General features: G+C 64.9%; 57 protein-coding genes and 1 tRNA gene (1 of these 58 only partly in view). 37 read left to right on the forward strand and 21 right to left on the reverse strand.

Annotation, left to right across the window (positions count from 1 at the left end):
* Positions 1-139: 139 nt before the first annotated feature.
* The 6 genes from ACEU5R_RS10815 to ACEU5R_RS10840 all read left to right on the forward strand — a co-directional run bounded on the left by ACEU5R_RS10815 (position 140) and on the right by ACEU5R_RS10840 (position 9,643).
* Positions 140-1,018 (forward strand): hypothetical protein, encoded by an 879-nt coding sequence (locus tag ACEU5R_RS10815; protein WP_392410132.1) that lies wholly within the window; start codon positions 140-142, stop codon positions 1,016-1,018.
* 796 nt (positions 1,019-1,814) lie between these two features.
* The gene (stbB, locus tag ACEU5R_RS10820) at positions 1,815-2,522 is read left to right on the forward strand and encodes a StbB family protein (RefSeq protein ID WP_392410134.1); all 708 of its coding nucleotides are present in this window, start codon (positions 1,815-1,817) and stop codon (positions 2,520-2,522) included.
* An 8-nt stretch (positions 2,523-2,530) separates the two neighbouring features.
* Positions 2,531-2,950, forward strand: a complete 420-nt coding sequence (locus ACEU5R_RS10825) for a hypothetical protein (protein WP_392410136.1) — start codon at positions 2,531-2,533, stop codon at positions 2,948-2,950.
* A gap of 82 nt (positions 2,951-3,032) precedes the next feature.
* The gene (locus ACEU5R_RS10830) at positions 3,033-4,685 is read left to right on the forward strand and encodes a type IV secretion system DNA-binding domain-containing protein (RefSeq protein WP_392410137.1); all 1,653 of its coding nucleotides are present in this window, start codon (positions 3,033-3,035) and stop codon (positions 4,683-4,685) included.
* Positions 4,686-4,854: 169 nt separating this feature from the next.
* Complete coding sequence (mobF, locus tag ACEU5R_RS10835; RefSeq protein ID WP_392410138.1) at positions 4,855-7,803, forward strand: MobF family relaxase; 2,949 nt, start codon at positions 4,855-4,857, stop codon at positions 7,801-7,803.
* 763 nt (positions 7,804-8,566) lie between these two features.
* Entirely contained in the window at positions 8,567-9,643 is a 1,077-nt protein-coding gene (locus ACEU5R_RS10840; RefSeq protein ID WP_392410140.1) for a porin, read from the forward strand.
* Positions 9,644-9,739: 96 nt separating this feature from the next.
* On the opposite strand, the gene ACEU5R_RS10845 is transcribed toward ACEU5R_RS10840, so the two are convergent.
* The 4 genes from ACEU5R_RS10845 to ACEU5R_RS10860 all read right to left on the reverse strand — a co-directional run bounded on the left by ACEU5R_RS10845 (position 9,740) and on the right by ACEU5R_RS10860 (position 12,440).
* On the reverse strand, positions 9,740-10,225 hold the full coding sequence (locus ACEU5R_RS10845) for a hypothetical protein (protein WP_392410141.1): 486 nt from the start codon (positions 10,223-10,225) through the stop codon (positions 9,740-9,742).
* Positions 10,226-11,074: 849 nt separating this feature from the next.
* Positions 11,075-11,305, reverse strand: coding sequence for a stable inheritance protein KleA (kleA, locus tag ACEU5R_RS10850; protein WP_392410143.1), 231 nt, complete (start codon positions 11,303-11,305; stop codon positions 11,075-11,077).
* A gap of 56 nt (positions 11,306-11,361) precedes the next feature.
* The gene (locus ACEU5R_RS10855) at positions 11,362-11,796 is read right to left on the reverse strand and encodes a hypothetical protein (protein ID WP_392410144.1); all 435 of its coding nucleotides are present in this window, start codon (positions 11,794-11,796) and stop codon (positions 11,362-11,364) included.
* Positions 11,793-12,440 (reverse strand): DNA methyltransferase, encoded by a 648-nt coding sequence (locus tag ACEU5R_RS10860; protein WP_392410145.1) that lies wholly within the window; start codon positions 12,438-12,440, stop codon positions 11,793-11,795. The genes ACEU5R_RS10855 and ACEU5R_RS10860 overlap by 4 nt, the downstream gene beginning before the upstream one ends.
* A gap of 422 nt (positions 12,441-12,862) precedes the next feature.
* Here ACEU5R_RS10860 and ACEU5R_RS10865 point away from each other — a divergent pair, with 422 nt between their 5' ends.
* Positions 12,863-13,552 carry an SOS response-associated peptidase gene (locus ACEU5R_RS10865; protein ID WP_392410146.1) on the forward strand — a complete coding sequence of 230 codons (690 nt, stop codon included), beginning with the start codon at positions 12,863-12,865 and terminating at the stop codon, positions 13,550-13,552.
* On the opposite strand, the gene ACEU5R_RS10870 is transcribed toward ACEU5R_RS10865, so the two are convergent.
* Positions 13,539-13,730 (reverse strand): hypothetical protein, encoded by a 192-nt coding sequence (locus ACEU5R_RS10870; RefSeq protein WP_392410147.1) that lies wholly within the window; start codon positions 13,728-13,730, stop codon positions 13,539-13,541. The two genes, ACEU5R_RS10865 and ACEU5R_RS10870, sit on opposite strands and share 14 nt — an antisense overlap.
* 127 nt (positions 13,731-13,857) lie before the next feature.
* Between ACEU5R_RS10870 and ACEU5R_RS10875 the strand changes: the two genes are divergently transcribed.
* Positions 13,858-14,124, forward strand: coding sequence for a hypothetical protein (locus ACEU5R_RS10875; protein WP_392410148.1), 267 nt, complete (start codon positions 13,858-13,860; stop codon positions 14,122-14,124).
* 54 nt (positions 14,125-14,178) lie between these two features.
* Here ACEU5R_RS10875 and ACEU5R_RS10880 read toward each other — a convergent pair whose 3' ends face one another.
* A complete protein-coding gene (locus tag ACEU5R_RS10880; protein ID WP_392410149.1) occupies positions 14,179-14,628 on the reverse strand; it encodes a hypothetical protein in 450 nt (149 codons plus the stop codon).
* A gap of 68 nt (positions 14,629-14,696) precedes the next feature.
* Positions 14,697-14,891 carry a hypothetical protein gene (locus tag ACEU5R_RS10885; RefSeq protein WP_392410150.1) on the reverse strand — a complete coding sequence of 65 codons (195 nt, stop codon included), beginning with the start codon at positions 14,889-14,891 and terminating at the stop codon, positions 14,697-14,699.
* Positions 14,892-15,473: 582 nt separating this feature from the next.
* Between ACEU5R_RS10885 and ACEU5R_RS10890 the strand changes: the two genes are divergently transcribed.
* The 6 genes from ACEU5R_RS10890 to ACEU5R_RS10915 are packed head-to-tail and all read left to right on the forward strand — an operon-like array spanning position 15,474 to position 17,838.
* Complete coding sequence (locus ACEU5R_RS10890) at positions 15,474-15,785, forward strand: hypothetical protein (protein WP_392410151.1); 312 nt, start codon at positions 15,474-15,476, stop codon at positions 15,783-15,785.
* 15 nt (positions 15,786-15,800) lie between these two features.
* Positions 15,801-16,166: a hypothetical protein gene (locus ACEU5R_RS10895; protein ID WP_392410152.1), complete on the forward strand. Its 366-nt coding sequence runs from the start codon at positions 15,801-15,803 to the stop codon at positions 16,164-16,166.
* The gene (locus ACEU5R_RS10900) at positions 16,159-16,593 is read left to right on the forward strand and encodes a hypothetical protein (protein WP_392410153.1); all 435 of its coding nucleotides are present in this window, start codon (positions 16,159-16,161) and stop codon (positions 16,591-16,593) included. Before ACEU5R_RS10895 ends, ACEU5R_RS10900 begins: the two co-directional genes overlap by 8 nt.
* Entirely contained in the window at positions 16,593-17,183 is a 591-nt protein-coding gene (locus ACEU5R_RS10905; protein ID WP_392410154.1) for a vWA domain-containing protein, read from the forward strand. The genes ACEU5R_RS10900 and ACEU5R_RS10905 overlap by 1 nt, the downstream gene beginning before the upstream one ends.
* Entirely contained in the window at positions 17,180-17,620 is a 441-nt protein-coding gene (locus ACEU5R_RS10910) for a hypothetical protein (RefSeq protein WP_392410155.1), read from the forward strand. Before ACEU5R_RS10905 ends, ACEU5R_RS10910 begins: the two co-directional genes overlap by 4 nt.
* The gene (locus ACEU5R_RS10915) at positions 17,620-17,838 is read left to right on the forward strand and encodes a hypothetical protein (protein WP_392410156.1); all 219 of its coding nucleotides are present in this window, start codon (positions 17,620-17,622) and stop codon (positions 17,836-17,838) included. Before ACEU5R_RS10910 ends, ACEU5R_RS10915 begins: the two co-directional genes overlap by 1 nt.
* 219 nt (positions 17,839-18,057) lie before the next feature.
* Here ACEU5R_RS10915 and ACEU5R_RS10920 read toward each other — a convergent pair whose 3' ends face one another.
* From ACEU5R_RS10920 to ACEU5R_RS10945, 6 genes are all read right to left on the reverse strand, one after another.
* On the reverse strand, positions 18,058-18,972 hold the full coding sequence (locus ACEU5R_RS10920) for a Fic/DOC family protein (RefSeq protein WP_392410157.1): 915 nt from the start codon (positions 18,970-18,972) through the stop codon (positions 18,058-18,060).
* Between the two features lie 36 nt (positions 18,973-19,008).
* Positions 19,009-19,215, reverse strand: a complete 207-nt coding sequence (locus ACEU5R_RS10925; protein WP_392410158.1) for an antitoxin VbhA family protein — start codon at positions 19,213-19,215, stop codon at positions 19,009-19,011.
* A gap of 365 nt (positions 19,216-19,580) precedes the next feature.
* Positions 19,581-19,949, reverse strand: a complete 369-nt coding sequence (locus ACEU5R_RS10930) for an H-NS family nucleoid-associated regulatory protein (RefSeq protein WP_392410159.1) — start codon at positions 19,947-19,949, stop codon at positions 19,581-19,583.
* A 59-nt stretch (positions 19,950-20,008) separates the two neighbouring features.
* Positions 20,009-21,082, reverse strand: a complete 1,074-nt coding sequence (locus tag ACEU5R_RS10935) for a ParB/RepB/Spo0J family partition protein (protein ID WP_392410160.1) — start codon at positions 21,080-21,082, stop codon at positions 20,009-20,011.
* A complete protein-coding gene (locus tag ACEU5R_RS10940) occupies positions 21,079-21,828 on the reverse strand; it encodes a ParA family protein (protein ID WP_392410162.1) in 750 nt (249 codons plus the stop codon). Before ACEU5R_RS10940 ends, ACEU5R_RS10935 begins: the two co-directional genes overlap by 4 nt.
* A gap of 63 nt (positions 21,829-21,891) precedes the next feature.
* Positions 21,892-22,179 (reverse strand): transcriptional regulator, encoded by a 288-nt coding sequence (locus ACEU5R_RS10945; RefSeq protein ID WP_392410163.1) that lies wholly within the window; start codon positions 22,177-22,179, stop codon positions 21,892-21,894.
* A gap of 85 nt (positions 22,180-22,264) precedes the next feature.
* Here ACEU5R_RS10945 and ACEU5R_RS10950 point away from each other — a divergent pair, with 85 nt between their 5' ends.
* The 4 genes from ACEU5R_RS10950 to ACEU5R_RS10965 all read left to right on the forward strand — a co-directional run bounded on the left by ACEU5R_RS10950 (position 22,265) and on the right by ACEU5R_RS10965 (position 27,011).
* Positions 22,265-22,615 carry a helix-turn-helix domain-containing protein gene (locus ACEU5R_RS10950; protein ID WP_392410164.1) on the forward strand — a complete coding sequence of 117 codons (351 nt, stop codon included), beginning with the start codon at positions 22,265-22,267 and terminating at the stop codon, positions 22,613-22,615.
* An 826-nt stretch (positions 22,616-23,441) separates the two neighbouring features.
* Complete coding sequence (locus ACEU5R_RS10955) at positions 23,442-23,918, forward strand: hypothetical protein (RefSeq protein ID WP_392410165.1); 477 nt, start codon at positions 23,442-23,444, stop codon at positions 23,916-23,918.
* Between the two features lie 394 nt (positions 23,919-24,312).
* Positions 24,313-25,581, forward strand: a complete 1,269-nt coding sequence (locus ACEU5R_RS10960; RefSeq protein WP_392410166.1) for a DUF1173 family protein — start codon at positions 24,313-24,315, stop codon at positions 25,579-25,581.
* A 260-nt stretch (positions 25,582-25,841) separates the two neighbouring features.
* Positions 25,842-27,011: a tyrosine-type recombinase/integrase gene (locus tag ACEU5R_RS10965; RefSeq protein WP_392410167.1), complete on the forward strand. Its 1,170-nt coding sequence runs from the start codon at positions 25,842-25,844 to the stop codon at positions 27,009-27,011.
* Between the two features lie 79 nt (positions 27,012-27,090).
* On the opposite strand, the gene ACEU5R_RS10970 is transcribed toward ACEU5R_RS10965, so the two are convergent.
* Positions 27,091-27,165 (reverse strand) — tRNA-Arg (locus tag ACEU5R_RS10970).
* A gap of 236 nt (positions 27,166-27,401) precedes the next feature.
* Between ACEU5R_RS10970 and ACEU5R_RS10975 the strand changes: the two genes are divergently transcribed.
* Positions 27,402-28,316 carry a cytochrome c5 family protein gene (locus ACEU5R_RS10975; RefSeq protein ID WP_103272188.1) on the forward strand — a complete coding sequence of 305 codons (915 nt, stop codon included), beginning with the start codon at positions 27,402-27,404 and terminating at the stop codon, positions 28,314-28,316.
* Between the two features lie 186 nt (positions 28,317-28,502).
* Here the strand turns inward: ACEU5R_RS10975 and ACEU5R_RS10980 are convergent, their stop codons facing one another.
* The 4 genes from ACEU5R_RS10980 to ACEU5R_RS10995 form a co-directional block, all read right to left on the reverse strand.
* Entirely contained in the window at positions 28,503-30,026 is a 1,524-nt protein-coding gene (locus tag ACEU5R_RS10980; protein WP_103272187.1) for a 3-hydroxyacyl-CoA dehydrogenase, read from the reverse strand.
* 128 nt (positions 30,027-30,154) lie between these two features.
* Positions 30,155-31,384 carry a CaiB/BaiF CoA transferase family protein gene (locus tag ACEU5R_RS10985; RefSeq protein ID WP_392410168.1) on the reverse strand — a complete coding sequence of 410 codons (1,230 nt, stop codon included), beginning with the start codon at positions 31,382-31,384 and terminating at the stop codon, positions 30,155-30,157.
* A gap of 413 nt (positions 31,385-31,797) precedes the next feature.
* Positions 31,798-32,946, reverse strand: coding sequence for an acyl-CoA dehydrogenase family protein (locus ACEU5R_RS10990; protein WP_103272185.1), 1,149 nt, complete (start codon positions 32,944-32,946; stop codon positions 31,798-31,800).
* 40 nt (positions 32,947-32,986) lie between these two features.
* On the reverse strand, positions 32,987-33,610 hold the full coding sequence (locus ACEU5R_RS10995; RefSeq protein WP_103272184.1) for a TetR/AcrR family transcriptional regulator: 624 nt from the start codon (positions 33,608-33,610) through the stop codon (positions 32,987-32,989).
* A gap of 258 nt (positions 33,611-33,868) precedes the next feature.
* Here ACEU5R_RS10995 and ACEU5R_RS11000 point away from each other — a divergent pair, with 258 nt between their 5' ends.
* Positions 33,869-34,861 (forward strand): NAD(P)H-dependent flavin oxidoreductase, encoded by a 993-nt coding sequence (locus ACEU5R_RS11000; protein WP_392410169.1) that lies wholly within the window; start codon positions 33,869-33,871, stop codon positions 34,859-34,861.
* A gap of 41 nt (positions 34,862-34,902) precedes the next feature.
* Positions 34,903-35,643, forward strand: a complete 741-nt coding sequence (locus ACEU5R_RS11005; protein WP_392410170.1) for an enoyl-CoA hydratase-related protein — start codon at positions 34,903-34,905, stop codon at positions 35,641-35,643.
* Positions 35,644-35,665: 22 nt separating this feature from the next.
* On the opposite strand, the gene ACEU5R_RS11010 is transcribed toward ACEU5R_RS11005, so the two are convergent.
* Entirely contained in the window at positions 35,666-36,499 is an 834-nt protein-coding gene (locus tag ACEU5R_RS11010) for an enoyl-CoA hydratase/isomerase family protein (RefSeq protein ID WP_212318031.1), read from the reverse strand.
* Positions 36,500-36,599: 100 nt separating this feature from the next.
* Here ACEU5R_RS11010 and ACEU5R_RS11015 point away from each other — a divergent pair, with 100 nt between their 5' ends.
* The 3 genes from ACEU5R_RS11015 (at position 36,600) to ACEU5R_RS11025 (ending at position 39,906) form a co-directional block, all read left to right on the forward strand.
* Positions 36,600-37,460, forward strand: a complete 861-nt coding sequence (locus ACEU5R_RS11015) for an NAD(P)H-hydrate dehydratase (protein ID WP_392410172.1) — start codon at positions 36,600-36,602, stop codon at positions 37,458-37,460.
* 178 nt (positions 37,461-37,638) lie between these two features.
* Entirely contained in the window at positions 37,639-37,872 is a 234-nt protein-coding gene (locus ACEU5R_RS11020; protein WP_103272179.1) for a hypothetical protein, read from the forward strand.
* Positions 37,873-38,292: 420 nt separating this feature from the next.
* Positions 38,293-39,906: an ABC transporter substrate-binding protein gene (locus ACEU5R_RS11025; protein WP_103272178.1), complete on the forward strand. Its 1,614-nt coding sequence runs from the start codon at positions 38,293-38,295 to the stop codon at positions 39,904-39,906.
* A gap of 211 nt (positions 39,907-40,117) precedes the next feature.
* Here ACEU5R_RS11025 and ACEU5R_RS11030 read toward each other — a convergent pair whose 3' ends face one another.
* A complete protein-coding gene (locus ACEU5R_RS11030; protein WP_392410173.1) occupies positions 40,118-41,053 on the reverse strand; it encodes a LysR family transcriptional regulator in 936 nt (311 codons plus the stop codon).
* A gap of 160 nt (positions 41,054-41,213) precedes the next feature.
* Here ACEU5R_RS11030 and ACEU5R_RS11035 point away from each other — a divergent pair, with 160 nt between their 5' ends.
* The 12 genes from ACEU5R_RS11035 to dapD all read left to right on the forward strand — a co-directional run bounded on the left by ACEU5R_RS11035 (position 41,214) and on the right by dapD (position 53,377).
* The gene (locus ACEU5R_RS11035; RefSeq protein ID WP_392410174.1) at positions 41,214-42,650 is read left to right on the forward strand and encodes a M20 family metallopeptidase; all 1,437 of its coding nucleotides are present in this window, start codon (positions 41,214-41,216) and stop codon (positions 42,648-42,650) included.
* 56 nt (positions 42,651-42,706) lie between these two features.
* The gene (locus ACEU5R_RS11040) at positions 42,707-43,681 is read left to right on the forward strand and encodes a succinylglutamate desuccinylase/aspartoacylase family protein (protein ID WP_392410175.1); all 975 of its coding nucleotides are present in this window, start codon (positions 42,707-42,709) and stop codon (positions 43,679-43,681) included.
* A 65-nt stretch (positions 43,682-43,746) separates the two neighbouring features.
* Positions 43,747-45,384, forward strand: coding sequence for an ABC transporter substrate-binding protein (locus tag ACEU5R_RS11045; RefSeq protein WP_103272174.1), 1,638 nt, complete (start codon positions 43,747-43,749; stop codon positions 45,382-45,384).
* Positions 45,385-45,430: 46 nt separating this feature from the next.
* The gene (locus tag ACEU5R_RS11050) at positions 45,431-46,408 is read left to right on the forward strand and encodes an ABC transporter permease (RefSeq protein ID WP_392410176.1); all 978 of its coding nucleotides are present in this window, start codon (positions 45,431-45,433) and stop codon (positions 46,406-46,408) included.
* Positions 46,409-46,413: 5 nt separating this feature from the next.
* Positions 46,414-47,331, forward strand: a complete 918-nt coding sequence (locus tag ACEU5R_RS11055) for an ABC transporter permease (protein ID WP_103272172.1) — start codon at positions 46,414-46,416, stop codon at positions 47,329-47,331.
* Positions 47,332-47,463: 132 nt separating this feature from the next.
* Positions 47,464-48,447, forward strand: coding sequence for an ABC transporter ATP-binding protein (locus tag ACEU5R_RS11060; protein WP_103272171.1), 984 nt, complete (start codon positions 47,464-47,466; stop codon positions 48,445-48,447).
* Positions 48,444-49,454 carry an ABC transporter ATP-binding protein gene (locus ACEU5R_RS11065; protein WP_103272170.1) on the forward strand — a complete coding sequence of 337 codons (1,011 nt, stop codon included), beginning with the start codon at positions 48,444-48,446 and terminating at the stop codon, positions 49,452-49,454. The genes ACEU5R_RS11060 and ACEU5R_RS11065 overlap by 4 nt, the downstream gene beginning before the upstream one ends.
* A 9-nt stretch (positions 49,455-49,463) precedes the next feature.
* Entirely contained in the window at positions 49,464-50,369 is a 906-nt protein-coding gene (locus ACEU5R_RS11070; protein ID WP_103272169.1) for a prolyl oligopeptidase family serine peptidase, read from the forward strand.
* Between the two features lie 37 nt (positions 50,370-50,406).
* Positions 50,407-51,537 (forward strand): M20 family metallopeptidase, encoded by a 1,131-nt coding sequence (locus tag ACEU5R_RS11075; protein WP_392410177.1) that lies wholly within the window; start codon positions 50,407-50,409, stop codon positions 51,535-51,537.
* Positions 51,538-51,759: 222 nt separating this feature from the next.
* Positions 51,760-52,005 (forward strand): AbrB/MazE/SpoVT family DNA-binding domain-containing protein, encoded by a 246-nt coding sequence (locus tag ACEU5R_RS11080; protein ID WP_103272167.1) that lies wholly within the window; start codon positions 51,760-51,762, stop codon positions 52,003-52,005.
* Complete coding sequence (locus ACEU5R_RS11085; RefSeq protein WP_103272166.1) at positions 52,005-52,352, forward strand: type II toxin-antitoxin system PemK/MazF family toxin; 348 nt, start codon at positions 52,005-52,007, stop codon at positions 52,350-52,352. The genes ACEU5R_RS11080 and ACEU5R_RS11085 overlap by 1 nt, the downstream gene beginning before the upstream one ends.
* Positions 52,353-52,393: 41 nt before the next feature.
* Positions 52,394-53,377, forward strand: a complete 984-nt coding sequence (dapD, locus tag ACEU5R_RS11090; RefSeq protein WP_392410178.1) for a 2,3,4,5-tetrahydropyridine-2,6-dicarboxylate N-succinyltransferase — start codon at positions 52,394-52,396, stop codon at positions 53,375-53,377.
* A 104-nt stretch (positions 53,378-53,481) separates the two neighbouring features.
* On the opposite strand, the gene ACEU5R_RS11095 is transcribed toward dapD, so the two are convergent.
* Positions 53,482-54,336, reverse strand: coding sequence for a class II glutamine amidotransferase (locus tag ACEU5R_RS11095; protein WP_103272164.1), 855 nt, complete (start codon positions 54,334-54,336; stop codon positions 53,482-53,484).
* Positions 54,337-54,464: 128 nt separating this feature from the next.
* Between ACEU5R_RS11095 and ACEU5R_RS11100 the strand changes: the two genes are divergently transcribed.
* Positions 54,465-54,945: the 5' end (the start) of a low specificity L-threonine aldolase gene (locus ACEU5R_RS11100; protein ID WP_233772685.1), read on the forward strand. Its footprint extends 587 nt past the window's final position; 481 of the gene's 1,068 nt are visible here — the first part of the coding sequence; its start codon is at positions 54,465-54,467; its stop codon lies beyond the right edge, outside the window.

Raw genomic sequence — 54,945 nt, forward strand, 5'->3', positions numbered from 1 at the left:
CCCGGGCCTGGCGGGCCGCGGCTCCCCCTCCCCTCAAACCCAGTTCGCCAGCAGGATGGGCGCCTCCGTTCGCGTCCACTTGACGGCATCTCGGTGCTCAGCCTGGACGCTCCGCACCTTCAACTCCCCAGGAAATCTCATGAAAATCTCCGATTGGAAATCCAAAGTCCAAGCGCTGTTTCGCCCCACCAGGCGCGATCACGCGCCCCTAATAGACGGCCCGCGCGGTCTGTCCGCCAACGCCAACCACAAGCCGGTCGAGATCTCGATCCTCAGCACCGGCGAGCGATTCGTCCATGCCCCCTCGATCGGGGTGGCCGCCGAGCCCCGCGACCTGTCGGCCGATCCGCATCGAGACGAACTGGAACGCGGCGCGGCGGAGGGAATCGAGCGCTGGGACGGAACATCCGTCCGCGACATCGACACGGAACGCTTCTACGACTATCCGCATCTCGAGACGCACACGGCGCTGCAGGCCAGCGTGCCTGTGCAGGCCCGCGCAGAATTCTGGAACCCGGCGCCGCAAAACCCAGCCTATCGGTCCAGCATCACCGTGCTAGCGATCGACCAGTTGGGAGAGGCGCTCGTCAAGCAGTACGTGGTCGAGGAAGGTCGCGACGCCGAGGGGTGGTCCTATTCCGTCATGTCCGCCGACCGAGCCGCCCAGATCCTGCGGGATTACGGTGCTGCCGCAGATCTGCAGCTCGACATTGCAGATGCCCTTTGGGATGGCTCGCTTGCCGTGCAGCCCCCAGCAATTGGCGCGACCTATCGCGGCCCGATCGTCTCGATCGAAGGTGATAGCGCGTACCAGAATGTTGGTGATGAGATCGCGATTGAACACAAGCTCGGAGCGTTGGTCGTGACGAACCCGCAGCAGTACGTGGGCAAGGAAGTCGAAATCAGCTACCCGTGCGGCAAGGTTGGCCTGGTGCGCCAGGTCGACATCATGGCGCTGGAATCGACCGCGTTGGAAAGGGCTGGCGCGGAGAAAACTTCGACCGCCCTCGAGCGCTAGGCGAGCATGCCGACACCAGACGGTGAAGCTAGCCCATCCGCCGGCCGGGGAAAAGCAGCCCCCAAAGCTCGGGGCCATGCTGCCCCCCCTGGCCGGCCGCCCACCGGCGGCCGCGCATCTGCCCCCCTGGGGGAACTCCACCGGCTCCCCCACGCCTGGCGCGCCGGGCGCGGCCCCCTCCCCCAAAAACCCGTTCAGCGGAGGCTGGGCCCCCAGGCCGCCGGCACTGCCGGCATAACTCCACTCGACTCGGACCCTTCAAATGTCCCACAGCTCCCCGTTGCCCGATCGGCCACACGTCAATGCCATCGAAAGGCTGGAACTGCTTCAACAGACTGATCCTCGAGCACAGTTCCGCGCACTGCTGCCTGTATTGGACCGCCTCGTCCGCCTTGGAGTGTCCCACCAGGCTGTCGTAGATACGTTGGCCGCCAGCGGTGTCAGCGTTACCTTGATCGCATTCCGAAAAGCTCTCTACCGATGGCGCAACAAGACTTCCCGTCCGACCGATGCGCAGGCCTCTGCTGGCATGGCGCCGTTGGAATCCAACCTTTCCGGCCCGCCGTCGCCAGCACCTACCCAAGCAGGTTCGCCTCACACCCATACCCACGACCTCCCTGGCGAGATCCTCGGCAAGGCCGATTTGGTTCGCCTTCGCGCGTCACAGCAGCACATAGACCTTACCCACTTGGCTGACCTTGGTCGCCGGAAGCGCTAACCATACGCCCATGGTCGTCAGCCCCCCCTTCGCGGCAACCCCCGCAGCTTCTACCCCAGAAAATTGGAATTCCAACCCATGAAAATCGCGACCTGCAACTACTCTGGATCGGTCGGCAAGACCGTCGCCGCAAGCCATCTCTTCGCCCCGCGCATGCCCGGCGCCGAGATCATCGCCGTAGAGTCCACGAATGAAAGCGCTGCCGATCTCGGACTGCCCGTAGAACAGATGCGCGGCGAGCATTTCGGCCGCCTATTCCGCAAACTTCTGATGGCCGAGTCTGCGATCATCGACGTGGGCGCGTCGAACATCGAGGCATTCCTGGCCGAACTCGTCAAGTACGACGAGGCGCATCTCGAAATCGACTACTACGTGCTGCCGGTTGTTGGCTCTGGCAAAGCCCAGCGCGAGACCATCAAATCCATTCAGGCCCTAGCGGCTATCGGCGTACCCGCCGAGCGCGTGCGCGTGCTATTCAATCGGGTCGATGCGGATGTACATGAGGAATTCGCCGCCATCTTCGGCTATGCACACCACGCCGGCGGCTTCATCGCGAACCCGGAGGCGGCAATCTACGACAACGAGGTTTACGACTTGCTGGCGAACAAGCGCACGACGATCAAAGAGATTCTTGCTGACCCGAAGAACTACCGGCAGCTGCTGCGCGAGGCAGACCGCGATGATCTTCAGGCCATCGCGCATCTGAGCGATATGCACGCCCTGCAGTCGCTGGCCCGTCCAGTGGAACGCCAGCTCGACCGCGCCTTCGCTGCAATCTTCTTGTAGAGAGCTGGATGGCACCCGACACCCCCCTCCCCCCGACGCAAGCAACGGCCACGCCTCCGATGCCACAGCCACGTAGCAAGGTGGAACTGCTCTTCCATGAGATCTTGGCCGAAGGTGGACGTCTCACCGAGCAAAATTCCCTGATTGCCGCGCAGCTTCAAGAGGCGGCGCTGGTGGGTCGGGGAATCCCAGCCCTTCTGCGCCAAGCGAGCGTTGACGCTGGCCAACAAATTGCGACGACTTCTGCTCGCAGCCTGCGAGAGGCAGAGCGCACGTTGGCCAAGGCAGATTGGGATCTGCGCGTAACGGTTCGGGCCCTGGCCGGCGTCAACGCGAGGAATGCCTGGCGCATCGGGCTGCTCTGCGCTGGTTGCGCATTCCTTGGGTCCATTCTCGCGTCGACGCTGGTCATTCTGTTTCTGCGGTAGCCCCACACCATATTGGAGCGCGCGCGACCTGGCACTTCTGGCCGCAGGCGCCGCTCCCCTCTCCCATACATCAAGGACTCACATGGCACCCGACATACGCCGGCGGATCATCAAGGCCGCGCTCATCTTCTTCCCACTCCTGGGCTGGCTGGGCGCGGCCATGTTGCTCTCGGGCATCACGCCGCGCCAGGTCACCTGGCGTGTCCTCTACATCTGGATGCAGGCCACACCCTACCACCCGGCGCTCATCGTCACGCCCGCCGTCGGCCTGACGCTGGCCATCGCGCTCGCCGCCTCGCTGAGCCGCTACGCCAAAAAGGCGGGCTACGACGGCGCCGGCTACGCGAAGCACATCCGCGGCACCGAGGTCGTCCCGCTGAAGAAACTCAAATCGCGATCCCGAGAGAGGGGCAAACAGCAAGTTGACATTGCCGGCGTGCCCATGCCGACCAAGATCGAAACCCTGCACCTGCTGCTCAACGGAGCCACCGGCAGCGGCAAGTCCGTGCTCCTACGTGGCTTGCTCTTCTCGCTGCTCAAACGTGGCGACCGCGCCATCATCGTGGATCCGAACGGCGACCTCTACAGCAAGTTTGGTCGCAAGGATGACGTCATCCTGAATCCCTACGACCAACGCACCGAAGGCTGGTCATTCTTCAACGAAGTGCGGGCGGACTACGATTGGCAACGCCTGGCTATGTCGGTCGTGCCCCTGGGCAAGGACGCCAACGCGGAAGAGTGGAACAGCTTCGGCCGGCTGCTTCTGCGCGAGGCGGCGCGCAAGCTTCACGAACTCGGCACTCCCGACATCGAGGAGCTGTTCCGCTGGTGCACGATCGCCAATGACAAGGATCTCCGCACATTCCTGTCGGGCACTCTAGCCGAATCGCTCTTCGCCGGCTCCACAGAAGCCAGCAAGGCGCTTACGAGCGCACGCTTTGTCCTCTCCAACAAGCTGTCTGAACATATGAGCATGCCGCGCGGCAAGTTCAGCATCCGCGACTGGATGGAGCACGGCTCGGGGTGCCTGTACATCACCTGGCGCGAAGACATGAAGCACGCCATGAAGCCCCTGCTCTCGGCCTGGGTGGATGTCTTCTGCACGGCCCTCTTGTCGCTACCGGAGGATCATCAGCGGCGCTGGTGGGCCATCATCGACGAACTCGCCTCGCTGGAAAAGCTGGCCTCGCTCGAAGATCTGCTCACCAAGGGGCGCAAAAACGGCGGACGCGCGGTGGCAGGCCTGCAATCCGTTTCTCAGCTCGACGACATCTATGGCAAGCAGATGTCGCAGACTCTGCGGGCCAGCTTCCGGTCACTGGTGGTTCTGGGCGGTTCCAAGACCGACCCGGAGACCGCCGAGGAAATGTCCAAGGCCTTGGGCGAGCACGAAGTCGCGCGCCCAGAATACAATCAGAACCGCAACCCCGGTAGCTCGCCCACTACCGGCGAAAAACTGGAGCACACCACCGAGCGTGTGGTAACGCCTGCCCAGATCCAGTCGCTGCCGGACCTCACGGGCTGGCTAGCCTTCGCCGGCGACCGGCCCATCGCAAAATTTGTCCTTGAGCCGATGACTTTCGCCGTCCGCAATGCGCCCTTCGTGGAAGCCAAGCGCGTGGGCGCCTATGCCGCGGCCAACGCAGCGCCTTATGCGGCCACGCACACCTCCTCCGGTGGCCCACAGCCCTGGGCAGGCGACGGCTTGCCCGAAGACCCGACGATGGCGGCATAGCCTATGTCGCTTTTGCGGGCGGCCGGCCGATCTCGAAGTTCACACTCAATCCCCAAGTCCACGTCCCCGGCGCTCGCCATGTGCCGCCCGGCGATCCAACGATCGCGTCGAAGTCACCACGCCGGCCGCCAGCTCACGCGGCGGCCGCGCCCACATAGGATGGTCACCCATGATCTCGCTCAAAACGGTCCACCGCAGCGCGGCCGCCAAGGCCTCCCACTATTACGCGGACCAGAAGGATGACTACTACAGCCGCGACGGCACTGCGGCTCAATGGCAAGGGAAAGCTGGTGAAGCGCTCGGCCTCACCGGCGAAGTGCGCCCTGAACACTTCCTACAAGCCTTGCGCGGCGAATTCGGCCCCAGCATTCAACTCGCCAGCTCCGTACGGCAGGACTCGAAGGCCAGGGCCGCGCTTGACATTACGTTTTCTCCACCGAAGAGTGTCAGTATCCAAGCGCTGGTAGGGCGCGACGCCAGCGTTATAGATGCTCACGATCGAGCTGTGACCAAGGCTCTCGATTTCATCGAAGGTGAGCTTCTGCGCGCCCGTCAGACCAGCGGCGGTGTGACGACAATGGAGCAGACGGGGAACGCACTCATCGCCAAGTTCCGCCACGAGACTGCCAGGCCGACAAGCGGCGCATATTCAGATCCCCAACTCCACACTCACGCGCTGCTGATGAATATCACGCAGCGTTCAGATGGAACCTGGGCGGCGATCGCCAACGACGAGATCTATCGCCTGAAGCCTATGGCCGAGGCCGTATACAACGCCTCGCTAGTGACGGAACTGGAAAAATCTGGCAAATCGGTCCGGTATGAGGGCAAGGGCTTCGAGCTGGCCAGCATCACGCGAAAGCAGATCGAGGCCTTCTCTAAGCGCACACACGACATCAATGCCGGCCTGGAGGCGGTCGGCCACAACCGGCAGACCGCTAGCCGGGCCCTCAAACAGACGATCGCCCTCAAGACTCGCTTGAATAAGACACCAGAGATCTCGAGGGACGCGCTGCAGGCAGATTGGAGGAGCCAAGCAAAGGAGGCGGGCATTTCGTTCGGCCGGCCTGATGCTGAAGCCGCGCTCGCCCTTGGCGCGAGCAGAGAGGCCGCGCCGGCATCTCCTGGAACAGCTGTTGCCGATGGCGCTAGTCTGCCCAACGGAACGCCACCGCCGGAGGCCCAGAAGGGCGAAGCAAGCGCGCTGATTGCCGACGAATGCATCAAATGGGCCATCAAACATCACACTGAACGCGAGTCGGTTATGGAGGGCAAGGATCTGCTCAAGACCGCTCTACGGCGTTCTCACGGGACGGGTCTTGAGCTGAAGGACTTGAAGTCGGCCGTGAAGCGCTTCCTGGACAAGGGCCACCTCATCCTGGGCACGCTGGAGTATCGACCGGCCCACGACCGAAAAGGCGCGGCGATGAGCCGCACGTCCTGGGTCGAGAGTTTGGTGGCGGAAGGCAAGACACCGGGCCAGGCCGAGGCCGAAGTGCGAAAGGCGATGGCAAGCGGCGCCCTCGTCCTGGCCGGAGCGAAGTACACGACACAGGTGGCGCGCGAGCGCGAGAAGCGGATCCTGCAGATCGAGAAGGAAGGCCGCGGCATGCTCACGCCCATACTGCAGCCTGCGGCCGCCAAGGCCGCCATGGCCGCGTTTTCTCTGCGCCCCGGCCAACGCGCCGCTGCGGAGCTGATACTGAGTACGACCGATCGGTTTGTTGGCGTGCAGGGACTGGCTGGGACAGGTAAATCGCACATGCTCGAGAAGATCAAGCAAACAGCGGAGGCAGCTGGATATGTGGTTCAGGCCGTGGCGTCGTATGGCAAACAGATCGAAGCGCTCCGAGACCTGGGAATTGAAGCAAAGACCGTCGCGTCGGTGCTCGAGGCCCGCCAAAAGGACCGCTTCAAACTCGACGCACGGACGGTTCTGGTGATCGACGAGGCCGGCGTGGTCCCCACTCGGATCCTTGAACGACTGATGAAGATGGCCGAGACGGACGGCGCGCGTGTCGTGATGATGGGCGATGTGGCGCATGACGGCCATGCAGGGCAAACCAAAGCCATTGAGGCTGGTCGCCCATTTCACCAGCTGCTTGATGCGGGCATGGCCAAGGCGCTCATGGGTGACATCGTGCGGCAGAAGTCGGTGGACCTGAAGGCTTCCGTCGAGCTGGCCGCCAAGGGCCAAGCGGTAGCGTCGCTGCAATTGCTCGACCAACGCCTGCAGGCCGTCCATACCGTGGCGGAGGACGACATACGCTACGACACGATCGCCAAGCAATATGCCGGCCTGGACGCGGATGCGCGTCGTGAGACGCTGATCATCACTGGGACCAACGATTCGAGGAATTCGCTCAACGAAGCCGCCCACGAAGCCCTCGGCCTAGCGGGAAGAGGCTTTCATTTTGATCTGCTCACCCGTCGCGACACCACCCAGGCCGAGCGCAGGGTGGCCAAGTATTACGTCGCCGGCGACATCATTCAGCCGGAACGCGATTACAAGGCGGGAAGCCTCAAACAGGGAGAGATGTATCGCGTAGTCGGTCCGGTGCGCGACAAGCCGAACCTGCTCGAGGTCGAACACCTCGGCACCAAGGGGCGCATTCAGTTCAATCCGGCTCGCACAGCGAAGATCTCCGTGTACGAGCCTGTACGAGCGGAGCTGTCGGCCGGCGACTGGGTGCGCGTGACGCGCAACAACGCTGCATTGGACTTGGTCAACGGCGGCCGCTTCGAAGTCCTCGCTGTCACACCGACCACTGTAACGATTGGCGATGGGACGCGGCGCATCAGCCTACCGGCTTCGGAGGTCACCCCGCTTCATCTCGATCGCGCCTACGCAACCACCAGCCACAGCTCGCAAGGTCTTACATGCGATCGCGTGCTGATCAACGCAGAGAGTTTCAGCCGGACCACACAGAAGGACGTGTACTACGTGGCGATTTCTCGCGCGCGTCACAGAGCTGAGATTTACACCAATGATGCATCGAAGCTGTCGGAGGCCATTAGCCGCCTAGAGCAGAAAACGGCAGCTCTGGATATCGGCATCGAATCGACGCGCCCCTGGCGACAAAAAGACATGGCTCATGGCCGGGGATTTGAACGATGATCCCGACCCAACTCGCGGCAGGCCGCAGAATCACGGTGCGAGAGTGCAGGTTGGACATTTTCTGGGTCTAGAAACAGTGAGTCCTCGGCGGGACCCATCCAGCCGAGGACTCTATCACGATGAAATTTAGGAGAAGTCATTGTGATGGGGCGAACATTATCAGGTTCTCGGAACGCCAGCAAGGTTTTGGACAGCTTGCTCATGTACCCCGCGGATTAACTCGGTAGATTTTCGGCATCACCTCGCTTCGAACATTTGTCTCCGCTTGTATGCCGCGCCTGGATCGTGTCGAGACGTGCGCGCATGAAGTGGGAAAAGTGCAGCGACCCGCGTGAAAGGGCTATCAACGCCAGAAATGGTGAGTCCCCGGCGGGAGCCTTCCAGCCAGGGACTCTATCACTATGAAAATTTGGAGAAGTCTCATTGTGATGCCGCGCAGATTATCAGTTTATCAACGTCACAGCAACGGCTCGCTGAAATCGCATGCGGAGTTCGCAAGTCGATTATGTGGATTCAATACAAAATATCCGAACACGAGGAATTGCAGTTTGCGGGCACATATGCGGAGACGATGCCTAGCGCAACGCATCAATGCGAGATGCGTTGCGTGGGAGCAACCCTAGGGGTTTCGTGCATTGTGGGGATTGCCGTTCACGCTTAAAAACATTCACCCGTGCCGATTCGGGATTACCCGGCTTCGAATTCGTTAATCCCCGGCAACGGACCATATCCAACGCAAAATCATAATCATGGAGAAGCATTCGTGAAACGTACCGCCCTATCCGTAGCTCTCATCGGTCTCGGCCTGGCCTCGAGCGTCGCCTCGGCTGAAACCAGCGTGACCCTGTACGGCATTGCCGACGTCAGCATCCGCTACGTCAATACCAGCGACGGCCAAACCGGCGCTGACGGCAGCCGCCTCTCAATGTCCAACGGCGCCATTTCTAACAGCCGTTGGGGCCTGCGTGGCTCGGAAGACCTGGGCGACGGCAACCGCGCCTTCTTCCGCCTGGAGCAAGGCTTCGACGTGCAAAACGGCAAGTCCTCCAGCTCCGGTAAGACCTTCAACCGTCTGGCCTACGTCGGCCTGGACGGCGGCAAGATCGGCGCGCTCACGCTGGGCCTACAGAACACGGTCATCCAGGACCTGATGGCCGACCACTTCGATCCGCTGACTGTCGGCAACTACGCCGAAAACTCGTGGCTGCCTGCGGCGATGGGTCGCGTCCGCGCGGACAATGCCTTCCGCTATGCGAATACGCTGGGAGACCTGGCTGTGATTGGCCAGTGGTCCAATGGTGACAAGTGGTCGGACCGCGCCGCCGGCCAGCAAATGGGTATCAGCCTGCGTTACACGATCGGCCAGCTCGGCCTGGGTGGTGCCTTCCAGAAGACCTTCGGGGCCAACGACTCGGACAAGCGTCAGCAGGTGTGGAACCTCAGCGCCTCGTATCAGTTCGAAGTCGTCAAGGTCTTCGCCGGCTATTTCAACGGCAAGGATCAGACCAACTGGGTCAACGGCATCATGGGCCGAGCGGTGGACAACAACAGCACCCTGGATCGCAAGGACAACGGCTACTTCCTGGGCGCCAGCTGGCAGGCCACCCCGCGCTGGACCATCACCGGCGCCGCCTACTACGACCAGGCCAAGAACGTCGTGGTCGACGGCGACAAGGGCAAGCGCTATGCCCTGATCGCCGTTGCCGAGTACGCGCTGTCCAAGCGCACCCAGGTGTACGGCACCGTGGACTACAACAAGGTCCGCGACGCCTCGACCGGTGATATCTCCGGCCGCACCAGCCAAGTCGGCGGCGGCCTGGGCATTCGCCACATCTTCTGATCGCAAACCGCGATTCAAGGCCTGCCCCCGGCCGCATGAAGTACGAAAGCCCACCGCAAACACGGTGGGCTTTTTTTTGCTAGGCCAGAGTGCGAACTATTTCGCCGGTGTCCGAACAGCAAACCATGCCGCCTCGACGTCGCTATACAGCTTTCCGACGGGGATGAGGACCGTGTCCTTACCTACTACGCTCCGCGCGATGTCGCATAGCATTGCCTGCCGCTCAAGGCCATTACCTGCCTGTACGCCAGTGCGACCCACCTCCCTCAGAAACTCAGCCAAATCGTCATCACGGGTGGTTGGGGACCATGCTTCCTCCAGACCGTTGCCGCCTTTACGCAGCACCTTCACCCCTATAGGAGCGAACCCGGGATATAGCGAAAGGCGAATTTCGGCGAAGATATTGCAGATGTCTGCCAATAGCAGATCTAGATAGATGGGGTCGAGCCACGAGATTTCCCGTTCCTCTAGAACGGTGACGGCCCCTCGATTGATGTCCAGCAGGTTCAAGCCGAGTTGTATCGTGGCCGCCGGGGTCTTATTTCCCGCTAATACTGCATTTGGGACTTCAGTCGGAACCATGTTCTCTACACTCCTAAAAGTACAACTTCTGTACCAACGCCGTCCCAACGGCGGGATACAGCCGGGAATATTGGTCATAGGAGGGGACGATAATAGGCCACTAGAGTCCCATATATGTCTCATCTTCTGCGCTCTAACGCGGCTACCCGTCAAAATCTCATCGAATGTATACGCGAAAGCTCCTGGCAAAGCATGCAATCACACCACGTTGCCACGGCCGGGAGCCTTTGTTGTCATACAAAAGAACTCCGCACTTGGTGAGAAAAGACAAAACAAATCAAAAAGATAGCTGCACCCGGAGGGTGCGTCCTGTGTGAGGGCCTTAAGGGGCGCGGCGCCGGAACGGCGGCGCGTGCCTTAAGGGACTCCGTGAACGTCCGGGGGACGTTCACAACGTCCGTAGGACGGCCCCGCCGGCGCAGCCGGGGGGAACGGCCGCCCGCATAGAGACAGCCCCCAACAAAGCAAAAGGGCCACCCCTAGGGTGGCCCTTTTGCTTTGCGCCCTCCGTGCCTACACGATGCGCTCCAGCTCAGAGATCAACGACAACCCGGCCATTGTCGTAGCGGTGCACAAGCCCAAGCAGGGCAGCGGCGTTCCCCGCACCAGGGGACACCCGCCAAAGCTCCAACAAGGCAGCACGCACCGGCCCAGCATATCGACGCAGTACCAGACGTGCCCGGCACTGGTCCCGCAAGCCATAGGCCCGGCCAGTTCCATCCTGGCCAGCCTGCCTCGTGCGTCGGCTGGCCCGCTGTCGGCCGGTGGCCAGAGCCGCAGTAGCGGCGAACTTCGCCGCCAGCAACTCGCCCCAGTATTCCCCGTCTTCCGTAGTCCAGGTGGTATGCATTACGCCACCTCCAACCCGGCGGCTCGTCTTTCGGACGCCGGCCAATGCTTCTCGGCTCGCCCGCGCAAGATGCGGGCCATCTGATCCGCCTGATCACGCAGGCGGGCGGCAGTCCGTTCCAACTCGGTGGCTCGTGCGTGCAACGCGCGAATGCCTTCGCAGTCGCGCAGGAGCGGCGTACCCACTTCCGGAAGCCGCGCAATGGCGGCGAGAAACACCTCGTGCTCCATGATCGTCTCCATGTCAGAAGAAGGGCCGGGCCAGGCGGCCCGGCCTCGCTCACCTACTAATCATCGCCCTGGTCGTCGCCCTCATCGTCGGACGGGTGGTCGTCGTGGACTTCGCCTGCTGGACCAACGGTATCGGGGGAACTCCCCGCCCCACGCATCAGATCTGGCACCCACCCCTTGCCCGCGAGCAAGCGCTCGGCAGTGGCGGCGGCCTCGATGCGATGCGGATCCTTTAGCTCATCCACCAAACGTTTGATAGCTGCCTCCATCTTGATCTGGCCGCATTCGATTGCCAGCAACTCCGACTCGGGCAACGATGCCAGGATCGCAGTTCTGCGTCGGTCGAGCTCCTCACCTGCCTCCCTGGGCCACTGCCAATGCCCGGAATACGGCCCAAGCCCGGACATTGCGGCAAGGGCCTTGGGGTCCTTCCGGAAATAGCCCGTTAGGTAAGCCCTCACACCTGCATCGAATTCATATTCAAAGTTCATGCTGCCATCCTTTCTACAGTGGTCAATTGCAAGCGCTGCATTGCTGCGGCGTGATATTTAGGATCCATCTCGATGCCATAAAAGCGCCGGCCTACCTGGCGCGCGGCCACGCACGTCGACCCCGAGCCGGCGAAGGGATCCAGCACGATCGCGCGCGGCTGCGTGAATGCTTCGATAAGCGGCGCCAGGCACTCGACGGGCTTCTGAGTCGGGTGATACCGATTCCCGGAATACTTCCAAGGCAACACATCGGGCAGCGGCTGGGCCGGCAGCGGTGGCTGGCCCTTCGCCAGCAGATATGCGGCTTCATGGCGATAGCCGACAAACCGAGCCTTCGAGCTGTACTCTTTCGCAAAGACGATGTGGCCGACGGCGCGCAGGCCGGCGGCCCGCCAGGCCGCGAAGAAGCGGTCCACCTTGTTCCAGCCGTAGAACGAAATGCAGAGCGTGTTGTCACGCATCACGCGGTGGATGTGCCTGAACGCCGGGACCAACCAATCATCATTGATATCGTTTGCGATGCTGCGGCCGTCACGGTCCTGGTAGTTCACCAAGTAGGGCGGATCGGTGAGGACCATATCAACGCAACGGTCGGGCAATGTGGGAAGAATGGACAGGCAATCGCCCAGCTCTACGCGGCTCATGAAAAGCTCCTTGCGTGCAGCAGGATCGACGGTCGTTCCTCTGTACTGCACGGGGCAGGAGGGCGCAGGCCTGGAGAGGCGGGTCAAGGGACCGTGGAATACCGCAGTGCGCGCAGCGCGCGAGGATATGCCGCGAAAGCCCTTGAAATGCCCGGCGCGGCGACATAGCCGCGTGCCGTGCCGGGCATGCCCCGACACGAAGGGCATGCGACTGTAGGCACCGTGCAGTACATGCCTGGCTCACTGCAGGCCGATGGGTTGAATTCGCAGGCCAGAGGCCTGCCCGCGGCCGCCGGCGCCGCCAGAGGGCGCGGCCCTTGCTCTCAACCCGGCCGCAGGACGGGTTCTCGCTTCAGCTTGGCCAGTGGCGCTCGCGCGCGCGCCCTATACTGAACATCTGCATGCCACCTGGGAGCACGGAAATGTGCGGTCGCATCGTCCAGAAGTCAGGGCCACTCGACTACGTCGAACGGATCTTCCCCAATGTCCACAAGATATTCAGCGACCCGGCCGGCCCGCGCTACAACATCCCTCCGGGCACACGGCCGCTGACCATGCACCGGATGGGCGGCGAGTTCGCGCTGGACCGCCTGTGGTGGACCTGGCGCCCCAGTGGGTCGAAATATGCGATGAACTGCGCACGGCTAGACAAGATCCTCGCGGGGAAGTGGCCGTGGAAGATGCTAACCGGGCACGGCCGTATCCTCGTTCCAGCCGACGGCTGGTACGAATGGCAGGCGCTGACCGATGCGCCCAAGCCGCCGAAGCAGCCCTACTACATCCACGCCGCAGATGGCGCCCCGCTCTACTTCGCCGCACTGTCGGCCTGGCACCCTGGCGCGGACAAGGACGAGGCCCACGGCTTTGCGATCATCACCAACGATTCCCTGGGTGGGATGGTCGACGTCCATGACCGGCGCCCAGTCGCGCTGCAGGCCGACTTGGCCATGCACTGGATGGACCCAGAGTTCCCGACCGCGCAGGCTGTCGAGCTGCTGCAGCACAGCCTGCCGGAAACGGCATTCACATGGCATACGGTCCGGCGCGACGTCGGCAGCTCGCGCTATCAACTACCCGACGCGATCGAGCCGGCACCGCCTATCCAGCCATGACGCGGTCGTAGAGAACGAGAGCAGCCGCAAACGTCGCCTCCATGCCATACCGGGTGCCGTTGCCGCTCCACAGTTCGTATTGCCAGCGATGATCGACGCGCACGCGGCAGATCCGCCAGCCCCCAGGACCGTCCCAGTAGTAATCGTCCATCGCTTGCCAGTCGGTCGCATCGGCCATGGTCTGCCCCTATTTCGGAAAATTGTCGCCGGATTGCACTCAGACGAGTTCGAAATATACTGGATATTCATCCAGGTATCGCACCATGCCATTCCGCCCTGCCCTCACCGCCGAAGACCTACACAACATGCGTGTCCGCAACACGCATCCTGACGGCACCATAGACCCAGATCTGTTGGCTGCGCTGTGGGAGATCAAGCGCCTGCGAACCTATCCTTTGCGCTTGCACCAGATGGCCGGCGAACTGAAGCGGCCCATCGGCGTGACGGGCATCGTCTACGACGGGGTCCTGGCCGAACTGCCCGCCGAGCCCTGTGTCCAGGAACGCGATCAGATGACGGCCGAGCTATTGGAGGCGCCGTACAAGCTCAGGAAGGGGATGCCGGCTCGGTAGGATGCTCGCTGTCGGATCGCCCGGCGATAGCCTATCTGGCGCCGGCCGCTGGGCCTAAGACGATCGGTCAAGTTCCTGCAGCAGGGCCATGCCTTCCGCCTGGCGCTGGCGCAACAGCGCCGCGATGTCCGCCCACACGCCAGGAGCTGGTTTGCGATCTCCCGCTGCCCATTCGCGTACACGTCGGTCCCCAACGCCCAGCGCGCGGGCGAGATCCGATTGCCAGCGATCGCCGTAGAGCAACTGCCCCGCCCGCTCGAGCTGCTCTGGTCCCCAGGTCTTTGCGCGCTGAGTCGCTGAGAGATAGTGGTAATACCCGAGCCAGAAGGGGCCTTGATCTTCAAGTCGCACGCCGGCGGGCGGGTCGGCCAAGTCTGCGGGGAGTTTCGCGAGTAGCGCTTCCACCTCGTCTTTGCCAGCGCGAGCAAAGTTCTTGTGCTTGCGGACCAGCGCCAGACCGGACGCCGGTTGTACCAACAAGACATCCAATATGGCAGTCGGCATTTCGCCGGCACCAGGCCAAACTGCTCGGGCAAGTTGGCCAAGCGTGTAGAGAGTGGCTGTCGCGGTCATCATGCTTCCCCAAAGCCGATGTTGCCTACCCAGGTTATAGCGCCATGAGGCCAGCCCATGACCTGTTCCACGAACGTCCGCTCTCCCGACTGACAGTAGTAATCGACGGCCTCTTCTCGCGTGTCCCACCCTTGCTCGCCATGGAACGAAATTAGGCCTTGCTCATCCTTCGAATAGATTTCGATCGTACGCATATCAGGCTCCGTGTAGCCAAGTTCAAGCGGCCCCAATGGCCATCTTGTTAAACATATTTTGCGCCTAAATTTAGGCGCAGTCAATCAACTACGACGCTTCATCTCTGGGTACATCGGTCGGCTCGCTACGCTGCCAAGTCCTGTATCTCGGACTTCCGACATCAGCTGATTGGCTACCGACGAAGTGCATGTTTGGAAGTTCTATTTCTTACTGGCGCCTGCGTGGGGGCCGGTGGGTATGTGGGTGCAATCCGGGGAGCCGGTGGGCAACCCTGTGGGCAGGCGCGTGGGCAAGCGGAGCTTGTCCATCCGGCTGTCCATAGGGTTGTCCATGGGCCGAGCGTAGCGAGCCGGATGGTCCCGGAGGGAGCATCCACATATCCACGGGTCCGCTTTTCTCACCATTGCCGAGGACGACCTCAAGGGCCTTGTTTAGCGGCTAAACCCACCGCAAGAGCCGCTCATGTAGAGACGTTCAGGCAGGCAGAAAAATGAATTGCGACAGTCTAATTTTTAGACTATATTGAATTCACGGATCATTGCATCCGACCGCTCCGCGGGTCACAGTGGAAGGAGAATGGAATGACGAAGGTCTACGCCTACAGGATGGGCAGAGTCACGGAAACCGGCAAAGCCATTTATGGGATTTGCTTCGCTCACGAACTGATCAATGAAAGCGACGCCCAGCACACCGTCTCAGACAATGTAGACGCTCTAAGACGCGGCGATGGCACATGGGCGGACGTACTCGTGGACAACGCGGAGTACGTCATCCTCAACAATCAGGGCGAAATTGACATCGACCGCGAAGCTATGCGCATCGCGGCTGCGGCGCGGCCCGCGCAGAGCGATGATGGCGAAGACGAGATCTATCCCTACACTCTCAACAACTGATAGGACGGGCCGGTCATGATTCATTCCCAGGACAAAGCTTCACCGGATTGGGTAAGCCGCATCATTCACGGCTACGAGAACCGCCTGCGCGAGGGCGACGCCGACCGCGAAGCGGTGGCCGCCGGATTGCAGAAGTCTGCAGGCTGGTGGCTGGCCGGCGAGTTGCTTGTCCTGGCTGATAGCCTGGGCAACGCCGCCATCAGTGACATAGTACGCACCATGCTCAACCCCAGCGGCCGCTATGCCCGCGTGACTCTGAAGCAGCGCTACGCGGTAGCCGATGCGCTGCTTACTGTGTACGGCACTGCTTGGGCCGTCTATGCGACGGCAATGGGCACAACGCAAGAAGCCCTCAAGATTGCAAGGGACACTGATGGATGATCTGGATTTCTCGGGCTTGACGGATGATCAGCTCATAAGCCTTGCCAGGGCCTGCTGCATCGAGGCCCTGCAGCGCAGCCCAGCCGCCAGCAACGCTATGTTGGACATGATGCGTGATGAAGCGGCAGCGGCACGGCTCAAAGCTGATTTGCTTCAAGACCGAGATTCGATGCTGCTGGAGCAGGCCGGTCAACTGGTGGGCCGAGCCCCCGCCGATATCAGCTTGCTACATGTGTATAGCCGCGGCCGGCGGCGCGTCTATATCAATGAGGGCCCCTACCGCTACTCGCGTTCCCATCTCGTAGACTATGACACCATGGCCGCGACGATTTCGACTGTCGCGGCGCTGCGCGAGCGCCGACGCGAGCTAATCGAGTTTTGTGCCGGCCTGGCCGCCGTAGTCCCTCTCGATACCCACATCGCATAATGAAAAATCAACTGGCAAACCCGCTGCAGGGGCTGATCGCAAAAGCGGCCGGCCTGCCTCGCCATACGGGCGAAGTGGCGCGCTCGCAAGAGCGGATCGCTCGCGTCAACAATCGGCCGACTGTCGTACTCGCAGATGTGTCAGGCTCGATGGAAAGCCCCGCTTGGGGCGGCCGAACGAAGCACGCCGTGCTGCGTGAAGCCATCGCGCAAACGCTCCTATCGGACAGGCACGAGTTGATGGCTTTTGCGGGCCACGTGACGCCCCTGAGCAGCGCCGAAAATTTGCCGCAGCCCGGCGGTAGCACTGCGCTAGATCGGGCGCTGCTTGCGGCGATTCAACGCGCGCCCGGCCGCATTCTCGTCATCAGCGACGGCGAACCCAACGATGAAGATGCTGCCCTTGCGGCTGCCGCGCAGTTTGGCGGCGTGATCGACGTGCTCTACATCGGACCCGATTCGAATGCAGCGGCAATGCGATTCCTCCAGCGCCTCGCGCTGGCGGGCCATGGCCGCTACCATGGCAGCGACATTGCGCGTGCTGGTCAGCCTGCTCTCGTGAATACCATACAGATGCTGCTGCCACGATGAATTATCTCCTTTACGTCACGCTCAATGATCAGATCCGCGAGCGCGTCAGGCCAGAAGATTGCGACGCTGTTGAGCAGGCAGGCATCATCGATCGCACGCTCTTGCCCGTCTTGCAGACAGGCCAGGGATGGGCCAACAGTCGAAGGAGCGGATATGCGGTGCGCGGCGAAATCAATGCCAGTGCCGCGAGTTTCCAGCTCTTGAACGAAGGCTGTCCCATTGCTGTCTTGGCGGTGTCTCTCAACGCCAAGACCAGCCGTCGAATGTGGGAGTGGATACACGTGCACTCCCCCACGCCGCTCCCGGAAAATGGCATTGCCCCCGAACCCGCCTGGGCCGCTCTGCGGTATGACGTGCCCGAAACTGTCTTGCCAGACTGGATTGACTGGTGGGCCAAGCACGTTGGCCACGCGCTGCTGCACAGAGAGGGATGGTGATGATTGCCGCTGAATTGCGGGCATGGCAACAGCGCCATGGCTACACGTATGCGAGCGCTGCTGCCTCGCTCGGCGTTTGCCGCGCTACGTACGCCAATTTCCTGGCCAAAGAGGGCGATCTTCCGCGCATGCTGGCACTGGCATGTGCCGCTATCGATTTCGGCATTGATCTTGAAAGAGGTCAGCCGCGCGGCCGGCGGAAGTCGCCTACGGCGTAGATGTTTGGAAGTTCTATCTCTTACTGGCGCCTGCGTGGGGGCCGGTGGGTATGTGGGTGCAATCCGGGGAGCCGGTGGGCAACTCTGTGGGCAGGCGCGTGGGCAAGCAGAGCTTGTCCATCCGGCTGTCCATAGCGTTGTCCACGGGCCGAGCTGCGCGAGCCGGATGGTCCCGGAGGGAGCATCCACATATCCATGGGTCCGCTTCTTCCCGTCCGTTTAGCGCTCCAGGTCTCGCCCCTTGGCGCGATCATTTTCGAGCTGCGTGCTCTTCTCGACCTGGCGCCCTGCTCCACCATCAACAATGCCCACACCGCCATGTGGATAGCGGATGCTCATGACCTGGCCGTCGACAAGGTCCTGCGAGTTCAACAGCGCGTGGCGCGCGTGCAGCACCATGTGATCGCCTTGAGCCTGCACCACATAGCGCTCAGTGCATCCTACGATCAAACCCTCATACGACTGGCCTGGCGCCGGCGCGTCGAACTGGACCTTCTCACCGGCCACCACTCTGCCGAGGTCGCGCGCGTGCTCTTGCTCGAGGTCGGTAATGTGGGCGCGTATAAGTCGCTCCAACCGCGTCGAGCTCCCCTCGTAGGCGTCGATCGCCGCCTGGATCATGTCCTTGCGTGCCATCCCCCCCCAGTCGATTACATAGCCGGCGTCGCGCGCCACATGGCCGATGAATTCACGCGTGGAGCGACCATTCCCTTCGCGGAACGGGTGGAGGACGTTGAGTTCACCAAGGTAGAAACCGGCTCGTTGGCAGAAGGTGTCGACGTCCAGGCCACGGAGCAATTGTTCGCGGTGAAGCGGCCGGATGATTTCCGGCGCATAGCTCTCAATCTGCTCGTGGCTTGCGAAGCGGGTATTGCCCTTGGAGATATCGACTGTTCGAAGTTGCCCGGCCCATTCGTACACATCGGCAAATAGTCTGTGATGGATGGCTTGGAGATGCGCCAGGTCGAATCGGCCAGGCACTGGGTTACGCGCCATTTCATACGACCGAATTACGGAGAGAGCCGTCTCGGCCTCATCCAGCTTGACCTGGTCTGTGATCCCGAGCCGATTCCGGAGAATTCCCGAATTCGGGTCAATGTAGGGATCTTGTGCGTGCGCAGGATACTTCGCCACGTATTTACTCCACGAGCGATCAAAAAAAATGCCGGCTCACTTGGCCGGCATTTCGTGGAGATCCCCTTCGACGATTCGCCGTCGGGTACTCTCAAGCACTTCTTCGATTGTCATCTCGCCGCGAACGACCTGGCCCAGCTCGGCAATAGTTCGGGGGTCCGGCTCAAGGCCTTCGAGGCGCTGGTTACCAACCGCGATGTCGAGGGCCCGCTGACGATCGCGCAGCGCAGGGTCAAATTGCATGGTTGCCTCCGCAATGCTGAGGTGTACATTTTACCGCAGTGGAGAGGGCGCAGCCAGCATGGCGTGTGCGGCATCTTTCCCGCAGTCGCCACGCGTCAATCTGGAAACAGCTTCACCATCGCGAACCACGCCAGGGCTGGCACGAGGAGGCCGGCGCACGCGTATAGAATCCACTTCGACATTTCGCTGGACGACAATATGCCCTTCTCGGCGAGGTACCAAATCACACCAATCAGACAGCTGCATATGACAAAGACTACGAGAAGGTAGTCCTGTATCAATTGGACGTTCATCAAGGCTCTCCTGAGTAGAGGATACTGCCAGGCGGCGATCGAGGCCGCACTGGCGCAAAGGGCGTCATGCAGCTACGCGGCCTGAGCGACGAGTTCCCTGCTGGCGATCGCAAATTGGTCGCGCCGGGCACCGCCACGCTCTTCCGCCGCAAGCCAACGCGGAGGCTTGCCGCGCCCGCTCCAGGTTTCCCCGGTTTGCGGATGGCGATACTTGGGCTGGACCGGAGGCCGCTGCTTGCGCACCGCAGCATCTGCGGCACGCGCCTTCGCCGGGCCGGCCGGCCGGTATGCGGCGTGGATTTCCTCGGGGGATATGGAGTTTTCGCGCATCGATTGGACGATGATCTTGAGTTGTTCGGCTCGCCCTGCGACCTTCAGATGGTCGCGCTTTTGCTCAAGCTTCTTGATCTGCGCTTCGATTTTCGCAAGTGCTTTGTTCATGTCACTTCCAGAGTTCGAGGTTGAAAGCGGTTTAGCCGCTAAATGTCACGCCGTGATTGCTAATCCTGCAGCTTCGGCCTCCAGAGCTTCACGAGTTCCTTGAAGCGCTCATGGATCTGTTCGCCATACTGGTCGGGGTATTGGCCGTGTCGACTACGCATGAGACCTATAACAAGCATCATGTCGTCGCCGATTTCGGTGTCGACCGCCCAGAAATCTGTCAGATCGAACCCACCGCAGCTCGCCGCGTTCCACCAGGCCAGCAGAAAGTCGGCCACACGCTTGCTCTGCGGCGTGTCGCGCCGGGCGATTGTCAATAGTCGATCTAGCGCTTCGGATTCAGGATCTGCTTCCTTCGCCGGCGCCGCGGGTTCGTGGGCGCGCTTGGCTGGCTTCTGCACCCGCGGATTCGCATCGCTCGCCTTGGTGACCTCGCGCAGCTTCTTAACCTGCGACCTGTTGATCTTCCCTTCGGAAGATTCCAGGAACTGCTCCACGGCTTCAGGGGCGGCAGCATGAGCGACGACGAGTTCCTTTGCCAGCGTGACGTCCGTCACCTTCCCGTTCGCGACCGCCTCGGCCACAGGCTCCGGCAGGCTCAACATCGCCACATGCATACTCACCCATGCCTTCGATTTGCCCATCTTTGCGGCAATGTCCGCCTGCGACATCCCGGTCGAGAGCTTTCCGCCGATGAAATCCGCCATTTCGCGGCCGGTGAGCGGTTCACGCTGGATGTTCTCGAGGACCTGATCGAAGTCGTCAAAGTCAGGGTCCTCATGCGCGGGGATGCCCTGGAGGCCGGCCTCGACGGTGCCCAGGTAGCGCCGGGCTCCGTGGTTGACGAGGAAGTCCCCAGCAATCGTGGGGTGCGGGCGAAGTGAGATTGGAATCAACACGCCCCGCTTGCCTTCCTGCGCGCGAGCGCGGATCGATTCGGCCATTTCCGTGATGCTCTCCGCTTTCAGGCCGGGGTTGTTGCCGCTACGGACGTTTTCACCGAGGTGGATCCGAGCTACAGGATAGATCTTGTATCCGCCGTTCGGCTGTGGCCCATCCAGTAGGGCGGCCAGGTCACCCAGACCTTCCAAATCGAGGCCGCCGCGTCCGCCTTGCCCGAGTTCTACCTTCATTTGGCAACTCCCATCACGCCTAGGACGTGCTCGCCGAGCGCTCGCATTTCGGCGCCAGCGGCACGAGCCGTCGTCTTCCTGCTCTTCCAGACGGGCTCGCCAGCTGCCAAGGCTTCGGCGACGCTGGTGCGGAGACCGACGACGACTGGCGCCATGAGCTTGCTGTGGGCAGCCTGCACTTCCTGCAGATGACGAAGGTGGCGAGGATTACGCCGATCCACTCGATTCGCAACGAGACCCAGGAACTGCAATCTAGAATTTTGCTGCTTGGCGCCGGCGATCACACGGATCATGTCCTTGATGCCTTCGATGCTGTAGTCCTCCATTTCAACGGGACTGATCACCGCGTCGGCGCAACGCAGGGCTGTAATGGTTGCTATACCGATGTTCGCCGGCGTATCAATCACGCAGAGATCCACGCCCTGTCGTGCGAAAAGGTCAAGGTTTACCCGGAAATTCGCGCAGGCTCGCTCGAGATCCATGTAGATGACATTCGCCATGAGGCGATCAGCGTGTAGCAGGCTCAGTGTCTGGTCGAAACTGGGCACGTGCGGCGGCTCATCCACGAAGAGCGTACTGGCCGAGATCTCCAATCGATGGTGACGCATGGTCTTCGACAAGTTGCCAGTATCAAGATCGACGACCAGTGTTTTGAGGCCTCGATCGGCCGCGTGGAATCCGATGTGGGCAGCATCCGTGGTTTTACCCACGCCACCCTTGCCGTTTGCGATCACAAGTGTCTTCATCATTGCCTCTAGGAAGATGATGTTGAGCGACCCACCTCTGCAGGATTTAGCCGCTAAACACAATCAGGGTTCGTGCTGCTGCGGTGTGTGCGGGTTTGGCAGATCAGGCCAAACGTCCCAGTAGTCAGTAGGCCTCAGCTCCTCGCGAGGAATCCCCAGCTCTTTGAACAGGCGGACACAGTGAGTCGTCCCCAGGGGAGCTTTGCTCTTGAGCATCTTGTTGACGGCTGGCTGCGTCACACCCAAGATGCGGGCCAGCGCTTCCTGCGTCCCGCCTGCGAGGGCAATTGCCTTGCGCAAGGCCGTGTGGGATGGTCCGAGTTCTTCAGTGGAGTCAGGCATAGAGATCATTTTATAACTAGAGTTATTTTTTGGTCAAAGGAATTTTATTACTAGAGTTTTTGACGCGCTAGTACTGCAAGAATAGGCTGCGCGCATGAATCAAATGGCGATCTCGGCTCGGATCAAAGAAAGGCGCAAGCAACTGCGCCTAACGCAGGAACAGCTTGCGGACCTGGCCAACCTCACACAAGCCGCGATCGCCAAGATCGAGCGCGGTGGAGCAACGCGCCATATCGCAGAGATCGCCAAGGCGCTCAGCGTCACCACGAATTGGCTGGTCTATGGCGAGGAATCGAAATCACTGGATCAGCTGGAGGGCTACTGGCCCTTCAAGGTTGCGCGCCTGGCAGACTTCGAAGCCCTGTCTCCCGCCAAACGCAATGAGCTGGACCTACGGCTGGCTGATTTCATTGCAGGCGCAATGGAAACCAAAAGAACCGCGTAGTTGCAAGGCACCCGCTCGCCCGCGATTTCCGCGCGGGCTGCCCACGAATCCTGTCCCTCGGCTCTCACCCAGTAGGGGAAAGCTCGCGATAGTACCTTCGTTGTTTCGCTTTGCGCAAAAAGTAAGCAAATAAGATTTACGATACTGAATATTCCTATTTTTATAACTACAGTATTGCGCTATTTTATGACTTCCGTTATATTTTTGGTGCCGAAGCAATTTTCGGTCTTGCTCTTTCACAATCCGACATAGAAGTAGGTCCTGCGCGCACCACCTGGTGCCGCATAGGGGGAGACAGCCACGACGATTGAAGGCCCCAGGGACAAAAACAAGTGGCAAGAATTGCTGTGCATACCTGCGGCCCGTGAAGTCCGCTGGCCTATCGGGGAAGAGAAAACAACAAAAACCGGGTAATCGTCAGTGCAAAAGCCGGTATGTATAGCAATCTCGTGGTGCAGAGGATGCGACTCGAAGGGTCCCCTGGCACCGCTTCCGGTGAAGACGACGCTTCGCGCGTCCGTAGCCCCGGGAACGAGCGCCCAAGCAAGATCAGCATGCCCCCCGTGGCGAGTAACGGGTTCGGGCGAAGACCGCGCCAGGCCAACTGGCGTGCGCCGTGCAAGTCGGCAGGAAGCCATCCGCGTCGATGTATCTCGCGGACGGCATCCGAATCGGCACTTGTCACCAAGCACTGTTTAGCCGCTAAACGCGGCACCGCGAAGTGCTCCGATTCCGATGCTGCCAAGGGCCCGGATAAATGGGCCGGACAATGTGCTGGACGAACAACACCGTCATTGCTCAAAGCTCACAATCTAGGAACCATCAGATGGACGAGAAAAACACCAAGCCTGCCGGCGTGGCGAAAGTCGGTCGCCGCGTGGCCTACCAGGTCGGCGTCGTAGCTCTAATCGCGATCACCACTCTTGCGGCAATAGGCTGGGTTCTAGACAACTGGAGCACATTGCTCCGCTGGTTTTCATTTGGAGGAAGCTTTTGGGGAGCTGCAGCTCTTAACGTGGTCGCCGTGGCAACGATCGCCTGGTGTTGCGGCGTACTGCTTTCCTCTGAAGATCCCACGAACCTCGTCGGGCAATGGAAGATATATGCGATCGCCCTGGTTGCACTGTTCATTGCACTGCTAGCCGCCGGAGGTCTGTTAAGCACCTTCACCAAGGTCTCCGACTTGAATGTCTACCAGAAGCTCACAGCAATAGTTGTTGTGGCACCAGTAATCAGCTTGGTGCTGGGGGTGCCGCTCTATTGCGTAATGCTGTTGGGAGAAGCCCTTCGTGGGCACCGATAGCCGGACTCACGTTCAATGAGAATCAGCGCCTCCACTTACACGTGAGGCCAAGCGCGCGATCTTCGCCACCGAGCGCACTGATGGAGACACAAACTTGATAGCCTCCGGACTCATCCTTTGCGTGCTGGCCCTTATCGTGAGTCACATTACGGTCGGTACCGCATTGACCGAAGACGGACGACTTGCGGCCCGTTTCTTGCGGCTAACTGCCGTTATCGGTTTGGTCGTCTGCGGCGTATACATGTGCACAGATCGCACCGTCAACCTTCCTCGCAGTTTCACGGAAAGCGTAGCTCCCTTCAACTCTAGCCAGGCCAAGGACACGGATTCGCCACGCTCCGCCGAAACAGCGGAGCCGACAATTGGGCAAGAAGCCAAGTAACGCAGAGGCGCCATGGACCGAAAACTCCATCAAATCGAGATCCGCCTGGGCGACGTCACTCGCCACTACAGCCCCGAATTTCAAACGAACCAAGAACACAGCGCGGCATGGAAGCGCACCCTTCTGATGGCGCACGGCAAAGGCGTCGTCCGGTGTTGTTGCCTCGGGCCTGGTGATAAGCGGCTGTCTATACATAGCCGAGCCAACTCGGATCGATTCCATCTGGCGCGGTTTCCGCATACCGGCGTAGAACATGCGGAAGACTGCATCTTCTATGGCGTAGATCCTGGCTTGTCAGGGTTGGGGGCCTATCGGAAAGGGGTTGTCCAAGAACTCGACGACGGCACGACGAAGATCAAACTCAAGGTCGGGCTGCAACAGAGACCGACCTCAGCGCCGGAGGAAGACAGCGCAACGCCGGAATCCAAGCCGCCCCAATCAGCGAAGCGCCCGCGCTCTGGCCAGTCGAGTATGACGCTGCTTGGTCTGTTGCACTACTTGTGGACGCAGGCGGGACTTCACACCTGGTCCCCGGCGATGCAGGACAAGCGGTCCATCGGCGTAATCCACTATTACCTACAGCAGGTTGCATCGTCGACCTACGCGGGCCGCGTTCGCTTGGCGAGCAACCTCTTGGTTGCTGCGCCGTCCGCTGGACGCCAGGCCGACTTGAATGGCGCCAAGTCCCTCGAAGCTATGAATCAGCGACGACGCCTCGTCGTTGTTGCCCCCCTCGCCCAATATCAGGAAGGCATGGAAGCCGGTTCGAAGCTGCCGATCGCGGGCTTTCACGGAATTCCTCACCTACCGATGTCGCCTGAACTCTGGGCAACACTGGGTCAGCGCTACAAGCATGAGCTGAATTCTTGGATGGCTGGTGGGCGTCTCGTCGCGATCGCTCAAACTGATGTTCCTGTCCCCGCTCGCGGTGCAGTTCAAGCGCAACTGGTTGACGTCGCCGTCATGCATGTCACGCCGCAATGGATCCCGATCGACTCGGGGTACGAGGGCGTGGTCGTCGCTGGCCTTGTAGCCGAACAACGGCGCTTTGAAAAACCGCTGCGCTTCGACGCCGGCCAGGAAGAAGTCTTCCCCGACTTCTGGCTCAAGGACGCCGGAGGGACGCCCCTACCGATGGAAGTCTGGGGCATGACAGATCCGGATTACTTGGAACGAAAGAAGGCCAAGGTCGCGCACTACGACCAGACCTATCCCGGGCGATGGTGGGGCTGGGACGCAGCGTCCGGTGACGCAGTTCCCGAATTTCCTCCGCGTTCCTGACTACTCAACTCCCGGCCGGCCCCCAGCTCGCACGACCTTGGTTCGTGCGGCGAACCCGCACGCCTACACCAACGAGAGGCAAACATGAACCTAAAGCACCGCCTGGTCAGATGGGTAATGCTGGAGAAGGCAAGTGAATATACAGGCCGCTCCATCGACTCGTTCCGCCACCTGATCCGCGCCGGCCACCTAATCGAAGGGCGACACTGGAAGTGGTCGCAGGACAACCGACAACACATCAACTTGGAAGCCTACGACGAATGGGTAGCAAAGAGCACCTCGAAGGGATCCACGCGCGGTCGGCGTCGCTCCGAATCGACTTCCGCTGGAACGACCGCCGCTACCGCGAACGCGTAGCTCTGCGGCCTACCGCAGCCAACATGCGCGCCGCTGCACGCATGCGCATTGAGATCCTTCAAGCAATTGAGCTAGGCGTTTTCACCTGGGACGACTTTGCCCGCTACTTCCCTGAGTCCCCAAACATCCCGAAGAATGAGGTAGCAGCTCAAGCAGTCACCTTCAACGAAATGGCTGACATGTGGCTGAAGCTCATCAGCCACAAGGCGCCAACGACACTGAGCGAATACGCGAACCTGCTGAACGCGCGCTGGCGCCCGTTATATGGCAATCGCCCGATGGCGGAGATTACCTACGAAGAATTCGCGATGGACGTCGCCGATTTCCCGCGCGTAGCCGCCAAGACGTTCAACAACGTGATGACGCCAGCCCGCCAGATTTGGGCCCTGGCGTTCAAGATGGGGAAAGTGCCGGAGAACATTACGCAGGAGATTGAGAGCCGAAAGGGCCAAGATCCCGAACCCGATCCTCTGCTCATGTCGGAGGTGCTCCAGGTTATCCAACACATTGAGAGACACTACGGCGAGAGCTGGCGGAACTACTTTGAAGTGGCGTTCTTCACGGGCGTTCGGCCGTCCGAGCAAATTGCTCTGCAATGGACACGCGTGGACCTATCCAGGGAGCAGATCCGCATCGACCAAGCGCGCGTAAGGCGTCACGACAAATCGACCAAGACATACAAGTCACGCGACGTGGATCTGCAGGGCCCAGCATTGGAAGCGCTCAGACGTCAGAAGCAATTGACGTACCAACCTCGAGGACATGTCTTCCTGAATCCTCTGAAAGGGGAGCCATTCGTCGACACGGCGGATGCGGTGCAAAAGGTGTGGCGCCCGACGCTATCCGCCTTGGGCATCCGGGATCGGGACGCCCGCCAAACCCGGCACACGTTTGCAACGCTTGGACTGCACGCTGGGATGAACCCGGGATATCTATCTCGGCAGATGGGCCACAAGAATGCGCAGATGTTCTTCCGCGTCTATTCCAAGTGGATTGATGGCGAATCCAACCAGCGAGAAAAGGCGAAGATGGCTGCCTTGTACGCCGAGCATGTGGAGCCGCCGGAACCTTAAACAAGGTGCAAAGAACTGGCACTAATTGGTGTGGTTTGGGCCCAAAACGGGCCCAAAAAAACACAAGTGCTTGATTTGATGGCGCGCCCGACAGGAATCGAACCTGTATCAAGAGCTTCGGAAACTCTCATTCTATCCATTGAACTACGGGCGCAGCGCAAGGGAGGCGGTATTGTACCCAAGTTTGAGCAGCGTGCATGAAATAGATCAAATCCCCGCGCAAACTGCTCGAAAACCCGGCCCGATCCATTGGACGGGCGTCCATGACACCGTTATATAATCCAGCGTTTGCTTGCTGGGCGATCCGCTGTTCGCCGCCCGAATGTGCAGTACTGATCTTTCTCTGTTGCCGCCACCAGGCGCCCCGGTACCCGTTTGCAGGATTTGGTCATGAGCAACCAGCAGGAACACATAGAAGAGCATTCCTCCCCCATCAAGACCCCCAAGCAACTGATCGTCACGGCCATACTGGCGTTCGTGGTGCCGATCGGGATCATCATCCTACTGGTGAACATGGTCGTCTCCGGCACCAAGGTCGGCGCCGGCTCGGACACCCTGACGCCTGAAGCCGTCACCAAGCGCATTGCCCCGGTCGCCGGCTTCGAGCTGGTCGACGCCAACGCGCCCAAGGTCTTCAAGACCGGAGAACAGGTCTTCGCCGCCGTCTGTACGGCCTGTCATACCGCCGGCGTGGCGGGCGCTCCCAAGATCGGCGACAACGCCGCCTGGGCGCCTTTCATCAAGGCCGGCTACGAGTCCCTGCTGAACGTCGCGCTGCATGGCAAGGGCGGCATGCCCGCCAAGGGCGGCAATCCCACGCTGAGCGACTACGAAGTGGCGCGCGCCGTGGTCTACATGGCCAACAAGTCCGGCGCCTCGCTGCCCGAACCGGCCGCGCCGGCCGAGGAAGGCGCGAAGAAGGAAGAAGCCGCTGCTCCGGCCGCTGCTGCTCCGGCCCCCGCCGCGCCGGCTCCTGCCGCGGCCGCCCCGGCCGTCGCGGCTCCCGCAGCCGCAGCGCCCGCCCCCGCCGCTGCTGCGCCCGCGCCGCAACAGGCCGCCGTCAACCCGGCCGGCGAAAAGCTCTACAAGAGCGTCTGCTTCGCCTGTCACGCCACCGGCGTGGCCAACGCGCCCAAGTTCGGCGACAAGGCCGCCTGGGAGCCCTACATCAAGACCGGCATGGACGCGATGGTGAAGATCGCCATGCAGGGCAAGCCGCCCATGCCGCCCAAGGGCGGCGCGGCCACCGCCACCGAAGAAGATATCCGCGCGGCCGTGCAATACATGGTGGACGCGGCCAAGTGATCCTCTGATCCGCCCCCTCGGCACGACAAAAAGCCCCTTGGAATACCAAGGGGCTTTTTCGTGGGCAGGCGCCGGAAGCCATCGGCGTCAATCGCGACAATGCCGACGTCCTTTCCCGCGCGGGCGCGGTGCAGGCGCCTCGTTGCATCGACCCGTGCTTGCGCGCGCGGGCCGATGCGCTGCCCATCAGGCCGCCGCCGGCTCCAGCAGCGACATGCCCAGTTGCACGCGGCGTTGCAGCCACAGGCTGGGACGATAGCGCTGGTCGCCGGTGACGCGCTCGATGTTCTTGAGCACTTCCAGGATGCGCGTCGCGCCCAGCGCGTCGCCCAGCGCCAGCGGACCCGTCGGATAGCCCAGGCCCAGCGTCACGGCGCGATCGATGTCCTCCGGCGTGGCGATCTGCTGCTGCGCGATGTCGCAGGCGATGTTGACGATGGTGGCCACGATGCGCTGCGCGACGAAGCCCGGCGAATCCTGGATCACGGTGACCGGCACGCCGTCGGCGGCCAGCGCGGCATGGGCCGCGTCGCGCCACTGCGGTTGCGTGGCCGGCGACAGCATCAGGCTGCGGCGCTTGGCGCCGTCCAGCGCGTACAGCGTGTCCAGGCCCACGCTGCGGGCCGGATCCAGGCCCTGCGCCGAGACGGCGGTGGACACGTCCTCGCCGTAAGGCGTGACGATGATGAGCGCGTCGGCCGCCGGCGTGGAGCCGGAGATCAGCGGTGCGCCCAGCTTTTCCAGCAGCGCGGTGGCGCGCGCATAGCCTTCGGGATGCTTGGGGCTGACCCAGATCTTCAGGTTCTGCGGCAGGGCCGGCGCGGGCGTTTCGGCCGGCACCTGCTTCTGGCCGTCGACATAGGTGTAGAAGCCTTCGCCGGCCTTGCGGCCGATCAGGCCGCCGGCCAGGCGCACGGCGGTGATGGGCGAGGGACGGAAGCGCGTCTCGTCGTAGAACTGGCGGTAGATGGATTCCATCACCGGATGCGACACGTCCAGCGCGGTCAGGTCCAGCAGCTCGAACGGGCCCATGCGGAAACCGGCCTGCTCGCGCATGATGGCGTCGACCTGGGCGAAGCTGGCCACGGCCTCCTGCGCCACGCGCAGGCCTTCGGTATTCATGCCGCGACCGGCATGGTTGACGATGAAGCCGGGCATGTCCTTGGCGCGCACCGGCGTGTGGCCCATGCGTCGGGCCAGCTCGGCCAGCGCGTCGCCGACTTCCGGCGCGCTGCGCAGGCCGTCGATCACTTCCACCACCTTCATCAGCGCCACCGGGTTGAAGAAGTGATAACCGGCCACGCGCTGCGGGCGCTTGCAGGCCGCAGCGATGGCGGTGATGGACAGCGAGGACGTGTTCGAAGCCAGGATGCAGTCCTCGGCCACCACGCCTTCCAGCGCCGCGAACAGGTCGCGCTTGACGTCCAGGCGCTCGACGATGGCCTCGACCACCAACTGGCAGTCCGCCATGTCGGACAGCGCGCCGGCCGCGACCACGCGCTCGAGCGCGGCCTGGGCGTCGGCGGCGCCGAGCTTGCCCTTCTGCGCCAGCTTGTCCCAGGTCTGGCGCAGCGCTTCGCGCGCCGACGCAACAGCTTCCGCGCTGGTGTCGTACAGGCGCACGCGCAACCCGGCCTGCGCCGCGATCTGCGCGATGCCGCGCCCCATGGCCCCGGCGCCCACGACGCCGATGGTTTGAATCTCCTTCATGAACGCTCTCCTGCCTCTATATGGACGATCTGGGTGATTGGATATGTGGATGGATTGCGGCGGGGACCATGACCGCCGCGCGCCGCGCCGGGCATGCAGGATGCCCGCGACGCGGCCGCGCGGGAATGTCAGGCCTGGCCCTGCGCCAGCGCCTGGATTTCATCGGCCGACAGGCCCAGCTTCTCGGACAGCACCTGCGCCGTGTGCTCGCCCAGCATGGGCGGGGCGCGGTGGTACTCGACAGGGCTGCCGGACAGCTTCAGCGGGCTGGCGGCCATGGGCACCTTGCCGGCGGCCGGATGCGGCAGCTCGCGCTTCATGCCGCGCGCCAGCACCTGCGGATCTTCGTAGACCTGGTCCAGCGTGTTGATCGGACCGGCCGGCACGCCCACGCCTTCCAGCGCGGCCAGCCAGTGGTCGCGCGCGCCCGTGGCCATGCGCTCGGCCAGCAGCGGCACCAGTTCCTCGCGGTTCTTCACGCGCTGCGGATTGGTCGAGAAGCGCGGATCGGCGGACAGCTCGGGCAGGCCGATGACGCCACAGTAATTGCGGAACTGGCTGTCGTTGCCCACGGCCACGATCAGGTGGCCATCGCTGGCGGCGAAGACCTGATAGGGCACCAGGTTCTGGTGCGCGTTGCCGGCGCGGCGCGGCGCCTTGCCAGAGGTCATGTAGTTCAGGTTCTGGTTGGCCAGCATGGCCACCTGGCAGTCCAGCAGCGCCATGTCCACGTGCTGGCCCAGGCCGCTCCTGCTGCGCTCGTGCAGCGCCGCCAGGATGCCGACGGTGGAATACATGCCGGTCATCAGGTCGGCCACCGCCACGCCCGCCTTCTGCGGACCGCCGCCGGGCAGGTCGTCGCGTTCGCCGGTGATGCTCATCAAGCCGCCCATGCCCTGGATCATGAAGTCATAGCCGGGGCGGCTGGCATAGGGGCCGGTCTGGCCGAAGCCGGTGATGGAGCAGTAGATCAGGCGCGGATTCAGTTCCTTCAGGCTGTCGTAGTCCAGCCCGTACTTGGCCAGGCCGCCGACCTTGAAGTTCTCGACCAGGATGTCGCTTTGCAGCGCCAGCTCGCGCACCAGCTCGGCGCCGCGCGGCGAGGCGATGTCCAGCGCCACCGACAGCTTGTTGCGGTTGGCCGACAGGTAGTAGGCCGCCTCGCTGGTGTCGTTGCCGGCCGCATCCTTCAGGTACGGAGGCCCCCAGGCGCGGGTGTCGTCGCCCGATCCCGGGCGTTCGATCTTGATGACTTCGGCGCCGAGGTCGGCCAGGTTCTGGGTACACCAGGGGCCGGCCAGCACGCGGGTCAGGTCCAGCACGCGGATGCCGGTGAGAGGGGCGGGACGTTGCGACATCTGATCTCTACGCTCATTCAAAAATGAAAACGTCCGGTCCGCGCTGCACTGCGGGCCGGGCGGGGATTCCGTCATGCCGGCGGCTGGCCGGCGCTCGCGCCGCGCCGCCTTGCGATTCGTCGTCGGGCTAGTGTGCTGTCCCGCAGATACGCCCGCACGAAATCCACCCCTAGCCGCCATGGCGTCGTTGCAAATCCTCGCGATACCTTCGGGTATCGCTGCGGTTTGCGCCTAGCCCTGACGTCTATGGATGAATTTCGTCATGCGAACGTACCTACGGCACAGCACACTGCTGGATATTAGCCTTTAGCCGGCATCGACGGGACGCGGCGGCCGGGACCTGTCGACGCGACGGACGCTGGCCGGACCGCCGGCGCATCCGCCCGCCGCCCCGCGCCAGGATCGCCGCAAGTTCAGGAATGGGCCTTGATGGTCTCGCGCGCGATCACCAGCTGCTGGATCTGCGAGGTGCCCTCGAAGATGCGGAACAGGCGCACGTCGCGGTAAAAGCGCTCGACCGCGTACTCGGACATATAGCCGGCGCCGCCGTGGATCTGCACCGCGCGGTCGGCCACGCGGCCCACCATCTCGGTGGCATAGAGCTTGCAGCAGGCCGCCTGCATGGTGGTGTTCTCGCCGCGGTCGCGCATGCGCGCCGCGTCCAGCACCATGCAGCGCGCCGCGTACAGCTCGGCCTGGCTGTCGGCGATCATGGCCTGGATCAGCTGGAATTCCGCGATGGGCTGGCCGAACTGCTTGCGGTCGATGGCGTACTTCACCGCGTCACGCAACAGACGGTCGGCAATGCCCACGCACAGCGCGGAGATGTGCAGCCGGCCCTTGTCCAGCACCCGCATGGAGGTGCGGAAACCGTTGCCTTCCTCGCCGCCCAGCAGCGCGCTGGCGGGCACGCGGCAGTTGTCGAACACCACGTCGCTGGTCAGCGCGCCGGACTGACCCATTTTCTTGTCGGGCCGGCCGATGGACAGGCCGGGCGTGCCCGCCTCGACCAGGAAGCAGGAGATCGACGCGGCGCGGCGCTCGGGCGCGGTGCGCGCCATGACCGAGAACAGGCCGGCGATGGGCGCGTTGGTGATGTAGCGCTTGGTGCCGTTGAGCACGTAGTGGTCGCCATCGCGCTCGGCCGAGACGCGCAGCGCCATGGCGTCGGAGCCGGCGTCCGGCTCGGTCAGCGCGAAGGAGCCGATCAGCTCGCCGCTGGCCAGCCTGGGCAGGTAGCGCGCGCGCTGCTCGTCGGTGCCGGCCAGCACGATGGCCTGCGAGCCGATGCCGATGTTGGTGCCGGCCAGCGAGCGGAAGGCGGGCGAGGTCTGGCCCAGCTCGAACACGACCCGCACCTCTTCTTCCATGTTCAGGCCCAGGCCGCCATGCTCGGGCGCGATCGACAGGCCGAACAGGCCCAGCTCGCGCATTTCACGCACGATGTCCGGCGGCACCTGGCCGCTGGCGGCCAGTTCGTCCTCGGCGGGGATCAGGCGTTCGTGCACGAAACGGCGCACGGCGTCCAGCAACAGGGTCAGGGTTTCGGTGTCCAGGGCCATGATCAGGGTCTCTTCCAGGGGTCCGGGTGGGCGGCGGCGCTCAGGCGCGCATGCCGCCGACCAGTAATTCGTAATAGCCGGCGGCGATGGTTTCGGCGTCATCGCCCATGCCGGGTTTGTACCAGCGCACCATCCAGTTCAGCATGGACAGCACCGCGCGGCCGGTGGCCGCCACGTCCAGCGGCCGGAACACGCCCTCGGCCACGCCTTGCGCGATCACTGCGCGCAGGCGCTTCTCGTAGCCGTCGCGCAGGCGCGCGGCGTCCTCGCGCTCGGGCAGCGCCATGCCGGAATAGCCGATCAGCATGGTGACGAATTCGGCGTGGTGCCGTTCGAAATAGCGCGCATGGCCCAGCATGAAGGCGCGCAGCCGCTCGGCCGGGCTCGCCGCCTGGTCCAACGCCTGGCCGACATGCCGCGTCAGGCCTTCCAGCACCGCCAGGATGATGGCGTCGTAGATGTCCTGCTTAGTGGTGAAGTAGTGATAGATGGCGGCCTTGGACACGCCCAGCGCCGCCGCGAGGTCGGCCACCGAACTGCCGTCGTAGCCGCTATGCGCGAACAGCTTGGCGGCTTCTTCCAGGATGCGTTCGCGTGGCGCCGCCAGCGTGGGCGGCCGGCCCGCGCGGGCGCGCTTCTGGGCGGGGGGAGCGGTATGCGCCATGACAGGGCCTGTTGGGACTGCGATTGGACAGAAGTTGCGGCTGGGACTGCGGCCGGGATCGCGCTTGCGATCCGCGCTGAAATCGGGGCGGCGCCCGCCCATCAGGACGCGAGCGAACCTCGATTGACAGCGGCTCGGCGCATGCCGTTAAATAAGGATTAATTAATTACCGGACGGTCGGTAGGTAATTATAGGCACAGCCTGCGGCAGGGCTCAAGCGGTTTGTTCCACGGCCCCGCGCGCTCCCCATCCTGACCCATGAACGCACGCGTAGACACCATGCCCCATCCTCTCGTGACTGATTTGTATGGCCAGATGTCCCTGCCGGTCATCAGCGCCCCGATGTTCATCGTGTCCAATCCCAAACTGGTGCTGGCGCAATGCACCAGCGGCGTGATCGGCTCCTTTCCGGCGCTGAACGCGCGCCCCCAAAGCCTTCTGAACGACTGGCTGGACGAAATCCAGGCCGGGCTGGCCTCGTACCGCGAGGCCCATCCGGGCGCCAAGGTCGCGCCCTACGCGGTCAATCAGATCATCCACCAGTCCAACGACCGCCTGGAACAGGACCTGGCCGTCTGCGCCAGCCACCGCGTGCCACTGATCATCACCAGCCTGCGCGCACCGGGCGACCTGGTGAAGGGCATCCACGACTGGGGCGGCAAGGTCTTCCATGACGTCACCACGCTGCGTCACGCCGAAAAGGCGCTGGAAGCCGGCGTGGACGGCCTGATCCTGGTCTGCGCGGGCGCGGGCGGCCACGCCGGCACGCTCAGCCCCTTCGCGCTGCTGTCCGAGGTGCGCCGCTTCTATGATGGCCCGCTGATCCTGTCCGGCGCCATCACCACCGGCGAACACGTGCTGGCGGCGCAGGCCATGGGCGCGGACTTCGCCTACATGGGCACGCGCTTCATCGCCAGCGAGGAAGCCAACGCCAGTGAGGGCTACAAATCCGCCATCGTCGATGCCAGCGCCTCGGACGTGCTGTACACGCCGTTCTTCACCGGCATCCCCGGCAACTATCTGAAAGCCAGCGTCGTCGCCGCCGGCCTGGATCCGGCCAACCTGCCGGCGCCCGACAGCGGCGCGTCCAACTTCGGCAGCGGCCGCGCCAAGCCCTGGAAGGACATCTGGGGCGCGGGCCAGGGCGTGGGCGGCATCGACAGCGTGCTGCCCACCCGCGAGATCGTCGCCAGATTGCGGGCGGAGTATGCCCAGGCCCGCGCCCGCCTGGCCGGCGCGGACTTCGCGTAAGCACGGCGCCACGCAACGCCCCCGACCCGGAGAACGCCGCCATGAGCGCAGGCCTGAACATCGACCGCGACGGCGCGGTCCTCACCCTGACCATCAACAGGCCCGAGCGCCGCAACGCGCTCGACAACGCCACCTACGCGGCGCTGACCGAGCAGCTGGCGCGGGCGTCGGCCGACGCGTCCGTGTCGGCGGTCATCCTGACCGGCGCCGGCGAGCACTTCACCGCCGGCAACGACCTGCGCGATTTCCAGGCCGAGCGCGGCGCGGGCGACAGCGCCGCGATGAGCTTCCTGCGCGCGCTGACGACGACCGATGTCCCGGTCATCGCGGCCGTCGAGGGCTATGCCGTCGGCATCGGCGTCACGCTGTTGCAGCACTGCGATTTCGTGCACATCGGCGAAGGCGCCACGCTGCGCCTGCCCTTCGTGGCGCTGGGCCTGTGCCCGGAAGGCGCGTCCAGCCTGCTGCTGCCCAGGCTGGCCGGCGCCCGCCGCGCCGCCGAATGGCTGCTGCAGGGCAAGGCCTTCGGCGCCCGCCAGGCGCTGGAAGCCGGGCTGGCCACCACGGTCACGCCCGCCGGCCAGGCGCTGGCGGCGGCCCGGGCCACGGCGGCCGATCTGGCGGCCCAGCCGCCGGCCGCGCTGCGGCTGACCAAGGCCATGCTCAGGCGCCCGGACCACGAGGCCATCCAGGCCACGCTGGACTATGAAGCCGAGCAGTTCCGCGCGCGGCTCGCCACCGAGGAGGCCCAGGCGGCGTTCGCACGGTTCTTCAAGAAGTAGGTGGACGGCGCCAACGCCGGGCTCAAAACGGCGAGTCAGGCCGGAAGTTCGGCGCGCGGCGCTCGCGCAGCGACTGGATTCCTTCGCGCACGTCCGGGCCGGCAAAGCCCATGAACTCCAGTGCCAGCGAGGTATCGAAGCTGGGGCCGGCCATGCGCAGCCAGTTGTTCAGCGAATACTTGGTCCAGCGGATCGCGGTCTGCGAGCCGGCGGCCAGCTTATTGGCCACTTCGAAAGCCTTGGCGATCAGCTCGGCCTCGTCCACGCACAGCGACACCAGGCCGATGCGCTCGGCTTCCTCGCCGGACACGGTCTCGCACAGCATCAGGTAGTACTTGGCCTTGGCCATGCCGCACAGCAGCGGCCAGACAATGGCCGCGTGGTCGCCGGCCGCCACGCCCAAGCGGGTATGGCCGTCGATGATGCGTGCGTTGCGCGCGGCGATGGAGATGTCGGCCAGCAGCCCGGCCACCAGGCCGGCGCCCACCGCCGCGCCGTGCATGGCGGACACGATGGGCTTGTTGCAGTTGATGATGTTGTAGACCAGGTCGCGGGCCTCGCGCCAGACGCGGGCGCGCACGTCGAAATCGTCGGCCATCTGCTGCACCAGCCCCAGGTCGCCGCCGCCGGAAAAGCCCTTGCCCTCGCCGCGAATCACCACCACGCGCGTATCCGGATCGGTATCGATATCGCGCCAGATGTCGGCCAGCTCGCGGTGCATGCGGTCGTCAGCGGTGGACAGCTTGCCGGGCAGGCCGTCCTTGGCGCCCATGATCAGCTCCAGTACGCCCCCGGGATGCCGGCGCAGCTTCAGGGACTCGTAGGCGGCGTAATGTTCCAGCGTGATGTCGGTCATTGTCTTCTCCGGTGACGCCGGCGGGACGCCGGCGCGTTTTGGGGCACTATAGTGGATGGCGCGAGCCGTCCCGCTCCCGCCCGCCCTGGAAGCCCAGCCCATGAACACGCCCGTCCCGCCCGCCGGCGCCCCCGTCCGCCGCGATGACCTGCCCGCCCTGTTCGCGCCGCGCGAGCAGGACAGCCACAAAGGCAGCTTCGGCACCGTCGGCGTGGTCGGCGGCGGCCCGGGCATGACAGGCGCCGCGCTGCTGGCGGCGCGGGCCGCGCTCAAGACCGGCGCCGGCAAGGTGCTGGTCGGCTTCGCCGAGAGTGCTTCGCCCCTGCCCTGCGACCCGTTGCAACCCGAACTGATGCTGCGCGACGCCCGCTCGCTGCTGGACGGCAACTGGAACGTGACGACCTGGGTGGCGGGCTGCGGCATCGGCGACTCGCCGCTGGCCGCCGATCTGCTGGCGCGCCTGTTTGCCCGGCGCGGCCAGGCCCCGCTGGTGCTGGACGCCGATGGCCTGAACCTGCTGGCGCGCGGCCAGGTCGAGCCGCATTGGGGCGATGGCCCGGTCGTGCTGACGCCACATCCGGCCGAAGCGGCCCGGCTGCTCGGCCGAACGACCGCCCAGGTACAGGCCGACCGGCCCGCCGCCGCCCAGCAGCTGGCTGGCCGCTACGACGCCTGGATCGTGCTCAAGGGGGCCGGCACCATCGTCTGCGCCCCCGATGGCGGCTGGCGACGCAACACCAGCGGCAATCCCGGCCTGGCGACCGCCGGAACCGGGGACGTATTGGCGGGCATGCTGGGATCGCTGATCGCCCAAGGCCTGCCGCTGGAGCAGGCCGTCGCGGGCGCGGTCTGGCTGCACGGCGCGGCGGCGGACGCCCTGGTCATGAACGGCATCGGCCCCATCGGCCTGACGGCGGGCGAACTGGCCGACGCCGCCCGTACCTTGCGCAACCGGGGCTAGGCTCCCCTAAGGGTTGCCCCCGCCACGGGGAAAAGCCCCATCGGCGGGCTAAGTCCCTGGCACAAAAACATTTTTACAACATTCACAGGGTTGGCTCCGTCGCGCCCGTTGCTTTTGCCCTAGGGTTATCCCTATAATGGTTTACCCCAAGACGAAACGGACTGGACTGGAGAACACCATGAGCGAACTGACCCTGAACCACACTGCCCGCCTGACCGACGCGCTGGAGCGCGACCTGCTCCGCGGCGCCCTCGAAAACCAACCCAACGCCCACCCGCTGCTGAGCCTGAAGAAGGCCAGCAAGGCTGTGGTCGCTGGCATCGCCGCCGTGTTCGCCTTCATCGACGAAGTCAACGAATCGATGAACCGCGCCCGCGCCGCCAGCTCGCGCTTCTCCGGTTCCCAGTGGTAAGAACCGCCGGGTCGGCCTGAACCGCGACAGATCTCCCGCGGTTGATGCCGGCACGCGGTGGCCGGAACGCCCGCTGCCCGCGCAGCGCCCGTTCCGGCCCCAGGGCGCCCTGCCCCTCACCGGGCGCCTGAGCGCCGGGGCAGCCTCAAGAGAGGCTGCCCCGGCGTTTTTCATTTCCTCGGCATTTCCTCTGCCCAGACCGGCGCGATCGCGCGGTCCATTCCCGTTTTTCCCTGCCATCTCGGCGTTTTCCCTAGCGCCGCAGCCTGTCCCCGCGCATTGACAGCGCGCGAAGCCCCTACCGATAATCGGCCCCTTGCCGTCGTGCCTGGCGCCAAAGACCCTCCGTAAGCCCCGGCAGGCCCGCTAGGTCACTCCCTCAAGCACGATCCGGTTCGTTTTCCATCCGGAGTTGTCACCATGAAGTTGCGTACCACGTTAGCCCTCGCGGCCGCCGCCATTCCGCTGGCCGCCGTCCAGGCCCAGACGCTGAAGATCGGCCTGTCGGCCGAACCCACCTCGGCGGACCCCCACTATCACAAGATGACCCAGAACGACGCGTTCTCGGCGCACGTCTACAGCTCGCTGGTCGGCCGCAGCGCCGACATGAAGCTGGTGCCGGCCCTGGCCACCTCGTGGAAGAACCTGGACGACCTGACCTGGGAATTCAAGCTGCGCGACGACGTCAAGTTCTCGAACGGCAAGCCCTTCACGTCCGAGGACGTGCTGTTCACCATCTGCCGCACGCTGAACAACGAGACCAACGTGTCGCAGTCCTACATGGACACGACCAAGCTGATCACCGACGTGCAGACGCCCGACGCGCACACGGTCATCATCAAGACCGGCGCGCCCTTCCCGCTGATGCCCGCCGAAATGGCCCGCTCGCTGCCCATCATCTGGAACGGCATCGTCGAGCACGGCAAGCTGACCTTCGACCCGAAGAAGGGCTGCGGCGTGACCGGCGCCTGGCCCACCGTGGCCGACTTCAACAACGGCAAGGACGCCATCGGCACCGGCCCCTACACGCTGAAGTCCTACGTCAAGGGCACCGGCATCGAGCTGGTCCGCAACGAGAACTACTGGGGTCCCAAGCCCTACTGGAAGGAAGTGAAGTTCGTGCCGGTGCCCGCCGCCGGTCCGCGCCTGACCGGCCTCTTGTCGGGCGACTTCGACATGATCGAGAACCCGGCCGCGCGCGACCTGCAGCGCCTGAAGGACAACCCCAAGTTCGGCTTCGTGGCCACGCCCTCGACCCGCCTGATATTCTTCCAGCCCGACGTCGGCCGCGCCCAGAGCCCCTTCGTGAAGGCCGCCGACGGCAAGAACCCGCTGCAGGACCTGCGCGTGCGCAAGGCTATCTCCATGGCCATCGACCGCAAGACCATCACCGCCCGCATCATGGACGGCATGGCCACGCCCGCCTACCAGTTCATGCCCGACGGCATGTTCGGCGCCCTGCCCAAGGCCGAGGAAATCAAGTACGACCCCGAAGGCGCCAAGAAGCTGCTGGCCGAGGCCGGCTACCCGAACGGCTTCGAACTGACCATCTCGTCCACCAACGACCGCTACGTCAACGACGGCCAGGTCGCCCAGGCCGTGGCCCAGTACCTGTCGCGCATCGGCATCAAGACCACGGTTGACGCGATGACCGCCTCGATCTATTTCCCCAAGCGCGCCAAGCGCGAATTCAGCTTCCCGATGGGCGGCTGGCCGGCGGAAACGGGCGAGGCTTCGGCGCTGTTCCAGCTGTGGGTGGCCTCGCTGGATTCGCCCAACAGCCTGGGCACCAGCAACTACGGCGGCTTCTCCAACGCCGATTTCGACAAGGTCTACAAGCAGGCCATCGTGACGGTGGACGCACCCAAGCGCGAAGCGCTGCTGCAGCAGTCCACCAAGATCGCGCTGGACAACGTGCCGCTGATCCCGCTGCACTTCGAAAGCAGCATCTGGGCATTCCGCAAGGGCATCAGCTACGAAGGCCGCCGCGACCAGTTCACGCTGGCCACCTCGGTCAAGCCTGACGCGAAGTAATTCGCGCTGGCAGACAAATGCGCCCCGAGGGGCGCATTTTTCATCTTGGGCCGCCCCAAGATGAAAAACGCCCCCCTCGGGGGGCAGCAAGCGCACGTAGTGCGCGCGGCGTGGGGGGGTCTTTTTCATCGCCGGGCCGCCCCAAGATGAAAAACACCCCCCTCGGGGGGGCAGCAAGCGCACGCAGTGCGCGCGGCGTGGGGGGTCTTTTTCATTTCGCGGCGCCCTGCGCCCTGGCCTTCGGCCGGTCCGCCAGCAGCTCATCCAGCTGGCGGCACAGCAACGCGATGAACGCCTCGGTCTTGGGCGGCAGCAAGCGCCCCTGCATCACTTGGATCTGCAAGCTGCGCGATTGCAGTTCGGCATTGGAGATCGGCACCGCGACCAGTTGATCGCGGTCCAGGCTGTGCGTCACCGAGATATAGGCGCCCAGCATGATGGCGTCGGAGCCATACACGAAGCCGTGCAGCGGCGAAGGATCGTTGCAGCTCAGCGCGGGCTCTATCTGCACCGACTCCAGCGCGCAGCCCAGTTCGAACAGGCGCCGCGTGGTCGTGCCGGGTTCGGTCAATGCCATCGGGTAGGCGCCCAGATCCTGCAGGCTCACGCTGGCGCGGCCCGCCAGCGGATGGTCGGCCGCCATCACCGCATGGACCGGCGCGCGGCGTGAGTAGCGCACGCTCAGGCCCCCGGCGCGCTCCATATTGAAGGCCATGCCCAGCTCGGCCTGGCCCTCGGCCACGCGCCGCAGCACTTCCCTGGGCGTATCCACGTGCAGGTCGAAACGCATGTCCGGCCAGTCCTGGCGAAAGCGCGCCATGGCCGCCGGCAGGAACGTGCGCGCCACGCCCGCGACGGACGCCACGCGGATCTCGTCGCGCGCCGCGCCCTTGAGCGCGGCGATCTCCTGCAGCACCGATTCGGATTCCAGCATGGTGCGCCGCGCATGCGTCAGCAGCAGCCGGCCGGCGTCGCTGAGCACCATGCCGCGCGCGGCGCGCTCGAACAGCGGCGCGCCGGCCTGCTCTTCCAGCTTGGCGATCTGCCGGCTGATGGCCGACACCGCCACGTGCAGGCGCTCGGACGCGCCGCTCAGGCTGCCCGCCTGGGCCACCTCCACAAAGTACCTCAACGCGATACCGTGCATGTTCCCCCGCAGGTGGATTGAGCGTCAGGGCAAACCTTGCCTTTTTTGCAAAGCTACCGATAAATATTCTAATTGTAGAGAAAGCTACCCGGATCCTAGAATTCGGCGATACATCCAAGCGGGCGCGCCCAGCGACGCGCCGGGCACATAGGGGACAACCGTGTCAGCAGCAGTTTCCAGCGCCAGCCGCTCGACCGCGATCGCGCGCGCGCTCGCGTATGCCGATAGCGGCGCCTTGCGCCGCGACCTGGCGGGCCTGGTCGCCCGCCGCAGCGTCAGCCAGGCGCCCGAACAGCGGCCCGAACTCTACGACTACCTGCGCGCCGCTGTCGCGCCCCGGCTGGAAGGCCTGGGATTTTCCTGTCGCATCGAAGACAACCCGGTACAAGATGGCCCGCCCTTCCTGCTGGCCGAGCGCATCGAGGCCGCCAACCTGCCCACCGTGCTGCTCTACGCCCACGGCGACGTGGTGCGCGGCTACGACGAGCAATGGCGCGACGGCCTGTCACCCTGGACCCTGGTCGAGGAAGGCGAGCGCTGGTACGGGCGCGGCACGGCCGACAACAAGGGCCAGTACTGCATCAACGTGGCCGCGCTGGAACAGGTGTTGGCCGAGCGCGGCGGGCGCCTGGGCTTCAACGCCCGCATGCTGGTCGAATGCGGCGAGGAAGTCGGCTCGCCCGGCCTGCACGCGGCCTGCGGCCAGTGGCGCGACGCCTTGAAGGCCGACGTCTTCATCGCATCGGACGGCCCGCGCCTGGCGGCGGACCTGCCCACGCTGTTCCTAGGTTCGCGCGGCACGCTGCTGTTCGACCTGGAAGTCAATCTGCGCAGCCACGCGCATCACTCGGGCAACTGGGGCGGCGTGCTGCCCAACCCCGGGCTGATCCTGGCGCACGCGCTGGCCAGCCTGGTCGACGCGCGCGGCCGCCTGCAAGTCGACGGCCTGCGCCCGCCACCCATCCCCGCCGCCGTGCGCCGCGCGCTGTCCACCATCGAGGTCGGCCGCGACGACGACGCGCCCGAAACGGATCCGGACTGGGGCGAGCCGGGTCTGAGCCTGGCCGAACGGCTGTTCGGCTGGAACACGCTGGAAGTGCTGGCCTACAAGACCGGCAATCCCGACAATCCCGTGGGCGCCATACCCGGACGCGCGGCCGCCACCTGCAACCTGCGCTTCGTGGTCGGCACCGACTGGCGCGCCGCCAGCGACATCCTGCGCGCCCATCTGGACGCACACGGCTTTGGCCAGGTGCAGGTCAAGGTCCGCCGCGGCACCCCCGCCACCAGGCTGGACCCGGACGATGCCTGGGCCCGCTGGGCCGCGGCATCGCTGGCCGCGACCACCGGCGCCGCACCCGCCATCCTGCCCAACCTGGGCGGCACCGTGCCCAACGACGCGTTCTCGGACGTGCTGGGACTGCCCACGATCTGGGTGCCGCATTCCTACCCCGCCTGCTGCCAGCACGGCCCGGACGAACATCTGTTGGCCCCGGTCGCCCGTCAGGCCATGGCCATCATGGCCGGCCTGTTCTGGGACCTGGGCGAGCAGGGCCCGGCCGTTATGGCAGAACGCCAGGCGGCCACGGCCGGCTGACTGCCGCGCAGGCCGCTTTCTTCCCTATACAATCCCCCCGCTTCATCGGAGTCCTCATGTCCACACCCGCCGCCGCGCCCAGTCCGCGTCCCTTCCTGCTCGCCTGTCCGGACCTGTCGTCCGAGCGCGCCGGCAATACGGACACCCCCGGGGTGTGGCACTTCGATTCCGGCGTGCCGGGCAAGCGCGTGATGTTGAGCGCGCTGATCCACGGCAACGAACTGTGCGGCGCCTGGGCGCTCAAGGACGCGCTGGCCGCCGGCCTGCGTCCGCGTCGGGGCAGCCTGACGCTGGCCTTCTGCAACCTGGCCGCCTTCGACCGCTTCGACCCGTCCAACTACGCCCCCGCGCGCTTCGTGGACGAAGACATGAACCGCGTCTGGAGCGAGGACAAGCTGTCCGCGCCGAACAGCCAGGAACGCCGCCGCGCGGCCCAGATCCGTCCCTGGGTGGAACGCAGCGACTGGCTGCTGGACTTCCACTCGATGAGCAATTCCGACGTGCCGCTGCAGCTGACCGGCATGGAACAGCGCAACATCGACCTGGCGCTGGCGCTGGGCAACCCCGCCACCATCATCGCCGACGCCGGCCATGCCGCCGGCGTGCGCATGCGCGACTATGGTCGCTTCGGCCAAGCCGGCGACAACGGCACCCGCTCGCTGCTGATCGAATGCGGTTTCCATGGCGCGCCCGAGGCGCACGGCGTGGCGCTGGACCAGCTGGCCCGCTTCCTGCTCGCCGCCGACACCGTGGATCGCGCCGACCTGCCGGCCGCCTGGTTCGCGCCGGATGCCGGCGCGCAGCGCGCGCTGCGCGTCACGCATGCCGTGGCCGCCAAGAGCGCCGACTTCCGCTTCGCCCAGCCCTGGAAGGGGCTGGAGACGCTGCCGCGCGCCGGCGACCTGATCGGCTGGTCCGAGGGCGAGCCGGTGGTCGCGCCCTACGATGATTGCGTGCTGATCATGCCGTCCACGGCCAACCTGCGCCCGGGCGTGACGGTGGTCCGGCTGGCGCAGCCCATCGCCGCATAAAGACGGCAGGCGCCCCCCAGAGGGCGCCGCCCGCGACACACCACAACACCACAAGGGGAAAACACATGTCAGCCAAGACCATCCAACGCCTGTTACCGGCCGCGTGCGCGCTCGCCGCCGCGCTGGCCGCCTGTCCCACCGCCACCCTGGCCCAGGCCGGCGCGCTGCGCATCGGCCTGTCGTCCGAACCCACCGCGATGGACCCGCACTACCATCAGGTCACGCCCAACGACGCGATGACCTCGCACGTGTTCGAGACGCTGGTCGGCCAGGACGCGGCCATGAAGCTGATCCCGCGCCTGGCCACGGCCTGGAAGTCCGTGGACGACACCACCTGGGAATTCACGCTGCGCCAAGGCGCCAAGTTCTCCAACGGCCAGCCCTTCACGCCGCAGGACGTGATCTTCACGTTCTGCCGCGTGATGAACAACGAGCAGTCCATCGGCGGCTCCCAGCCCGCCGTGGTGCAGAAGTTCGCCAGCGTCGAAGCGCGCGGCGACGACACGCTGGTCATCAAGACGCGCCTGCCCTATCCGCTGCTGCCCAACGACATGAGCCGCATGCCCATGCTGTGGAGCGGCATCGTCCAGCACGGCCCGATCACGTTCGACCTGAAGAACGGCTGCGGCGTGACCGGCCCCTGGCCTACCGTGGCCGACTTCAACGGCGGCAAGTCCGCCATTGGCACCGGCCCCTACACGCTCAAGTCCTATGTCAAGGGCAGCGCCATCGAACTGACCCGCAACGAAGGCTACTGGGGCGACAAACCGGCCTGGGGCGAGGTCAAGCTGATCCCCGCGCCGTCGGCCGGTCCGCGCCTGACGGGCCTGTTGGCCGGCGACTTCGACCTGATCGAGAACCCCGCCGCGCGCGACGTCAAGCGCATCTCGGAAACGCCGGGCTTCGGCTACGTGATCACGCCGTCCGTGCGCGTGGTGTACTTCCAGTTCGACGTGGCGCGCTCGCCCAGCCCCATGGTCAAGGCCGCCGACGGCAAGAACCCGCTGCAGGACGTGCGCGTGCGCCGCGCCATTTCCATGGCCATCGACCGCAAGGCCATCGCCGCCCGCATCATGGACGGCGCCGCCACCCCGGCCAACCAGTTCCTGCCCGACGGCATGTTCGGCACGCTGCCGCAGCCGCCGGAACTCAAGTACGACCCCGAAGGCGCCAAGAAGCTGCTGGCCGAGGCCGGCTACCCGAACGGCTTCGAACTGGCCGTGTCGTCCACCAACGACCGCTACATCAACGACGCCCAGATCTCGCAGGCGGTGGCGCAGTACCTGTCGCGCGTGGGCATCAAGGCCTCGGTCGACGCGATGACGCGCTCGATCTACTTCCCCAAGCGCGCCAAGCGCGAGTTCAGCTTCGCCATGGGCGGCTGGTCGTCGGAAACCGGCGAAGCCTCGTCTTTCCTGCAATACTGGGTCTCCGCGTTCGACAAGGAGCACGGCCTGGGCACCAGCAACTACGGCGGCTACGACAACCCGGCGTTCGACCAGGTCTTCAAGCGCGCCCTGGTCACGGTGGACCCGGCCGCGCGCGAGAAGCTGCTGCAGGAATCGCTGGCGATCGCGCTGGCGGACCTGCCCAGCATCCCGCTGCACTTCGAAAGCAGCATCTGGGCGTACCGCAAGGGCCTGACCTACGAAGGCCGCGCCGACCAGTACACCCTGGCCATGTCGGCCAAGCCCGCCAAGTAGCCCCGCCTGGCGCCCGCAACTCCCGAGCCCACCAAGGAAATATCAAGTGGCCCTATTCATCTTGCGCAGGTTGATACAGAGCCTGTTCGTACTGCTGGCCGTCTCGGTCGTGGTCTTCTTCGCGGTGTACGCCGTGGGCGACCCGATCGAGCTGCTGGTCAGCCCCGAGGCCAGCCAGGCCGCCCGCGAAGCCATGATCGCCCGCCTCGGGCTGGACCTGCCCGTGTGGCAGCAGTACACGGGCTTCCTGTGGCGCGCGCTGCACGGCGACCTGGGCGTGTCCTTCGTCCACGGCATCCCCGCCATCGAGCTGATCGTGCAGCGCATCCCGGCCACCTTCGAACTGGTGGTCGTGGCCATCGGGCTGACCTGTGTCATCGGCATCCCGCTGGGGCTGGTCGCCGGCCTGTACCGTGACGAGCCGCTGGGCCGGGGCATCATGGCCTCGTCGGTGCTGGGCTTCTCGCTGCCCAACTTCTGGCAGGGCATGATGCTGATCCTGCTGTTCGCCGTATGGCTGGGCTGGCTGCCGGCCACGGGCCGCGGCGACACCGTCACCGTGCTCGGCGTGCGTCTGTCGATCCTGACCGCCGACGGCTGGTCGCACCTGATCATGCCGGCCATCAACCTGGCGCTGGCCAACATCGCGCTGGTGCTGCGCCTGACCGCCTCGGGCGTGGTCGAGGCGCGCAGCCAGGACTACGTGAAGTTCGCGCGCGCCAAGGGCGTCAAGCCGGGCCGCATCGTGCGCCGCCACATCCTGCGCAACATCCTGATCCCCGTGGTGACCGTGATCGGCATGGAATTCGGCACGCTGATCGCGTATTCCACCATCACCGAGACGGTGTTCGCCTGGCCCGGCATGGGCAAGCTGCTGATCGACAGCGTCTACCAGCTGGACCGCCCCGTGGTGGTGGCCTACGTGATGCTGGTCACCCTGATCTTCGTGGTCATCAACCTGGTCGTGGACATCCTGTACGCCGCGCTCGACCCGCGCGTGCAGCTCGTGACCCCCGCTCAATAATCGTCATGGCTCAATCTCCCAATCCCGGCCGCACCCGCACCGCCCCGCCCCTGGCGGACACGCCCAAGCGCGCCTCCATCCTGAAGAAACTGCGCTCTCGGCCCACCGTGACCGGCTCTGCCATCGCGCTGGCCGTGCTGATCATCCTGGTGGTGTTCGCGCCCTACTTCGCGCCGCAGAACCCCTACGACCTCGCCAACCTCTCGCTCATGGACGGCCGCCTGGCGCCGCGCCAGGCGCTGATGGACGGCAGCATCGCCTGGCTGGGCACCGACGACCAGGGCCGCGACATGCTCAGCGCCATCCTGTATGGCCTGCGCATCAGCCTGATGGTGGGCCTGTCCGCCGTGGTGCTGGCCACCGCCGTGGGCGGCGCGGTTGGCCTGGTGGCCGCCTACATGGGCGGCGTGGTCGACACCATCCTGATGCGCATCGTCGACTTCATCCTGGGCTTTCCGACCATCCTGGTGGCGCTGGTGCTGCTGGTGGTGATGGGGCGCGGCGTGGACAAGGTGATCCTGGCGCTGGTGCTGGTGCAATGGGGCCACTACGCGCGCATCATGCGCGGCCGCGCGCTGCAGGAGCGGCGCAAGGAATACGTGGAGGCCGCCGCCAACCTGGGCTTCCCGGCCTGGCGCATCATGGCCTTCCACCTGCTGCCGAACTGCCTGGGCCCGGTCATGGTGTTCGCCACCATCCAGATCGCGACCGCGATCGCGCTGGAAGCCACGCTGTCCTTCCTGGGCGTGGGCGTGCCCATCACCGAGCCGTCGCTGGGCCTGTTGATCTCCAATGGCTTCCAGTATCTGCTCTCGGGCGACTACTGGATCAGCCTGTTCCCGGGCATCGCCCTGCTGCTGCTGATCCTGTCCATCAACATCGTCGGCGACCGCCTCCGCGAAAGCCTGGACCCGAAAAGATGAGGCCCACCCCCGAAGCGCTGCGCGCTTCCCCCTCGAGGGGGCGTGCTGGCGGACCGGCGAAGCCGGCTCCGCGGCACCCCGATGGAGCGACACCCGATACCTGCGTGGCGGTTTGCGCAATGGATGACTGACATGAGCGAGACCATTCTGGAGGTGCGCGGCCTGCGCACCGCATTCCATACCGAAGCCGGCGCCTGGCCGGCCGTCGACGGCGTAGACCTGACCGTGCGCCGCGGCGAAATCGTAGGCCTGGTCGGCGAGTCCGGCTCGGGCAAGTCCGTGACCGGCTTCTCGCTGCTGGGCCTGATCGATCCCCCCGGGGAAGTGGTCGAGGGCGAGGTCCGCTTCAAGGGCCAGGACCTGCGCAAGTACAGCGAAGAACAGATGCGCCAGCTGCGCGGCGACCGCATCGCGATGATCTTCCAGGATCCGCTGATGACGCTGAACCCGGTGCTGCGCATCGGCGAGCAGATGATGGAAGCCATCCTGACGCACGCGGACGTGCCGCGCGCGCAAGCGCTCGAGCGCTGCCGCGAAGCGCTGGAGATGGTGGGCATCCCCTCGCCCGAAAAGCGCCTGAAGAGCTATCCGCACGAGTTCTCCGGCGGCATGCGCCAGCGCGTGGCCATCGCCATCGCCATGCTGAACAAGCCCGACCTGATCATCTGCGACGAGCCCACCACCGCGCTGGACGTCACCATCCAGGGCCAGATCCTCTACCGCATGCAGGAGATCTGCCGTCAGCACAACACCGCGCTGATCTGGATCACTCACGACCTGGGCGTGGTCGCCGAGCTGGCCGACCGCGTGGCCGTCATGTATGCCGGCCGCATCGTCGAGAGCGGCCCGGTCGAGCAGGTGCTGGAAGCGCCGCGCCATCCATACACGCGCGGCCTGCTGGACTCGATGCCGGGCGCCACGCAGCCCGGCGCGCGCCTGCACCAGATCAACGGCATGGCGCCCAGCCTGTCCGGCCGTCCCTCGGGCTGTGCGTTCCGGCCGCGCTGCCCCAGCGCGGTCACGCGCTGCACCGAGCAAGCCCCCACCGTCACCACCGAAGGCCCGCGCAGCTTCCGCTGCTACGTGCCGATCGCCCGCGAGGCCGAGCAAGCATGAATCAAGCCGATACTCCCGTCATCGAGCTGAAGAACGTCCACAAGCGCTTCGAGCAACGCCCCGACCTGGCCCAGCGCATCCTAGCCCTGGCCGGCCGTCCCATCGACCGCCGCACCGTCTACGCCGTCAACGGCGTGGACCTGTCCATCCGCCGCGGCGAGGTGGTCGGCCTGGTGGGCGAATCGGGCTGCGGCAAGTCCACGCTGGGCCGCGTGGTGGCCGGCCTGCATCGCCAGACCGAGGGCGAGCTGCTGTACCAGGGCCGCGATGCGGCCCGCCTGCGCGGCGCCGACAAGCTGGCCTACACGCTGGGCGTGCAGATGATCTTCCAGGATCCGCAGGCCTCGCTGAATCCGCGCCAGCGGCTGCGCCAGATCCTGGGCGAGGCGCTGAAGGTGCATAAGCTGGCGCCGCCGGCCGACATTCCCGCGCGCATCGACCAGGCGCTGTCCGAGGTCGGTCTGGACCGCGAATACCGCGATCGTTTCCCGCACCAGATCTCCGGCGGCCAGCGCCAGCGCATCGGCATCGCCCGCGCGCTGATGGTGGCGCCCAAGTTCCTGGTCTGCGACGAGCCGGTGGCCGCGCTGGACGTGTCGATCCAGGCGCAGGTGATCAACCTGTTCATGGACCTGCGCGAACAGCACGGCTTCACCTACCTGTTCATCAGCCATGACCTGGGCGTGGTCAAGCACATTTCCGACCGCGTCGCCATCATGTACCTGGGCAAGATCGTCGAGATTTCGACCGCAGCCGAGATCTTCGCGCGCGCCAACCACCCCTATACCCAGGCCCTGATGGCCGAGGTGCCGGACGTGGCGCGGCGCGGCCGCAAGTTCACGCCCATCAAGGGCGAAATCCCGTCGCCGCTTAATCCGCCGCCGGGCTGTACATTCAACCCGCGCTGTCCGCACGCCATGCCGCGCTGCCGCGAGCAGGCGCCGGTCCTGAAGGAAATCTCGCCGGGCCACTGGTCGGCCTGCCATCTGAACGAAGCCACCGCCTGACACGTCGCCATGAAACCTGCCGAACTCACCAACGTCGACCGCATCGCCATTGAACTGGGCCATGCGGGCCGCAACGCCATTCCCTACATCGACGACGACCGCAACGCCGACCGTCCGTTCAAGCTGCAGACCTACCGCCCCTATGGCTACACGCCCGACCGCCCGGTCGTGATCGTGCAGCACGGCGTGCTGCGCAACGGCGACGAATACCGCGACTTCTGGGTGCCGGCCGCCGACAAGCACAAGCTGCTGATCGTGGCGCTGACCTTCTCCAACGAGATCTGGCCCGGCGTCGAAAGCTACAACAATGGCCGCGTGTTCTCGGCCGGCGGCAATCCGCGCCACATCGACGGCTGGACCTACGCGCTGGTGGGCAGCGTGGTGCGCGACCTGATCGCCGCCGAGATCACCGATGGCCAGAACGTGTACCTGTTCGGCCATTCCGCCGGCGGCCAGTTCGTGCACCGGCTGATGAGCAGCCAGTCGCATGCGCCGTTCAAGGCCGTGGCCGCGGGCAATCCCGGCTGGTACACGCTGCCGACCTTCGACCACCCCTTCCCCGAAGGCATGGCTGGCGTCGGCCTGACCGAGGATCACCTGGTCAAGCTGCTGGCCTATCCCATGACCATCCTGGCCGGCGACCAGGACATCGCCACCGACGATCCCAACCTGCCCTCGGAACCGGCCGCCATGCGCCAGGGGCCGCACCGTTTCGCGCGCGCGCAGAACTACTTCGAGGCCGGCCGCAAGGAAGCCGAGCGCCGCGGCGTGCCGTTCAACTGGACGCTGCAGGTCGTGCCCGGCATCGGCCACGACGGCCGCGCCATGTCGGCGGTCTGCGCCAGCCTCTGGTTCGATGGCCGCATGCCCGACGACGCCGAACTGGCCCGCCTGGCCGGCCAGCAGGTCGCCTGATCGTTCCCTTTCCGCCTAGCCGACACCCGATACCGCCATGTCCTCGACCCTCAGCACCGAACAGCTCGTCTCCGGCATCCAGTCCTGGCTGCTTTGCGAGTCGCCCTCCAACTATCCCGACGGCATCGCCGCCATGGCCCGCATCATCGCCGGCCAGGCCGAGGCCGCCGGCCTGAAAGTGGAACTGTCCGACATCGGCCCGGACACCGGACCGCTGCTGTACGCCACCAACCGCGCCGACGGCGACGACCGTCCCGGCATCCTGATCCTGGCCCACATGGACACCGTGCATCCGGTGGGTACGCTCAAGGACAACCCGGTGCGGATCGAGGGCGACCGCCTCTACGGCCCGGGCAGCTATGACATGAAGGCCGGTATCTACCTGGCCCTGTCGGCGCTGGCCACCGTGGCCCGGCCCGGCGACACGCGCCTGCCCGTGGACTTCCTGGTGGTGCCGGACGAAGAGACCGGCAGCCATGCGTCGCGCGCCCACATCGAGCGCTACGCCGCCAACGCCAAGTACGCGCTGGTGTGCGAGCCGGCGCGCGCCAACGGCGGCAAGTGCGTGACCGCGCGCAAGGGCACCGGCATGCTGAACCTGAACGTCAAGGGCCGTCCGGCGCATGCCGGCATGAACCACGACAAGGGCCGCAGCGCCATCCGCGAAATGGCGCACCAGGTGCTGGCGCTGGAAGCCATGACCGACTACGAGCGTGGCATCACCGTGAGCGTGGGCACCATCGCCGGCGGCACCGTCACCAACACCGTGCCGGCGCACTGCCGCTGCGTGGTGGACTTCCGCGTGCCCGACATGGGCGCGGCCGAGGACGTGCTGCGCCGCATGCGCGAGCTGTGCGCCGTGGGTCCGGACGTGGAGCTGGACATCGACGTCGAGCTGAACCGCCCGCCCATGGTCAAGACCGAGGCCGCCGCCGCCCTGCTGGCGCTGGTCCAGGGCTACGCCGAGCGCGCCGGCTTCCTGCTGGAAGACGCGCCCATGACCGGCGGCAGCAGCGACGCCAACTTCACCTCGGCCATGGGCGTGCCCACGCTGGACGGCCTGGGCGCGGACGGCGACGGCGCGCACACGCTGCATGAGTACATCCTGGTGTCGACGCTGGAACAGCGGTTGAAGTTCTGGGAATTGCTGTTGAAGGAATTGGAGTAGAAAGCCCCCCGAAGCGCTACGCGCTTCCCCCTGGGCGCTCCCCTCAAGCGGGCATGCTGGCGGACCGGCGGAGCCGGATCCGCGGCATCGGGCCTGGGCGAGATCTGACAGATGCGTCGGACACGATCATTTTGCGCCATCGATATCCTATTTTTGTAGGATAAATAGTGCTATAAATGGCGCACTCAGGCTCCGCATCCCTCATCAATATGGGAGACTTCCATGCGTCAAACTCTACGCAAGGCAGGAGGTTCGCTCGTGATGACCATCCCCAAGGCATACATCGACCAGAACGGGCTGCGTGAAGGCTCCCAGGTCGAACTCCACATGTCCGGCCGGCGGCTCACTATCGAACCGCCAGCGCGTCCGCGCTATGCGCTCACCGACCTCCTGGCTGAAATGCCGGATGGGCTGCCCCGAGCCGACGGCTGGGACGACATGCCCGCTGTCGGACGGGAGCGCAACTGATGGCATACGTGCCCAGCCACGGCGATATCGTGCATCTACAGTTTGATCCCGCTGCCGGCAGGGAAATGACGGGTCCGCACTACGGACTAGTCGTCAGCCACAAGGAGTTCAATCAACTTGGACTGGCGATGATCTGTCCGATTTCACAAGGTCAGGCCACCGAACAACGCACTCATGGCACGGTGGTCACGCTGATGGGCACGGGGACCGCGACGACGGGCAGCATCCATTGCCATCAACTGAAATCACTGGATTGGCGCGTGCGGCAGGCCAAACGAAAAGAGTCAGTGCCCGCGTACCTCGTCGATGAAGTCTGGGCTCGGCTTGAAGCGATAATGCGTCCTTGACTCCCGCGCGGCGCATGCCGTTTTCATCCCGCAGGCCCACCATGCCCGACCCTTCCGCCCCCGTCAGCGCCGTCGCCTACGGCCTGGCCACCCTGGCCGCCGATGGCGCCATCCTGGATACCTGGTATCCACGCCCCTCGCTGGCCGATCACACGCCCTCTGGCGGCACCCGCCACCTGACGCCCGAGGAAGCGCGCGCGGCGCTGGGCGAGCATGTGCCGACGGCCCTGGCGCGCGACACGCGCCGCAAGGTCGAGATCGTGGCCGTGCGCACCGCCATCGCCTCGCTGGAGGAACCGCCGTCGGACGCGCATGACGCCTACCTGCGGCTGCATCTGCTCAGCCATCGCCTGATCCGCCCGCACGACGCCAACCTGGACGGCCTGTTCAACGTGCTGTCCAACGTGGCCTGGACCTCGGCCGGCCCCTGCCCGGTGGACCAGATCGACGCGCTGCGCTGGCACCTGCGCGCCACCGGCCAGACGCTGGAAATCCGTGGCGTGGACAAGATCCCGCGCATGACCGACTACGTGGTGCCCCAAGGCGTGCGCATCGCCGACACGGCCCGCGTGCGGCTGGGCGCGCACCTGTCGCCCGGCACCACGGTGCTGCATGAAGGCTTCTGCAATTTCAACGCCGGCACGCTGGGCGCGTCCATGGTCGAGGGCCGCATCAGCGCCGGCGTCATCGTCGACGATGGCAGCGACATCGGCGGCGGCGCGTCCATCATGGGCACCATGTCCGGCGGCGGCAAGCAGGTGGTATCGATCGGCAAGCGCTGCCTGCTGGGCGCGAATTCCGGCATCGGCATCTCGCTGGGCGACGACTGCGTGGTCGAGGCCGGCTGCTACATCACCGCCGGCACGCGCGTGCTCACGCCCGAGGGCGCGGTGGTCAAGGCGGTGTCGCTGGCCGGCCAGCACGGGCTGCTGTTCCGCCGCAACTCGCAGACCGGCGCCGTCGAGACGCTGGTGCGCACGGCCGCCTGGGGCACGCTCAACCCGGCGCTGCACAGCGGCCACTAGGCCGCAACGGATCGCTCCGGCGGCGCGGCAAGCGCCAGATGCGATTCCTTGCGAATCAAGCGCGCCGCATCAAGCAGCAAGCTTCAGGCATCAAGTCGCAGGCATCAGGCGCCCGGCGCGATCGGCGCGAACGGAAAATGCCGCAGCTCGCCGCGCGCGGCGATCAGCGCGGTGGACTCGGGCACTTCCTCCCAGGCATCCGCCATGTCGGTCAGCGGTTCGGACAGCAGCAGGAAGGTGTCGTCGCCCAGCGCCGCGATCTGCGGATCGTCGGGATACAGCTGGCGCAGGTGCTGCACGCAGGTGTTGTGGAACAGCGTGCGCGACTCGCGCTCGCTGGAATAACGCACCGCGATCATGCGCTCGCCGTCCAGCGCGCACACCGTCATGTTGATGGGCTGCGCCACGCCATGGCGGCGCCCGGTCTCTTCCACCGCCCCCACCATGCGCGCCAGCGCCGGCAGCGGGTCATCCTCCAGGCCGAAGCTCAGCGCCAGCAGGAACATCAGCTCGGAATCGGTCGACCCTTCAAGCGAGCCGAAATACGCCGGCGCGATCATCAGCATCAGGTCGCGCCGCAGCAGCGGAAAGTCGCGGATCAGGCCGTTGTGCACGAACAGCCAGTTGCCATGGCGGAACGGATGGCAGTTGGTTTCCTGCGCCGGCGTGTCGGTGGCGGCGCGGATGTGCGCCACGAACAGCGAGGAATGAATGGCGCGCGCGGCCTCGCGCAGGTTGCGGTCGTTCCAGGCCGGATGCACGCTGCGGTAGCGGAACGGCGGTTCCAGGGAGCCGTCTGGCGCCGGGCGGGCGTACCAGCCCAGCCCGAAGCCGTCGCCGTTGGTGGTGGTGGCGCCCAGGCGCGCATGCAGGCTCTGGTCGATCAGGGAATGGCGCGCCTTGAACAGCACGCGCTCCATCTGCAGGGGACTGCCGGTGTAAGCGAGCCAGCGGCACATGGGATGCTCCTTCGATACGCGTTCCTTGCGGGCCAGTGTAGGAGCAGGCCGCAATTTTCTACAAGCGCGGCGGGCCGGCGCGCGGCATAGTCGGGGTCTATCCCCGAATCACTCCCCGGAGTCCCGCCTTGCACACGCCCGCCTCTCCCGACGCCCCGCAGATGGGCTTTTCCAGCGACAACATCGCCGGCGCCAGCCCCGAGATCCTGGCTGCGCTGGCGGCGGCCTGCCACGGCCAGGCGCAACCCTACGGCGCCGACGAGGGTTCGGCGCAGGTGCGCCGCCAGCTGGCCGACATCTTCGAGCGCGAGGTCGACGTGCTGCTGGTGCCGACCGGCACCGCCGCCAATTCGCTCAGCCTCTCGGCGCTGACGCCGCCCTGGGGCAGCGTGCTGTGTCATGCGCAAAGCCATATCGCCAATGACGAATGCGGCGCGCCCGAGTTCTTTACCGGCGGCGCGCGCCTGACGCTGCTGGGCGGCGCCGACGCCAAGATCGACCCCGCCCAGCTGGCCGTCGAGGCGCGCCGCAAGGCGGGCGATGTGCATTCGATGCAGCCATCCTGCGTCAGCGTCACCCAGGCCACCGAGACCGGCGGCGTCTACACGC

The organism is Achromobacter sp. 413638 (assembly GCF_043119405.1).
Lineage (GTDB): Bacteria > Pseudomonadota > Gammaproteobacteria > Burkholderiales > Burkholderiaceae_B > Achromobacter.

What these genes read in the sequence shown, in the direction of transcription:
- ACEU5R_RS10815 (WP_392410132.1), top strand. Translation starts at nt 140, where the DNA reads ATGAAAATCTCCGATTGGAAATCCAAAGTCCAAGCGCTGTTTCGCCCC.
- stbB (WP_392410134.1), top strand. Translation starts at nt 1,815, where the DNA reads ATGAAAATCGCGACCTGCAACTACTCTGGATCGGTCGGCAAGACCGTC.
- ACEU5R_RS10825 (WP_392410136.1), top strand. Translation starts at nt 2,531, where the DNA reads ATGGCACCCGACACCCCCCTCCCCCCGACGCAAGCAACGGCCACGCCT.
- ACEU5R_RS10830 (WP_392410137.1), top strand. Translation starts at nt 3,033, where the DNA reads ATGGCACCCGACATACGCCGGCGGATCATCAAGGCCGCGCTCATCTTC.
- mobF (WP_392410138.1), top strand. Translation starts at nt 4,855, where the DNA reads ATGATCTCGCTCAAAACGGTCCACCGCAGCGCGGCCGCCAAGGCCTCC.
- ACEU5R_RS10845 (WP_392410141.1), bottom strand. Translation starts at nt 10,225, where the DNA reads ATGGTTCCGACTGAAGTCCCAAATGCAGTATTAGCGGGAAATAAGACC.
- kleA (WP_392410143.1), bottom strand. Translation starts at nt 11,305, where the DNA reads ATGGAGCACGAGGTGTTTCTCGCCGCCATTGCGCGGCTTCCGGAAGTG.
- ACEU5R_RS10855 (WP_392410144.1), bottom strand. Translation starts at nt 11,796, where the DNA reads ATGAACTTTGAATATGAATTCGATGCAGGTGTGAGGGCTTACCTAACG.
- ACEU5R_RS10860 (WP_392410145.1), bottom strand. Translation starts at nt 12,440, where the DNA reads ATGAGCCGCGTAGAGCTGGGCGATTGCCTGTCCATTCTTCCCACATTG.
- ACEU5R_RS10865 (WP_392410146.1), top strand. Translation starts at nt 12,863, where the DNA reads ATGTGCGGTCGCATCGTCCAGAAGTCAGGGCCACTCGACTACGTCGAA.
- ACEU5R_RS10870 (WP_392410147.1), bottom strand. Translation starts at nt 13,730, where the DNA reads ATGGCCGATGCGACCGACTGGCAAGCGATGGACGATTACTACTGGGAC.
- ACEU5R_RS10875 (WP_392410148.1), top strand. Translation starts at nt 13,858, where the DNA reads ATGCGTGTCCGCAACACGCATCCTGACGGCACCATAGACCCAGATCTG.
- ACEU5R_RS10880 (WP_392410149.1), bottom strand. Translation starts at nt 14,628, where the DNA reads ATGCCGACTGCCATATTGGATGTCTTGTTGGTACAACCGGCGTCCGGT.
- ACEU5R_RS10885 (WP_392410150.1), bottom strand. Translation starts at nt 14,891, where the DNA reads ATGCGTACGATCGAAATCTATTCGAAGGATGAGCAAGGCCTAATTTCG.
- ACEU5R_RS10890 (WP_392410151.1), top strand. Translation starts at nt 15,474, where the DNA reads ATGACGAAGGTCTACGCCTACAGGATGGGCAGAGTCACGGAAACCGGC.
- ACEU5R_RS10895 (WP_392410152.1), top strand. Translation starts at nt 15,801, where the DNA reads ATGATTCATTCCCAGGACAAAGCTTCACCGGATTGGGTAAGCCGCATC.
- ACEU5R_RS10900 (WP_392410153.1), top strand. Translation starts at nt 16,159, where the DNA reads ATGGATGATCTGGATTTCTCGGGCTTGACGGATGATCAGCTCATAAGC.
- ACEU5R_RS10905 (WP_392410154.1), top strand. Translation starts at nt 16,593, where the DNA reads ATGAAAAATCAACTGGCAAACCCGCTGCAGGGGCTGATCGCAAAAGCG.
- ACEU5R_RS10910 (WP_392410155.1), top strand. Translation starts at nt 17,180, where the DNA reads ATGAATTATCTCCTTTACGTCACGCTCAATGATCAGATCCGCGAGCGC.
- ACEU5R_RS10915 (WP_392410156.1), top strand. Translation starts at nt 17,620, where the DNA reads ATGATTGCCGCTGAATTGCGGGCATGGCAACAGCGCCATGGCTACACG.
- ACEU5R_RS10925 (WP_392410158.1), bottom strand. Translation starts at nt 19,215, where the DNA reads ATGCAATTTGACCCTGCGCTGCGCGATCGTCAGCGGGCCCTCGACATC.
- ACEU5R_RS10930 (WP_392410159.1), bottom strand. Translation starts at nt 19,949, where the DNA reads ATGAACAAAGCACTTGCGAAAATCGAAGCGCAGATCAAGAAGCTTGAG.
- ACEU5R_RS10935 (WP_392410160.1), bottom strand. Translation starts at nt 21,082, where the DNA reads ATGAAGGTAGAACTCGGGCAAGGCGGACGCGGCGGCCTCGATTTGGAA.
- ACEU5R_RS10940 (WP_392410162.1), bottom strand. Translation starts at nt 21,828, where the DNA reads ATGAAGACACTTGTGATCGCAAACGGCAAGGGTGGCGTGGGTAAAACC.
- ACEU5R_RS10945 (WP_392410163.1), bottom strand. Translation starts at nt 22,179, where the DNA reads ATGATCTCTATGCCTGACTCCACTGAAGAACTCGGACCATCCCACACG.
- ACEU5R_RS10950 (WP_392410164.1), top strand. Translation starts at nt 22,265, where the DNA reads ATGAATCAAATGGCGATCTCGGCTCGGATCAAAGAAAGGCGCAAGCAA.
- ACEU5R_RS10955 (WP_392410165.1), top strand. Translation starts at nt 23,442, where the DNA reads ATGGACGAGAAAAACACCAAGCCTGCCGGCGTGGCGAAAGTCGGTCGC.
- ACEU5R_RS10960 (WP_392410166.1), top strand. Translation starts at nt 24,313, where the DNA reads ATGGACCGAAAACTCCATCAAATCGAGATCCGCCTGGGCGACGTCACT.
- ACEU5R_RS10965 (WP_392410167.1), top strand. Translation starts at nt 25,842, where the DNA reads ATGGGTAGCAAAGAGCACCTCGAAGGGATCCACGCGCGGTCGGCGTCG.
- ACEU5R_RS10975 (WP_103272188.1), top strand. Translation starts at nt 27,402, where the DNA reads ATGAGCAACCAGCAGGAACACATAGAAGAGCATTCCTCCCCCATCAAG.
- ACEU5R_RS10980 (WP_103272187.1), bottom strand. Translation starts at nt 30,026, where the DNA reads ATGAAGGAGATTCAAACCATCGGCGTCGTGGGCGCCGGGGCCATGGGG.
- ACEU5R_RS10985 (WP_392410168.1), bottom strand. Translation starts at nt 31,384, where the DNA reads ATGTCGCAACGTCCCGCCCCTCTCACCGGCATCCGCGTGCTGGACCTG.
- ACEU5R_RS10990 (WP_103272185.1), bottom strand. Translation starts at nt 32,946, where the DNA reads ATGGCCCTGGACACCGAAACCCTGACCCTGTTGCTGGACGCCGTGCGC.
- ACEU5R_RS10995 (WP_103272184.1), bottom strand. Translation starts at nt 33,610, where the DNA reads ATGGCGCATACCGCTCCCCCCGCCCAGAAGCGCGCCCGCGCGGGCCGG.
- ACEU5R_RS11000 (WP_392410169.1), top strand. Translation starts at nt 33,869, where the DNA reads ATGAACGCACGCGTAGACACCATGCCCCATCCTCTCGTGACTGATTTG.
- ACEU5R_RS11005 (WP_392410170.1), top strand. Translation starts at nt 34,903, where the DNA reads ATGAGCGCAGGCCTGAACATCGACCGCGACGGCGCGGTCCTCACCCTG.
- ACEU5R_RS11010 (WP_212318031.1), bottom strand. Translation starts at nt 36,499, where the DNA reads ATGACCGACATCACGCTGGAACATTACGCCGCCTACGAGTCCCTGAAG.
- ACEU5R_RS11015 (WP_392410172.1), top strand. Translation starts at nt 36,600, where the DNA reads ATGAACACGCCCGTCCCGCCCGCCGGCGCCCCCGTCCGCCGCGATGAC.
- ACEU5R_RS11020 (WP_103272179.1), top strand. Translation starts at nt 37,639, where the DNA reads ATGAGCGAACTGACCCTGAACCACACTGCCCGCCTGACCGACGCGCTG.
- ACEU5R_RS11025 (WP_103272178.1), top strand. Translation starts at nt 38,293, where the DNA reads ATGAAGTTGCGTACCACGTTAGCCCTCGCGGCCGCCGCCATTCCGCTG.
- ACEU5R_RS11030 (WP_392410173.1), bottom strand. Translation starts at nt 41,053, where the DNA reads ATGCACGGTATCGCGTTGAGGTACTTTGTGGAGGTGGCCCAGGCGGGC.
- ACEU5R_RS11040 (WP_392410175.1), top strand. Translation starts at nt 42,707, where the DNA reads ATGTCCACACCCGCCGCCGCGCCCAGTCCGCGTCCCTTCCTGCTCGCC.
- ACEU5R_RS11045 (WP_103272174.1), top strand. Translation starts at nt 43,747, where the DNA reads ATGTCAGCCAAGACCATCCAACGCCTGTTACCGGCCGCGTGCGCGCTC.
- ACEU5R_RS11055 (WP_103272172.1), top strand. Translation starts at nt 46,414, where the DNA reads ATGGCTCAATCTCCCAATCCCGGCCGCACCCGCACCGCCCCGCCCCTG.
- ACEU5R_RS11060 (WP_103272171.1), top strand. Translation starts at nt 47,464, where the DNA reads ATGAGCGAGACCATTCTGGAGGTGCGCGGCCTGCGCACCGCATTCCAT.
- ACEU5R_RS11065 (WP_103272170.1), top strand. Translation starts at nt 48,444, where the DNA reads ATGAATCAAGCCGATACTCCCGTCATCGAGCTGAAGAACGTCCACAAG.
- ACEU5R_RS11070 (WP_103272169.1), top strand. Translation starts at nt 49,464, where the DNA reads ATGAAACCTGCCGAACTCACCAACGTCGACCGCATCGCCATTGAACTG.
- ACEU5R_RS11075 (WP_392410177.1), top strand. Translation starts at nt 50,407, where the DNA reads ATGTCCTCGACCCTCAGCACCGAACAGCTCGTCTCCGGCATCCAGTCC.
- ACEU5R_RS11080 (WP_103272167.1), top strand. Translation starts at nt 51,760, where the DNA reads ATGCGTCAAACTCTACGCAAGGCAGGAGGTTCGCTCGTGATGACCATC.
- ACEU5R_RS11085 (WP_103272166.1), top strand. Translation starts at nt 52,005, where the DNA reads ATGGCATACGTGCCCAGCCACGGCGATATCGTGCATCTACAGTTTGAT.
- dapD (WP_392410178.1), top strand. Translation starts at nt 52,394, where the DNA reads ATGCCCGACCCTTCCGCCCCCGTCAGCGCCGTCGCCTACGGCCTGGCC.
- ACEU5R_RS11095 (WP_103272164.1), bottom strand. Translation starts at nt 54,336, where the DNA reads ATGTGCCGCTGGCTCGCTTACACCGGCAGTCCCCTGCAGATGGAGCGC.